This window comes from Pseudomonas sp. Sample_23 (assembly GCF_004307595.1).
Classification (GTDB): Bacteria; Pseudomonadota; Gammaproteobacteria; order Pseudomonadales; family Pseudomonadaceae; genus Aquipseudomonas; species Aquipseudomonas atacamensis.
The window spans coordinates 1-42896 of the sequence record NZ_RCNX01000101.1 but is presented as its reverse complement, the minus strand read 5'-3'; the positions used below and the strand labels follow the sequence as shown (position 1 = coordinate 42896).

Here is a 42896-nt window from a genome sequence, read left to right as displayed (position 1 = left end):
TTTCGCAGTGGAGGGAGAGGGCGCACCAGGTGCCGTCGGCCCAACTCAGTACGCTGACCACGCGGCCTCGCTTTTCCTGTTGGCAGCGGTGGCGTTCAAGGCGCTGCATGAGGCGAGTAGAGAATCCGATACGGCGCAGCACGGAGAACGGCTGCATCAGGGCGTTATCAGCGATCTTGCGATTCATGCTGCCTCCTGCGCATTAGCGAACAGCGGAGGCGGTGTTTCGCCTTTGAGCCAGGCGAGGATCTTGCTGTCTTCAACACAGCGGCGACGGTGTACAACTGACATTTGCTCGCGGCGTTGTGCAACACACTCCTCGACGTAACCGTTCAGGTCGGAGGTCAAGCGCATATCTTGGTGAACGCGCTCACTTGTCGTCTTCTCGACGGCGAGATCCTCATCCATGATGCGCTGCCATACCGCCGGATCGTTCGCGAATCCCGCTGATTGATCGACGAGCCAGTAGGTAACCCAGTCGGTCATGCCGCGCGATTTCAGCGAGGCGAGGCGGCTTTCGCTCATGGCGAAATAGCCGGAGCCGTGAACACTCGAAAACTCTCTGCGCACCGCATTTTTGCGGATCAGTTCGGGCAGTTCCCAAGGATTGGCTTTGAGTGGAAGTACTAGGCCGTCAGGGCTGAAAAAGAACGCTTCTTGCTCTTCGCCGTTCCAGCTCACACCCGCAATAGTGCGATGGCGCCAGTTAATTTCACTAGGTTGGTAGAGGCGAAATCCGATGCTGTACGAGTCAAAGAATGGTCGCTTGAAAGGGCAGTAATCGCGCTTCATGCGGCCACCTGATCACGGGCCTCAATGCGGCTTTTGACCCAGGTCTGGACTTCAGAAAGAACCCACGCGACAGGAGCTCCGCGTGCGTTGCTATTGCTCAGTTTTACTGGTCGTGGAAAACCACTTTCAGGGCACTGCATCAGCTTGTAGAGAGTCGAGCGCTTGAGTCCCGTAGCTATCTCAAGACGCGGCATGCGAATGAGGGTAGTGGCGGGATCAAACGGAGTGGCTAGATCTGGTACGGCGGAAGGAGAGTCGAAAGGATTAGCAAGATTTGAAAAGGTTGGAGCGGTGAATTGGGTGAGGTTCTTTGTCATTGGTATTGCTCTCGATTGGTTTGGACGAGAGCAATGGTCTAGAGATTGGGCGGCGGTGAGCAGTTCACTTCCATTTGAAATTTCAGGTTTACACCACGAAGTTGCGCTTGAGAATTGCCTCGACACTTTTACGAGACAACGCCTTTTCGGTTTCAAGGGCGATCCATCCAGCGCGCTGCGCGGGTGGTTTTGCGACTTCCTGCTCGAGCCAGGAATGTACCTTCGAAGTTATGTCCCTGTGTGACATGCCGCTCGCCAAGTAATGAAGGCCCTGCTTAGTGATAGCCGCATCGCGGGTGGTCATGTCTTGAGCACGCCCTATCCCACTGACGACGCCACCTTTCTTGCGAATGGCGTTTTTTATAGCTCTATCTGCGGTTGGGGTCAGCTCATCATCGATAAGGCAGGGAAGTGAAGTAATCGGTTCCAGATGAAGCGCGTATTGCTCGAGCGCCTCAATGCGTTCGTGCGGGTCAATCTGAGTCTCGACGAAATTACAGTAGAAGCTCCAAGGCCAGTCGGTCGGATGCTTCGACACGTATGACCAGACCTTTTGATCGGCTTCACGCATCCAGTCGCTCAAAATGCCGAGTGCCTTCACAGCGCAGGCCATGATGTAGGCCGCATGTGCCTCTCGATCCGAAGCAGCGTGACACCCGCTGTATTGACGAACCCAGTGCGCGAGGCGCGCTCTGTGGTCGGTAGAGGCGTACTGGAAAATAGTTTCCTCATGCATGGTCGCCTTGATGCACATACTGCTGAGATCGCTGCTGATGCCGCTGCTCTGGATGCGCTGGCAACACTGATCGATCAAGTAACACACATCAGTGAGCTGTTCACGGCACAGGGCATAAAGCGACTGGTCAGATAGGAAACCCCTCAAGCCAGACGTAAGTGCCGAATGCGCGATGCTTTGGTTAGTAGTCATTGGTCAGAGGCTCGCGAATTGTGTGCGCCTCGATCCCGCGCCCTATATTTGGCGAGCATCACCAGCGAAACGCCTCTTTCAGCACGCGGCAAGAATTTGCCCGCAGCAGGGCAAGGGCTCGGTTTGGCGTTACACGTTTGAGCCGAGTTACACCGGGAGTAGGGGGAACCGAGCATTCGTGTAACGGGCGTGAAAGCCAATGAATTCGGGCGTTTCGCATAGGTCGTTACACGCGTAACACCTGTAACACCGCTTTTGGAGGAAGTACGGATGTACGTGCTCATACCACCTCAACAAGAGGTGCGTGAGTGAGATTCCCAGCAGCCAACTGATCTAGGTAATCCGCGTACCACTGCATCATCTTCACTCTGTGATCGAGATATTGAGCCTTGTTGTAGATCCCAGAAATCCCCTCTTCTTTGTGAGCTAGCTGCGCTTCTACGTGTTCTTTTGGCCAACCGTGTTCCCTGAGCAAGGTACTAGCGGTGTGGCGAGTTCCATGGCCGACCAAGCGACCTTTATAACCAACCGTTGCGAAGACTTTGTTAATGGTGTTTTCACTGATTGTCGGGTTCTTGGCTCCGACGCCGGGAAACAACCACCGACCGCGCCCTGTTAGACATTGGAGTTCTTTAAGAGCGGATAACGCCTGCTTGGGAAGTGGGCACACGAAATCCCTGCGCATTTTCATTTTGGCGGCCGGTGTCGTCCAGATGGCTTTATCAAGGTCGAACTCTTTCCATTCGGCCAAGCGGACCATTCCCGGTCTCGATGCCGTCCATATGCAGAGCCATGCTGCAGTTCGGGCCGTTAGTCTGCTGGGTGTGTGTTTTAGCGCGATCAGAAAGTCGCCAAGTTCAGGTTCCAGCAAATGAGGATGCTGTTGCGTTTTCGGTGCTTGAGCGGCGATATCCCGGAGCCGGCTTCCCGGGTCGTTCTCGGTCAAGCCTAAACCGATGGCTCGACCGAATATCTGATTGATCCAGGTGCGACACTTTTCCGCTACATTGTGGGCGTCCCGCGCTTCTATGGATGCTTGCAGTTCCGCGCAATCTGTACGGGTTATTTCGTCGAGAGGTTTGTCCCCTAGTGCTGGAAGAATGTCCTTGTCGAGGTACGTACGAATCTTATTGAGGGTGGACGGAGCCAGACCCTTTTCTTCTTTTGCCTTTAACCAAGCGTCAGCAGCCGCTCGGAATGTTCGAGTTTTAGCAGCATCTATTGCCGCTTTAGCTGATCGCTTTTGTTCGAGGGGATCAGCACCACTGCTCACTACTTTGCGTAGCTCAGCAGCTTTGTCTCTTGCTAGCGCGCCGCTTACCTCTGGGTAACCCCCCAGCCCCATCCACGCCCAATTACCCGCCGGGCGTTTATAGCGGAGCTGCCAGGACTTACCTCCATCAGGTTTGACCCTGAAGTAGAGGCCATTTCCATCCAGCTCTCGGTATTCCTTTGATTCCGGCTCCAGTCCCGCGAGTGTCGTATCTGCGAGAGGCCGACGCTTGATATCTGCGCGCTTCATCCTTGTATCCCAAAGTTCGGTACTTTTCTCAGGATACAAGCAGGGATACAGGGATACAACGGATAAGGATGGACAGGGGTAGACAGACAGGCACAAAAAAACCGGCCAAGAGGCCGGTTTCTTTGGGTCTGAGAGACTGGTAGAGACTCTCAGATACAGCTATATGGTGCCCCGAGGGAGACTCGAACTCCCACTCCTTTCGAAAACGGATTTTGAATCCGCCGCGTCTACCAATTCCGCCATCAGGGCTCAATGGCGGCGAAGTATAGAGAGGTGATTACCGTTGGTCAATCACGTTTCATGGTCAATTTTTGATATTTCCGCTAGACTTTCCGGCCCTGCTAGACGAACCCCATCATGCGCGTTGCTGACTTTACTTTCGAGCTTCCTGATTCGCTGATCGCCCGCCATCCGTTGGCCGAGCGTCGCGGTAGTCGCCTGCTGACCCTTGATGGGCCGAGCGGCGCCCTGGCACACCGTCAATTCACTGATTTGCTTGAGCATTTGCGCCCGGGCGATTTGATGGTGTTCAACAATACCCGGGTGATTCCGGCGCGGCTGTTCGGGCAGAAAGCGTCCGGCGGCAAGCTGGAAATTCTCATCGAGCGCGTGCTCGATGCGCACCGCGTGCTGGCCCATGTGCGCTCCAGCAAGTCGCCGAAGCCGGGTTCGAAGATCCTTATCGACGGCGGTGGCGAAGCCGAGATGCTGGCGCGTCATGATGCGTTGTTCGAGCTGGGGTTTGCCGAGGAAGTGTTGCCGCTGCTCGACCGCGTCGGGCACATGCCGTTGCCTCCTTATATAGACCGCCCGGATGAAGGCTCGGATCGCGAGCGTTATCAGACCGTGTATGCCCAGCGTCTGGGCGCGGTGGCGGCGCCGACGGCGGGTCTGCATTTCGATGAGCCGCTGATGCAGGCGATTGCTGCCAAGGGCGTCGAGACTGCGTTCGTGACGTTGCACGTCGGCGCGGGGACGTTTCAGCCGGTGCGTGTCGAGAAGATCGAAGATCACCACATGCACAGCGAGTGGCTGGAAGTCGGCCAGGATGTGGTCGATGCGGTGGCGGCGTGCCGTGCGCGTGGCGGTCGGGTGATTGCGGTCGGCACCACCAGCGTGCGTTCGCTGGAGAGCGCGGCGCGCGATGGTGTGCTCAAGCCGTTCAGTGGCGACACCGACATCTTTATCTATCCGGGCCGGCCGTTTCATGTGGTCGATGCCCTGGTGACCAATTTCCATTTGCCGGAATCCACGCTGTTGATGCTGGTTTCCGCGTTTGCCGGTTATCCCGAAACCATGGCTGCCTACAAGGCCGCCGTGGAAAACGGATACCGCTTTTTCAGTTACGGGGATGCGATGTTCATCACCCGCAATCCCGCTCCAACTGCCCCTGAACAGACAGGCCCAGAGGAAACAGAATGAGTCGCGAATGTCGAATGTCCTTTGAGCTGCTGGCCACCGATGGCAAGGCTCGTCGTGGTCGCCTGACCTTCCCCCGTGGCACCGTCGAGACCCCGGCGTTCATGCCGGTCGGCACCTACGGCACGGTCAAGGGCATGCTGCCGCGCGACATCGTCGCCACTGGCGCGGAAATCATTCTGGGCAACACCTTTCACCTGTGGTTGCGTCCCGGCACTCAAGTGATCAAGGAACATGGCGACCTGCACGATTTCATGCAGTGGAAAGGCCCGATCCTCACCGACTCCGGCGGCTTCCAGGTGTTCAGCCTCGGCGCGATGCGCAAGATCAAGGAGGAGGGCGTGACCTTCGCTTCTCCGGTCGACGGCGCCAAAGTGTTCATGGGCCCGGAAGAGTCGATGCAGGTGCAGCGCGATCTCGGTTCCGACATTGTGATGATCTTCGACGAATGCACGCCGTATCCGGCTGACGAAGACGTCGCGCGGGTATCGATGGAGTTGTCGCTGCGCTGGGCGCAGCGTTCGAAGAATGCCCACGGCGACAACACCGCAGCGCTGTTCGGTATCGTCCAGGGCGGCATGCATGAAAACCTGCGCATGCGCTCGCTCGAAGGCCTCGACAAGATCGGCTTCGACGGCCTCGCCATCGGCGGTCTGTCGGTGGGCGAACCGAAGCACGAAATGATCAAGGTGCTGGATTATCTGCCGGGCCAAATGCCCGCTGACAAACCTCGTTACCTTATGGGCGTTGGCAAACCGGAAGATCTGGTTGAGGGTGTGCGCCGCGGGGTGGACATGTTCGATTGCGTGATGCCAACCCGTAATGCCCGCAATGGGCATCTGTTCATCGATACCGGTGTGCTGAAGATCCGTAACGCGTTCCATCGCCATGATGAATCGCCGCTGGATCCGACCTGCGATTGCTACACCTGCCAGAACTTCTCGCGCGCTTATCTGCATCACCTGGACAAGTGCGGCGAAATGCTCGGCAGCATGCTCAATACCATCCATAACTTGCGCCATTATCAGGTGCTGATGGCTGGTTTGCGCGAGGCTATTCAACAGGGTACATTGGCCGCCTTTGTCGATGCCTTCTACGCCAAACGCGGACTTCCCGTTCCGCCTTTGGACTGAGTTTTCTGACCCCAAGATTCAACATTTGCAACTGGAGTGCTAAATGAGCTTTTTTATCTCTAACGCCATGGCTGACGCAGCTGCACCGGCTGCTGCAAGCCCAATGGGCGGCGGCTTCGAGTGGATTTTCCTGGTCGGCTTCCTGGTCATCTTCTACCTGATGATCTGGCGTCCACAGGCCAAGCGCGCCAAAGAGCAGAAGAACCTGCTGAGCAGCCTGCAGAAGGGCGACGAAGTCGTGACCACTGGCGGCATCGCCGGCAAGATCACCAAGGTTGCCGATGACTTTGTGGTTCTGGAAGTGTCCGACACCGTGGAAATGAAGTTCCAGAAAGGCGCCATCGCCGCCACGCTGCCAAAAGGCACGCTGAAAGCGATCTAAGAGCAACAACTTCTACTCAATCGACGGGGCGCGCAAGGCGCCCCGCGTTCATAACGGGCGGCGTGATGCTGAACAAATACCCTCTGTGGAAATACATTCTGATCCTGGCGGTGCTGGCGATCGGTCTGATTTATTCCGCTCCCAATCTTTATCCTGATGACCCGGCGATTCAGATCAGCGGCGCCAGCACGGCTCTGCAGGTCAATGACGCCGATCTGGCTCGCGTCAGCACAGCGCTGAAAGAGTCCGGCATCAACGTCAAGGCGGCCACGCTGACGGCTGGCGGCAAGGGCGGTCTGATCCGTCTGAGCAAGGCTGAAGACCAGCTGCCGGCCAAGGACGTAGTACGCAAGGCATTGGGTGATGACTACGTCGTCGCGCTGAACCTGGCACAGACCACCCCGCAATGGCTGCGCAACCTCGGTGCGCACCCGATGAAGCTGGGTCTGGACTTGTCCGGTGGTGTGCACTTCCTGCTCGAAGTGGACATGGACAAAGCCCTCGATGCGCGCCTGAAAGTCTACGAAGGCGACGTCAAGAGCCTGCTGCGCAAAGAGAAGCTGCGCTATCGCAGCCTGCCGCAACTGGGCGGTGCCATTCAGTTGGGCTTCAGCGATGAAGACTCCCGCGAACAGGCCCGTGCGCTGATCCGCAAGAACTTCAACGATTTCGACATTGTTCCGGCCGACCTCAACGGTCAACCGGTGCTGCGTCTGGCGATGACCCCGGCCAAGCTGGCGGAAATCCGTGAATACTCCATCAAGCAGAACCTGACCACGGTACGTAACCGCGTCAACGAGCTGGGTGTTGCCGAACCGATCGTGCAGCGTCAGGGCGCCAACCGCATCGTGGTTGAGCTGCCGGGCGTGCAGGACACTGCCGAAGCCAAGCGTATTCTCGGCAAGACGGCCAACCTTGAGTTCCGTCTGGCCGCCGAGCCGGGCGCTTCGAAAGCCACTTCCGAATCGTTCGAATTCCGCGAAGGCAACCGTCCGCCAGCGCAGATCGAGCGTGGCCTGATCATCACCGGTGACCAGGTCACCGACGCCAAGGCCGGTTTCGGCGAGCACGGCACGCCTGAAGTGAACATCCGTCTGGATGGTCATGGTGGCGAGCTGATGAGCCGCGCGACCCGTTCCAACGTCGGTCGCAGCATGGCGGTGATCTTCATCGAACAGCGTCCGGTCACCACTTACACCAAGCAAGTGGTTGATGGCGTCGAGAAAGACGTTGCGGTGCAGACGTTCAAGGAAGAGAAGAAGATCATCAGCCTGGCGACCATTCAGTCGCCGCTGGGTGCGCAATTCCGCATCACTGGCCTGAACGGTCAGGGCGAGTCGTCCGAACTGGCGCTGCTGCTGCGTGCCGGTGGTCTGGCTGCACCGATGTACTTCGCTGAAGAGCGCACAATCGGTCCGAGCCTGGGTGCTGACAACATCACCAAAGGTATCGATGCTTCCCTGTGGGGCATGCTGTTCGTATCGCTGTTCATCATCGCCATCTACCGCTTCTTCGGCGTCATCGCCACCGTCGCTCTGGCGGTGAACATGGTGCTGCTGCTGGCGTTGATGTCCTTGCTGGGCGCCACGCTGACCCTGCCGGGTATCGCCGGTATCGTCCTGACGATGGGTATGGCGGTCGACGCCAACGTACTGATCTTCTCGCGGATTCGTGAAGAGATCGCCGCTGGCATGACTGTGCAGCGGGCAATCAACGAAGGCTTCGGCCGGGCATTCACCGCGATTCTCGACGCCAACCTGACCACTTTGCTGGTCGGCGGCATTCTCTTCGCCATGGGCACCGGCCCGGTGAAGGGTTTCGCAGTGACGATGTCCCTCGGGATCTTTACCTCGATGTTCACGGCCATCATGGTGACCCGCGCAATGGTCAACCTGATCTTTGGCGGACGTGACTTCAAGAAGTTGTGGATTTAAGGGGCTGCCATGTTACGTACAATCAACTTCATGGGCGTTCGCAACTTCGCGTTCGGCGTCACATTGCTGCTTACCGTCATTGCCTTGTTCAGTGTTGCCACCAAGGGCATGAACTGGGGCCTGGACTTCACCGGCGGTACGCTCATCGAGCTGACCTACGAGCGTCCGGCCGACGTCACCAAGGTGCGCGAGCAACTGGCGACTTCCGGTTATCACGAAGCCGTGGTGCAGAACTTCGGTGCGACCACCGACCTGCTGGTGCGCATGCCGGGTGAAGACCCGCAGTTGGGCCATCAAGTAGCGGAAGCGCTTCAAAAGGTCGGCGGTGACAACCCGGCGACGGTCAAGCGTGTCGAGTTCGTCGGCCCGCAGGTCGGTGAAGAACTGCGCGACCAGGGCGGCCTCGGCATGCTGCTGGCGCTCGGCGGCATCCTGATCTACCTGGCGTTCCGCTTTCAGTGGAAGTTTGCGGTCGGCGCCATTGTGTCGCTGATCCACGACGTGATCGTGACCGTGGGTATCCTCTCGTACTTCCAGATCACCTTCGATCTGACAGTGCTGGCGGCAGTGCTGGCGATCATCGGTTACTCGCTGAACGACACCATCGTGGTCTTCGACCGGGTGCGTGAGAACTTCCGCGTGCTGCGCAAGGCGACGCTGATCGAGAACATCAACATCTCGACCACCCAGACCCTGCTGCGCACCATGGCGACCTCGATCTCCACTCTGCTGGCGATCGCGGCGCTGCTGTTCTTCGGTGGCGACAACCTGTTCGGTTTCTCCATCGCACTGTTCATCGGTGTACTGGCGGGTACCTACTCGTCGATCTACATCGCCAACGTGGTGCTGATCTGGCTGAACCTGACCACCGAGGATCTGATTCCTCCGGCCAACACCGACAAGGAAGTCGACGACCGTCCATAACGGTCAGCGATTTCCCGGCTGTCAGCCAACAAAAGGCGCGAGTTGAACTCGCGCTTTTTTTTGTGCTCCAAGGCTGGGAGAAGCGCGGGCGCGTCCCGCATGTGATGGTCAGGAGGTTCATGTGAACAAGTCGTTGCTGGTTGGTGCGGTATTGGGTGCTGTCGGTGTCACAGCCGGGGGTGCTGTTGCCACCTACAGCCTGGTTAAAAGCGGCCCTGAGTATGCGCAAGTATTAGCCGTTGAGCCGGTCAAGACACAGATCAAGACTCCACGTGAAGTATGCAAGGATGTAACGGTGACCCGTCAGGCACCGGTAAAAGATCAACACCAGATCGCCGGTACCGTGGTCGGCGCGCTGGCCGGTGGTTTACTGGGCAACCAGATTGGCGGCGGTACCGGCAAGAAGATTGCCACGGTGGCCGGTGCGGTCGGTGGCGGTTATGCGGGCAACAAGGTGCAGGAGGGCATGCAGGAGCGTGACACCTACACCACCACGCAAACTCGCTGCAACACGGTCAATGACATCAGCGACAAGGTCGTCGGTTACGACGTGCGTTACTCGCTTGATGGCAAGGAAGGCAAAGTGCGGATGGATCGCGATCCGGGCAACCAGATTCCGGTCGACAAGGAAGGCAAGCTGATCCTGTCGCAGAATGAGCCGGCTCAGTAAGGATTTACGTTTGTGAAAAGAAGCACCCTGCGGGGTGCTTTTTTTATACCCGCGATTCAGGGCAGCGCGCGATTCTCACCTGTGGGAGCGAGCCTGCTCGCGAATACGGTCTACCAGTTGATATTTCCTTTGCTGGCACGCCCTATTCGCGAGCAGGCTCGCTCCCACAGGGAAATTGTGCTGTTTGGAATTGCAGGCATAAAAAAAGCACCCCGAAGGGTGCTTTCTGGTTTCGCGTAAAGCTTAGCGCTTCAGCGAGGCCGGCAGGTGCGGCTGGATCGTCGTCAGAACTGCCTTGAAGCATTTGGTGTTGCCGGCAACGATGTGGCCTTTCTCAAGGAAGTCGTGACCACCGGTGAAGTCGCTCACCAGGCCGCCGGCTTCTTGAATCAGCAGGGCGCCTGCAGCCATGTCCCACTCGGACAGGCCCGATTCCCAGAACGCATCGAAACGACCGGCAGCTACGTAAGCCAGGTCCAGGCTCGCCGAACCGGCGCGGCGGATGCCGGCAGTCTGGCCAACCAGAGCGCGGAACATGCCCAGGTAGTTGTCGAGGTTGTCCATCTGATCGTCACGGAACGGGAAGCCAGTGCCGAGCAGAGCGCCGTCGAGGCTGGTGCGACCACTGACGCGCAGACGACGACCGTTCAGTTGAGCGCCGCGACCACGGCTGGCGGTGAATTCTTCCTGGCGGACCGGGTCCAGAACCACTGCGTGTTCCAGACGACCACGATATTTGCAGGCAATGCTCACTGCAAAGTGCGGAATGCCACGGAGGAAGTTGGTGGTGCCGTCCAGCGGATCGATGATCCACAGGTACTCTTCGCCTTCGATGCCGGTGCCAGCGTGCAGGCCGGTTTCTTCACCCTGAATCGAGTGATTCGGGTAAGCCTTGCGCAGCGCATCGATGATTTTCTGTTCAGCGGCGCGATCGACCTCGGATACGTAATCCTTGGCGTCTTTTTCGTCGACCTTGATGGTATCCAGGCGCTCGATGGAGCGGAAGATCAGTTCACTGGCGCTGCGGGCGGCGCGCAGCGCGATATTCAGCATGGGCTGCATGGATGTGTCACCTAAGGTTGTTAAAGAAAGCCGCGCATTCTATCAGAACTTTTCTTCAGGTGAAGGACGCTGTTCGCTTTCATAGCTTAACGGTAGGCTGTTCTGTAAGATTTGCCCCCCTTTCCTGTGTCCGAGAGCGCCTCCCTTGCTGCAGAACATTCGTGTCGTCCTGGTCAACACCAGCCACCCCGGCAACATCGGCGGGGCCGCGCGCGCCATGAAAAACATGGGTCTGTCGCGACTGGTGCTGGTCGAACCGCGGGTCTTCCCGCACCACGAGGCCGACGCCCGCGCCTCCGGTGCCGGTGACATCCTTGAAAACGCGCAAGTCGTCGCCACCTTGGAAGATGCTCTGGTCGGCTGCAATCTGGTGCTCGGCACCAGCGCCCGCGACCGGCGTATTCCCTGGCCGCTGCTGGACCCGCGCGAATGCGGCAACAAGGTGGTCGAGGAAGCCGGGCAGGGCGCCGAGATTGCTTTGGTGTTCGGCCGTGAAGATTCCGGCCTGACCAATGAAGAGCTGCAGCGATGTCATTTTCACGTGCACATCCCTTCCGACCCGACGTTCAGTTCGCTGAATCTCGGGGCGGCGGTGCAGGTATTGAGCTATGAAGTGCGCATGGCCTGGCTGGCTGCACAGGGTCAGCCGAGCAAGGTCGAAAAAGAAGAAGTGGCCTCGGTGAAAAGTGCCGAGCTGGCGACCATGGATGAGCTGGAGCGATTCTATGAGCACCTGGAGCAGACGCTGGTTGCCATCGAATTCCTCGACCCGGAAAAGCCACGCCACTTGATGGCGCGCCTGCGCCGGTTGTACGGACGCAGCTCGGTCAGCCGGGCGGAAATGAATATTTTGCGTGGCATCCTCACGGAAACCCAGAAAGCGGCCCGTGGCGAGCTTCTAAAGCGGAAGGATTAAATGATGTTTGAGCGTTTGCGTGAAGATATCCAAAGCGTATTCCATCGAGACCCGGCGGCGCGTAACGCTTTTGAAGTCCTGACCTGCTACCCCGGCATGCATGCGATCTGGATTCATCGTCTGGCCGGCATGCTCTGGCGCAATGAGTTGAAGTGGCTGGCGCGACTAGTGTCGAACTTCGGTCGCTGGCTGACCGGGATCGAGATTCATCCGGGCGCCAAGGTCGGTCGGCGGTTCTTCATCGACCACGGCATGGGCATCGTTATTGGTGAAACCGCCGAGATCGGCGACGACGTCACCATATATCAAGGCGTGACCCTCGGCGGCACCAGCTGGAACAAAGGCAAGCGCCACCCGACACTGGGTGACGGCGTGGTGGTTGGTGCTGGCGCCAAGGTGCTTGGCCCGTTCACGGTGGGTGCCGGCGCCAAAGTCGGCTCCAACGCTGTGGTCACCAAGGAAGTGCCGCCGGGCGCCACGGTGGTGGGGATTCCGGGGCGGATCATCGTCAAGACCGACGAAGAGCAGGACGCCAAGCGCAAAGCCATGGCGGAGAAGATCGGTTTCGACGCCTACGGTGTCAGCGAAGACATGCCCGACCCGGTGGCCCGGGCCATTGGCCAGTTGCTCGATCATCTGCAGGCAGTGGACGGTCGCCTGGAAGGCATGTGCGGCGCGCTGAAGGATCTGGGCAGCAATTACTGTGCGAAAGATCTGCCTGAGCTGCGTGAAGAAGACTTCGCTTGCGTCAAGGGCAAGGACGAATCGAAAGCAGGCTGAATCGCGGCGCTGCTTTTCGCGAGCAGGCTCGCTCCCACAAGAGCAATGCATTCCAATGTGGGAGCGAGCCTGCTCGCGAAGAACGATCACGCGGTTGCGCTGGCTGTCCGCGCCCCGTCTTTGCTATAGTGCGCGCGCTCTTTTGCGGGTAAACCCGACTAAAGCACTAGGTCTTATAGTTGACTTAAATGCTCGGGAATTGCATACTCCCGCCCATTCCGAACTCCGTGGTAACTGTCCATGCGACTGACTACAAAAGGCCGATACGCCGTGACCGCCATGCTTGACCTGGCGTTGCACGCGCAGCACGGGCCGGTGTCTCTGGCCGATATCTCCGAGCGCCAAGGCATCTCCCTGTCCTACCTCGAACAGCTGTTCGCCAAGCTGCGCCGCAGCAACCTGGTTTCCAGCGTTCGCGGTCCGGGTGGTGGCTACCAGTTGTCCCGCGACATGCAGGGCATCCAGGTCGCCCAGGTGATCGATGCGGTGAACGAATCGGTCGATGCCACCAAGTGCCAGGGCCAGGGCGATTGCCATTCCGGCGATACCTGCCTGACCCATCATCTGTGGTGCGACTTGAGCCTGCAGATTCACGAATTTCTGAGCGGTATCAGCTTGGCCGACCTTATGACTCGCCGTGAGGTACAAGAAGTGGCCCAGCGTCAGGACCAGCGCCGTTGCAGCAGCAAGGCGCCACGCCTGGACAAGATTGAAGCGTCCGCCGTCGAATGACAGCCGAAGAGCTACCCGCGGCACGCCAGCCCTGATTTAGGAGATAGTCCATGAAATTGCCGATTTACCTTGATTACTCTGCAACCACCCCGGTTGATCCGCGCGTTGCGCAGAAAATGAGTGAATGCCTGCTGGTCGACGGAAACTTCGGTAACCCGGCGTCCCGCTCCCACGTGTTCGGCTGGAAGGCTGAAGAGTCCGTCGAAAACGCTCGTCGTCAGGTGGCCGATCTGGTCAATGCCGACCCGCGCGAAATCGTCTGGACCTCCGGTGCCACCGAATCCGACAACCTGGCGATCAAGGGCGCGGCACATTTCTACGCCTCCAAGGGCAAGCACCTGATCACCAGCAAGATCGAGCACAAGGCTGTCCTCGACACCATGCGCCAGCTGGAGCGTGAAGGCTTCGAAGTGACCTACCTCGAGCCGACCGAAGACGGTCTGATCACCCCGGCAATGATCGATGCTGCACTGCGCGAAGACACCATTCTGGTGTCGGTGATGCACGTCAACAACGAAATCGGCACCATCAACGACATCGCCGCCATCGGCGAGATGCTGCGCGCCAAAGGCGTGCTGTTCCATGTCGACGCGGCTCAGTCCACCGGCAAGGTCGAAATCGATCTGCAGAAGCTGAAAGTAGACATGATGTCGTTCTCCGCCCACAAGACTTATGGCCCTAAAGGCATCGGCGCGCTGTACGTCAGCCGCAAGCCGCGTGTGCGCATCGAAGCAACCATGCACGGCGGCGGTCACGAGCGCGGCATGCGTTCCGGCACCCTGGCGACCCACCAGATCGTCGGCATGGGCGAAGCGTTCCGCGTAGCCAAGGAAGACATGGCCGCTGAAAACGTGCGCATCAAAGCCTTGAGTGATCGTTTCTACAAGCAGGTCGAGCATCTGGAAGAGCTGTACGTCAACGGCAGCCTGACCGCCCGCGTTCCGCACAACCTGAACCTGAGCTTCAACTACGTTGAAGGCGAGTCGCTGATCATGGCGCTCAAGGATCTGGCGGTATCGTCCGGTTCGGCCTGCACCTCGGCGTCGCTGGAGCCTTCGTACGTACTGCGCGCCCTGGGCCGCAACGACGAACTGGCACACAGCTCGATCCGCTTTACCTTCGGCCGTTTCACCACCGAAGAAGAAATCGACTACGCCGCGCAGAAAGTCTGCGAGGCCGTTACCAAGCTGCGCGCTCTGTCGCCGCTGTGGGACATGTACAAAGACGGCGTCGATATCTCGAAAATCGAGTGGGCGGCACACTAACTATAGAAGCCGCCGGATACAGATCCTGTAGCGACGCGGCGTTAACGCAGCGCAGTTGCAGGGTCTCAAGAGCGGCCCTGATGAGTGAGGATTGAGAATCATGGCTTACAGCGAAAAGGTCATCGACCACTACGAAAACCCGCGCAACGTCGGCAAGATGAACGCGGAAGATCCTGATGTCGGCACCGGCATGGTCGGCGCTCCGGCGTGCGGCGACGTGATGCGTCTGCAGATCAAGGTCAACGATCAGGGCGTTATCGAAGACGCCAAGTTCAAGACCTACGGTTGCGGTTCGGCAATCGCCTCCAGCTCCCTCGCCACCGAGTGGATGAAGGGCAAGACCCTGGACGAAGCCGAAACCATCAAGAACACTCAGCTGGCCGAAGAACTGGCCCTGCCGCCAGTGAAAATCCACTGCTCCGTGCTCGCAGAAGACGCTATCAAAGCGGCAGTTCGCGACTACAAGCAGAAGAAAGGCTTGATCTGAATTTCAAGATTCGGCGACGAGTAAGGAGTCAACGATGGCTATCAGCATGACAGAAGCGGCTGCTCGACACGTGCGGCGCTCCCTCGACGGGCGCGGCAAAGGTGAAGGGATTCGTCTGGGTGTTCGCACCACAGGCTGTTCCGGCCTTGCCTACGTGCTGGAGTTTGTCGACGAGGTGGTGGCGGAAGATCAGGTGTTCGAGAGTCACGGCGAAAAAGTGATCATCGACCCGAAAAGCCTGGCCTACCTGGACGGCACCGAGCTCGACTTCGTCAAGGAAGGGTTGAACGAAGGCTTCAAGTTCAACAACCCCAACGTGCGCGGTGAATGTGGCTGCGGCGAAAGCTTCAACATCTGAGGCTGGTCGTGGGTATTCCTTGTCATTTCGCTTTATTCGAGCTGCAACCGAGCTTCCGGCTGGATCTCGAGCAGTTGGCCACGCGCTACCGTGAGTTGGCGCGCGGCGTCCATCCTGACCGCTTTGCCGATGCATCCGAACGCGAGCAGCGCTCGGCGCTCGAGCAATCGGCGCGGCTCAACGACGCCTACCAGACGCTCAAGAGCCCGGCCCAGCGCGCACGCTACCTGCTGAAAATCAGCGGGCATGAAGTGCCGATGGAAGTCACCGTCCACGATCCCGAGTTTCTTTTGCAGCAGATGCAATGGCGCGAAGAGCTTGAAGATCTGCAGGACAGTGCCGACCTCGACGGTGTCGCGGTATTCAAGCGTCGCTTGAAGGCGGCTCAGGAACAGCTCAACGAAAGCTTCGCAGCCTGTTGGGATGATGCAGCGCAACGCGAGCAGGCCGAACGCCTGATGCGGCGCATGCAGTTCCTCGACAAGCTCACCTACGAAGTGCGCCAGCTGGAAGAGCGCCTCGACGATTAACCCAGTGCTGCCCTGATTGCACGCTGACAGACAGACAAGACCTGATCACCATGGCTTTACTGCAGATCGCCGAACCCGGCCAAAGTCCTCAACCGCACCAGCGTCGTCTGGCTGTGGGCATCGACTTGGGTACTACCAATTCGCTGGTCGCTGCGCTGCGCAGTGGTCTTTCCGAACCGCTGGCCGACGCCAACGGGCAGGTCATCCTGCCGTCCGCCGTGCGTTATCACGCCGACCGCGTCGAAGTCGGTGAGTCCGCCAAGCTGGCGGCATCCTCCGATCCCCTGAACACCGTGCTCTCGGTCAAGCGCTTGATGGGTCGTGGTCTGTCCGACGTCAAGCAATTGGGCGAGCAGTTGCCGTATCGCTTTGTCGGCGGCGAATCGCACATGCCGTTCATCGATACCGTGCAAGGCCCGAAAAGCCCGGTTGAAGTCTCTGCCGATATCCTCAAGGTCCTGCGTCAACGCGCTGAAGCGACCTTGGGTGGCGAACTGGTTGGCGCGGTAATCACCGTTCCTGCCTACTTCGATGATGCGCAGCGCCAAGCCACCAAGGATGCGGCCAAACTCGCCGGTCTGAACGTGTTGCGTCTGCTCAACGAGCCGACTGCTGCCGCTGTGGCGTACGGTCTGGATCAGCACGCCGAAGGTCTGGTGGCGATCTACGATCTGGGCGGCGGTACTTTCGATATTTCCATTCTGCGTCTGACTGGCGGCGTTTTCGAGGTTCTGGCCACTGGCGGCGACAGCGCGCTGGGCGGCGATGATTTCGATCACGCGATTGCCGGCTGGATCATCGAGAGCGCTGGCCTGTCCGCCGATCTCGATCCGGGCGCACAGCGCAATCTGCTGCAAACTGCCTGTGCGGCTAAAGAAGCTCTGACCGACGCCCCCAGCGTTGAGGTGGCTTACGACGACTGGAAAGCCCAGTTGACCCGCGACGCCTTCGATGCGCTGATCGAGCCAATGGTCGCACGCAGCCTGAAAGCCTGCCGCCGCGCCGTTCGCGATTCCGGTATTGAACTGGAAGACGTCCACGCCGTGGTCATGGTCGGCGGTTCGACCCGCGTGCCACGTGTGCGTGAAGCTGTTGCCGAAGCCTTCGGTCGTCAGCCATTGACGGAAATCGACCCGGATCAAGTGGTGGCCATCGGGGCCGCGATCCAGGCTGACACCCTGGCTGGCAACAAGCGCGATGGCGGCGAACTGCTGCTGCTCGACGTGATTCCGCTTTCCCTTGGTTTGGAAACCATGGGCGGTCTGATGGAGAAGGTGATTCCGCGCAACACCACCATCCCCGTCGCCCGCGCTCAGGATTTCACCACCTATAAAGACGGCCAGTCGGCCATGGCGATCCACGTGTTGCAGGGTGAGCGCGAGCTGATCAGCGATTGCCGCTCTCTGGCACGGTTCGAATTGCGCGGCATTCCGGCGATGGTGGCCGGTGCGGCGAAAATTCGCGTGACCTTCCAGGTCGACGCCGACGGTCTGCTCAGCGTGTCTGCCCGTGAATTGGGATCGGGCGTTGAAGCGAGCATTCAGGTCAAACCTTCTTATGGTCTGACCGATGGCGAAATCGCCAAGATGCTCAAAGATTCGTTCCAGCATGCCAATGACGACAAGGTCGCCCGCGTTCTGCGTGAGCAGCAAGTCGATGCCCAGCGCCTGCTCGAAGCAGTGCAGGGCGCGCTTGAGGCCGATGGCGAGCGTCTGCTCGACGCCGAAGAGCGCATGGTCATCGAACTGCAAATGCAGGAACTGGCCGAACTGATGAAAGGTACCGATGGTTACGCCATCGAGCAGCAGACCAAACGTCTGTCGCAAGTGACCGATGCTTTTGCTGCCCGCCGCATGGATCTGACGGTGAAAGCCGCTCTGTCGGGGCGCAACCTGAATGAAATCGAGGATATCTGATGCCGCAGGTCATTTTTCTGCCCCACGAGAAGTTCTGCCCTGAAGGCATGGTGGTCGAGGCTGCGCCCGGCACATCGATTCTCGAACTGGCCCACGAACACCATATCGAGATGGAAAGCGCGTGCGGCGGCGTCTGCGCCTGCACCACGTGCCACTGCATCATCCGCGAAGGTTTCGACTCGCTGGAAGAGGCCGACGAGCTGGAAGAAGACTTCCTCGACCGTGCCTGGGGCCTTGAGGCGCAATCGCGTCTGGCTTGCCAGGCCATCGTCGGTGAGGAAGACCTCACCGTCGAGATTCCGAAATATTCGCTTAACCATGCGGCCGAAGCGCCGCACTGACTGGTAAGACTGTCATGAGCTACGGTTGGAATGATGTTCAACGCATTGCAGAAGAGCTGGCCGAGGCCCACGAGGGACTCGACCCGTACTCTGTAGGTTTTGTCCGTTTGCAGCAGATGATTCTTGAACTGCCTGACTTCGATGCTACTTCCGGCCGGGTCGGCGAGAAGGTGCTCGAAGCGGTTCAGGAGCTCTGGGCCGCAGAATTGGACTGATCGTTTCGCAGGTTAGGCAATACCCAAGAACCCGCGTATAATTCGCGGGTTTAATTTTTCGCAAATTACCGTTTCTGGAGTTACACCATGGCTGTTCAACGTACTTTCTCCATCATCAAGCCTGACGCCGTTGCTAAAAACGTGATCGGCAAGATCACCACTCGCTTCGAAGACGCTGGCCTGCGCGTTGTAGCTTCGAAACTGAAGCAACTGTCCAAAGCCGAAGCCGAAGGCTTCTACGCTGAGCACAGCGAGCGCGGTTTCTTCGGTGACCTGGTTGCTTTCATGACTTCCGGTCCGGTTGTCGTTCAGGTTCTGGAAGGCGAAAACGCTATCGCTCGCAACCGTGAGCTGATGGGCGCTACCAACCCTAAAGAAGCTGCTCCAGGCACCATCCGTGCTGACTTCGCTGAATCGATCGACGCCAACGCCGTTCACGGTTCGGACTCCGAAGCTGCTGCCGCTCGCGAAATCGCTTACTTCTTCGCAGCTACTGAAGTAACCACTCGCTAAGCATTGCTTGCAGAGTGAAGGTGAATCCATGACTACATCGACTGTTAAAACAAACCTGCTGGGTCTGACCCAGCCGGAAATGGAAAAATTCTTCGACTCAATCGGGGAGAAGCGTTTCCGTGCCGGTCAGGTAATGAAATGGATTCACCACTTTGGCGTCGATGATTTCGACGCCATGACGAACGTCAGCAAAGCCTTGCGCGACAAGCTCAAGGCCATTGCTGAAGTGCGTGGTCCGGAAGTGGTCAGCGAGGACATCTCCAGCGACGGCACCCGTAAATGGGTGGTGCGCGTGGCGTCCGGCAGCTGCGTCGAGACCGTGTACATTCCCCAGGGCAAGCGCGGCACTTTGTGCGTTTCGTCCCAGGCAGGCTGCGCCCTGGATTGCAGTTTCTGCTCCACCGGCAAGCAAGGCTTCAACAGCAACCTCACCGCCGCCGAAGTCATCGGTCAGGTGTGGATTGCCAACAAATCTTTCGGCAGCGTCCCGGCCACCGTCGACCGCGCCATCACCAACGTGGTGATGATGGGCATGGGCGAGCCGTTGCTGAACTTCGACAACGTCGTCGCCGCCATGCATCTGATGATGGATGACCTCGGCTACGGGATCTCCAAGCGCCGCGTGACCCTGTCCACCTCGGGTGTGGTGCCGATGATCGATGAGCTGGCCAAGCACATCGACGTATCCCTGGCGTTGTCCCTGCACGCACCGAACGACGCATTGCGTAACCAATTGGTGCCGATCAACAAGAAATATCCGCTTAAGATGCTGCTCGAGTCGTGCCAGCGCTACATGTCCGCCCTTGGCGAGAAACGTGTGCTGACCATCGAGTACACCTTGCTCAAGGACGTCAACGACAAGCTTGAGCACGCGGTGGAAATGATCGAGTTGCTTAAAGATATTCCGTGCAAGATCAACCTGATCCCGTTCAACCCGTTCCCGCACTCCGGGTACGAGCGGCCGAGCAACAATGCCATCCGCCGCTTCCAGGATCAGTTGCATCAGGCCGGTTTCAACGTCACCGTGCGCACCACCCGCGGTGAAGACATCGATGCCGCATGTGGTCAATTGGTAGGGCAGGTGCTGGATCGCACCCGTCGCAGCGAACGTTACATCGCCGTGCGCGAGTTGAGCGCCGACAGCGATCTGGCACAGAACGCCGCGAACACTAACTAAGAGAGGATCTCTATGTCCCTGCGCTTTGCGCTGCTGTTGCTGTTGGCCAGCCTGTGTGCTGGTTGTGTCCTGTCGGGTGACTACAACCCGATGAAGACCAGCAAGGGCCGCGATGAAGCGCGGGCTGCCTACGTGCAGCTGGGGCTGGGCTACCTGCAGCAGGGCATGACCGAACGCGCCAAGGTGCCATTGAAGAAAGCGCTGGAACTGGACGGTTCCGACCCTGACGCCAATGCGGCCCTCGGTCTGGTGTTCCAGGCTGAAATGGAGCCGGCACTTGCCGACGAGCACTTTCGCAAGGCCTTGTCCTCACGTCCCACCGATGCACGCATCCTCAACAACTACGGCAGTTTTCTTTACGAAGAACAGCGCTACAAGGAAGCCTACGAGCGTTTTGAACAAGCGGCCGCCGATACCCTGTATCCTGAGCGCTCGCGGGTCTTCGAAAACCTCGGCATGACCGCCGCCAAGCTTGGCCAGCGTGATCTGGCCCAGCAACAGCTGGAAAAAGCCCTGCGCCTGAATCGCCAACAACCACGCGCATTGCTGGAAATGGCTGAGTTGTCCTTCGAAGACAGGCATTATGTGCCCGCGCGTGACTATTACGACCGTTTCAGCCAGCTCACCGAACAAAATGCACGTAGTCTATTGCTCGGCGTTCGGCTGGCAAAAGTGTTTGAAGATCGCGACAAGGCAGCCAGTTACGGTCTGCTATTAAAACGACTCTATCCCGGTACGCCGGAATATCAGCAATACCTGTCGGAGCAATGATGAAAGCGGCGCATCCCGAAGTTGTAGCAGCGAATCGCGAAAATCCCGGTGAGACCCTGCGCCAGGCCCGCGAAAGCAATGGCTGGTCGCTGGCCGAAGTGGCCCTCAAGCTCAACCTCACCGTGACATCCCTGAGCAATCTTGAAGCCGGCGCTTTCGACAAGCTGCCGGGGCATACCTTCGCTCGCGGTTACATTCGCGCCTATGCCAAATTGCTCGGCATGGACCAGACCGTTCTGGTTCAGCAGTTCGACCAGTCCACCGGCACCGACTCCCAGGGCAGCAGCGTACACGCCCTCGGTCGTATCGAAGAGCCGGTGCGGGTTTCCCACACCATTTTGCGTATCGTCAGCCTGTTGTTGCTGATTGCGGTCATCGGCGGCGGATTCGTCTGGTGGCAGGATCAGACCTTGCAGCGCACCGGCGATCTGACCAGCCTCGCACCGGAGCACGTCGAAGTCGAAGGCGCTGACGGCACCACGCAGATCCACCCGATCGACGAGCCGGAAGACCAGGCTGTCGCCGAAAATCAGGCAGACAATTCGACATCGCTGGCCTTGCCGCAGTCGGAAACCAGTGCTGAATCCACCGGCGCCGAGTCCGCAGCGCCAGCAACCGAGCCGGCTGCCCCGGCAGTTGCGCCAAGCGCTCCGGCACAGACGCCTGCACCAGTGGTGGCAGCTCCGGCCACTCCAGCGCCGAATGTCCCAGCGACACCTGCCCCGGCCGCGCCGGTCGCTCAAGCGCCAAGCGCTGAAGCAGCTGCTCCGGTTGCCGGCGAAGGCCAGGTGCAATTGCAGTTCACCGGCGATTGCTGGGCACAGGTGACCGATGGCCGTGGCAAAGTGATTTTCAGTGGTCTGAAGCATAAAGGCGACAGCGTGAGTGTTTCCGGCAAGCCGCCGCTCGCCGTACGTCTGGGCGTCGCCCGTGCAGCACAGGTCAGCTACAACGGCCAACCGGTCGATATCGCTCCGTTCACCAGTGGCGAGACTGCTCGCCTGAAGTTGGGTCAATAAGTCATGCACGGCGAATCTCCAATCAAACGTCGCGAATCGCGCAAGATCTGGGTCGGCAACGTACCGGTGGGCGGCGACGCGCCGATCGCTGTGCAGAGCATGACCAACAGCGATACCAATGATGTCGCCGCGACCGTGGCGCAGATCAATCGTCTGGAAGCCGCCGGCGTCGACATCGTTCGCGTCTCGGTGCCGGACATGGACGCCGCCGAGGCGTTCGGCAAGATCAAGCAACTGGTCAAAGTGCCGTTGGTGGCTGACATCCACTTCGACTACAAAATCGCTTTGCGCGTGGCCGAACTGGGTGTGGACTGCCTGCGCATCAACCCGGGCAACATCGGTCGCGAAGACCGCGTGCGTGCCGTGGTTGATGCTGCCCGTGATCGCGGCATTCCGATCCGCATCGGCGTCAACGCCGGCTCTCTGGAAAAAGACCTGCAAAAGAAATACGGCGAGCCGACCCCGGCGGCGCTGGTTGAATCCGCGCTGCGCCACGTTGAACATCTCGAACGCTTGAATTTCCAGGACTTCAAGGTCAGCGTGAAAGCCTCTGACGTGTTCATGGCCGTCGAAGCCTACCGCTTGCTGGCGAAAGAAATCGTTCAGCCGCTGCACTTGGGCATCACCGAAGCTGGCGGTTTGCGTTCGGGCACGGTGAAATCCGCCGTGGGCCTAGGTATGCTGCTCGCCGAAGGGATTGGCGATACTATCCGCATCTCGCTGGCGGCCGACCCGGTCGAGGAAGTGAAGGTCGGTTACGACATTCTCAAGTCTTTGCATCTGCGTTCCCGTGGCATCAACTTCATCGCCTGCCCGAGCTGCTCGCGGCAGAACTTCGATGTGGTGAAAACCATGAACGAGCTGGAAGGGCGCCTCGAAGACCTGCTGGTGCCGCTGGATGTCGCGGTCATCGGTTGCGTGGTCAACGGCCCCGGCGAAGCCAAGGAAGCCCATATCGGCTTGACCGGCGGCACGCCCAACCTGATTTACATCGACGGCAAGCCGTCGCAGAAGCTGACGAATGACAATCTGGTGGACGAGCTGGAAAAGCTGATCCGCCAGAAAGCGGCCGAAAAGGTCGAAGCTGACGCTGCCGTTATCGCGCGCGGCTGATCGAACGAATTAAGGAAATTTTGTGAGCAAGTCTCTGCAAGCCATTCGTGGCATGAACGACATCCTGCCCGAACAGACCCCGCTGTGGCGTTATTTCGAAGGCACTGTGGCGCGTCTGCTGGATAACTACGGTTACAAGCAGATCCGCATGCCGATCGTCGAGTTCACCGAGCTGTTCAAGCGCTCGATCGGCGAAGTGACCGACATCGTCGAAAAAGAGATGTACACCTTCGAAGACCGCAACGGTGATTCCCTGACCCTGCGTCCGGAAGGCACTGCGGCCTGTGTGCGCGCAGTGCTCGAACACGGCATCACCGGCGGTGGTCAGGTGCAGAAACTCTGGTACATCGGCCCGATGTTCCGCCACGAGCGTCCGCAGAAAGGCCGTTATCGCCAGTTCCACCAGATCGGTCTGGAAGTGTTCAACCTCGACGGTCCGGACATCGACGCCGAACTGATCATCATGACCTGGCGCCTGTGGGGCGAGCTGGGCATTCGTGATGCGGTGAAGCTCGAACTCAACAGCCTTGGCACCAGCGAATCCCGTGGTCGCTATCGTGAAGCCCTGGTCGAGTACCTCTCGGCGCATCACGACAAGCTCGATGAAGACAGCCAGCGTCGCCTGAAAACCAACCCGCTGCGGGTGCTCGACACGAAAAATGCCGACACCCAGGCCGTGCTGGTCGATGCGCCGAAAATGGCCGACTACCTCGACGACGAGTCCCGCGCTCACTTCGAAGGCCTGAAGGCGCGTCTGGATGCCGTTGGCATTCCTTACGTGCTCAATCCGAAACTGGTGCGTGGCCTCGATTACTACAGCAAAACCGTTTTCGAATGGGTCACCGACAAGCTCGGCGCCCAGGGCACCGTGTGCGCGGGCGGCCGTTACGACGGTCTGGTCGAGCAGATGGGCGGCAAGCCAACCCCGGGCGTCGGTTTCGCCATGGGCATCGAGCGTCTGGTGTTGATGCTCGAAACCCTCGAGCAGATCCCGCAGGAAATTTCCCGTCAGGTCGACGTCTACCTCTGCGCCTTCGGTGAAGAGGCCGAGCTGGCCGGTCTGGCCCTGGCTGAACGGGTTCGCGATGAACTTCCAAACCTGCGCCTGCAAGTCAATGCCGGCGCCGGCAGTTTCAAAAGCCAGTTCAAGAAGGCCGACAAGAGCGGTGCGCTGTACGCATTGATCCTCGGTGACGACGAAATGGCCCAGCAAGTGGTAGGTTTCAAACCCCTGCGTGGCCAGGGCGAACAACAAAGCATTGCCTGGGATGCGCTCGCCGCTCACCTGGCCACCTGCGTCGTGCAGGGTTGAAGCTGTCTTAACAGCCGATTTAGCGATTAAGGAGTATTGGGGTGTCGAGTACCGAAGACGAACAGTTGGCGGATTTGAAGGACTGGTGGACACGCAACGGCAAACCTCTGGTCACCGGCGGCCTGTTGGCGCTGGTCATCGTGTTCGGCTGGCAGGCATATCACAAATACCAGAGCAACCAGTCGCAAGGCGCCTCGGTGCTCTATCAGCAATTGCTGGAAACCACGCTGACGCCTGACGGCAAGCCTGATGCCGCCCGCGTTGCGGATCTGGCCGGCAAGCTCAACAGCGAATACGGCGGTTCGGCCTACGCGCAGTACGGCAGCCTGTTCGTCGCCAAAGTAGCGGTCGACAGCGGCAAGCTGGACGACGCGGCAACCGAACTCAAAGCCATCGTCGACAAGCCGGCCAACCCGGCGCTGGGCGAAATCGCCCGTCAGCGTCTGGCGCAGGTGCTGGGCGCGCAGGACAAGGCCGAAGACGCCCTGAAACTGCTCGACGGCGATGCCGACAAAGCGTTCCTGGCCACTCGCGAAGAACTCAAGGGCGACCTGCTGGTGCGCTTGGGCCGTACCGATGACGCGAACAAGGCGTATCAAAAAGCCAAGGCGGCACTGTCGGATGAAGCGGCGGTCGGTGGCCTTCAAATCAAGCTCGACGACCTGGCCAAAGGGGATGCGTGACGTGATCCGTTGGAAGCATGCAGCATTGCTGGCTCTGGCCCTTCTGGCCGCGGGTTGCAGCAGCAACAGCAAGAAAGAATTGCCACCGGCCGAATTGACCGACTTCAAAGAAGAAGTCGTTCTGCAGAAGCAGTGGAGCCGCTCGATCGGTGACGGTCAGGGCGAGACCTACAACATGCTGGTGCCGGCGATCGACGGTGACACCATCTACGCCGCTGATGTGACCGGTGTGGTAATGGCGCTGGATCGCAGCAACGGCGACGTGAAGTGGGACCAGGATCTGGAACTGCCTGTCTCCGGCGCCGTTGGCGTGGGTTACGGTCTGGTACTGATCGGTACCCTGCGTGGCGAAGTCGTCGCTCTGGACACCAGCAACGGTGAAGAGAAGTGGCGTGCCCGCGTCAACAGTGAAGTCCTCGCGCCGCCGGCCAACAATGGCGACGTGGTCGTTGTGCAGACCCAGGACGATCGTCTGATCGGTCTGGACGCTGCCACCGGCAACCAGCGCTGGGTGTATGACAGCACCCCGGCGGTCCTGACCCTGCGTGGCACCAGTGCTCCGCTGGTCACCAACCGTCTGGCGGTAGCTGGCCTGTCGACCGGTAAAGTGGTCGCGCTGGACATCTCCAACGGCGTGCCGGTGTGGGAACAACGCATCGCCATTCCACAGGGTCGTTCGGAACTGGAGCGCGTGGTCGACATCGACGGCGGTCTGCTGCTGTCCGGCGGCACGCTGTATGTGGCCAGTTATCAGGGTCGCGTTGCGGCACTGGACCTGGAAAGCGGTCGTCAACTGTGGCAGCGCGATGCGTCGAGCTACGCCGGTATCGCTCAAGGTTTCGGCAGCGTCTACGTGAGCCTGTCTTCGGGCACCGTTGAAGGCGTCGACGAGCGTTCCACCACCGCACTGTGGAGCAACGACTCGCTGGCTCGCCGTCAACTGTCGGCACCGGAAGTGTTCTCCAGCTACGTAGCTGTGGGTGACCTGGAAGGTTATCTGCATCTGCTGAGTCAGGTCGACGGTCGTTTCGTCGGCCGTGAGCGCATCGACAGCGACGGCCTGCGTGCCCGTCCGCTGGTGGTGGGCGACACGATTTATGTGTATGGCAACAGCGGCAAACTGGAAGCCCTGACCATCAAGTAACAACTATGCTTGGGGTTCATCCCCAAGCGGCCCTGCATCAGCAGGGTTTGCAGCGCCTCCGGGTGTTGCCCCGAGCACCAGCCGCTGCCTCGCAGCGGCTTTTGTATTTTCTGAAATAACGAAGTGGAGAGCCGCATGGTTCCCGTAATCGCCCTGGTGGGCCGACCGAACGTCGGCAAGTCCACCTTGTTCAACCGCCTGACCAGGACGCGTGACGCCATCGTCGGCGACCTGTCCGGTCTGACCCGTGATCGCCAGTACGGTGAGGCCAAGTGGCAAGGGCGTTCCTACATTCTGATCGACACCGGCGGTATCTCCGGTGACGAACATGGTATGGACGAAAAAATGGCCGAGCAGTCGCTGCTGGCCATCGAAGAAGCCGATGTGGTGCTGTTTCTGGTAGATGCCAAGGCCGGTTTTACCGCTGCCGACCAGATGATCGCCGAGCATTTGCGCAAACGTAACAAGCGTTCCCACGTGGTGGCCAACAAGGTCGACAACATCGACCCGGAAATGGCCCGCGCCGAATTCGCCCCGCTGGGCATGGGCCACGCGATCCCGATCGCCGGCGCCCACGGCCGTGGCATCACGCAATTGCTGGAAGCCGCTCTGAGCGAATTCCCGCGTGATGATGACGAGCCGGCTGAGGGCGAAGAGGAAGAAGTCGTTGCCGAAGGCGAGGAAGCCAAGCGCATTCCTGGCCCGAGCGAAAAAGACGGGATCAAGATCGCCATCATCGGCCGTCCGAACGTCGGCAAGTCGACCCTGGTCAACCGCATGCTCGGTGAAGACCGGGTCATCGTGTATGACCAGCCGGGCACCACCCGCGACAGCATCTACATTCCGTTCGAGCGCAATGAAGAGAAGTACACGCTGATCGACACTGCCGGTGTGCGCAAGCGCGGCAAGATCCACGAAGAAGTCGAAAAATTCTCCGTGGTCAAAACCCTGCAGGCGATCAAAGACGCCAACGTGGTGATCTTCGTGATGGACGCCCGCGAGGGTGTGGTCGATCACGACTTGAACCTGCTGGGCTTCGCGATCGAATCCGGTCGTGCGCTGGTCATCGCGATCAACAAGTGGGACGGCATGACGCCGAGCGAGCGCGACTTCGTCAAAGTCGAGCTGCAACGCCGGCTGTTCTTTGTCGACTACGCCGACATTCACTTCATCTCGGCGTTGCACGGCACGGGCGTGGGCAACCTCTACGCCTCGGTGCAGAACTCGTTCAAGTCCGCGGTTACCCGCTGGCCGACCAACCGACTCACCCAGATTCTGGAAGATGCGGTGGGCGAGCACGCGCCGCCGATGGTCAACAACCGCCGGATCAAGCTGCGTTACGCTCACTTGGGTGGTGCGAACCCGCCGATCATCGTGATCCACGGTAACCAGATCGAGAAAGTGCCGAAGTCGTATGTGCGCTATCTGGAAAACACTTACCGTCGTGTACTCAAGCTGGTCGGTACGCCGATCCGCATCGAGTTCAAGGGCGGCGAGAACCCGTACGAAGGCAACAAGAACACGCTGACCGACCGCCAGGTCAACAAGAAGCGTCGCTTGATGTCGCACAACAAGAAAGCCAGCAAGAAGCGCCGCGACAAGAAGTGATCCGAGGCCCTTTACAATTTTGTGTGGGGCTTTTGTGGCGAGGGGATTTATCCCCGATGGGCTGCGCAGCAGCCCCAAAACCTGTGTCCGCGGTGTATCAGTCAAACCGCATTCAACGGGTTTGCGACTGCTTCGCAGCCGGAACGGGGATAAATCCCCTCGCCACAGGATTGGGTTTGTTCAATGAGAGAAGGGCGCCGTTTGGCGCCCTTTTTTTATGGGCGCCGGATGGGCTATCCTCGGGCTCTCCCGCGCCGTCGTCAGAGCCGGGTGTTGAGCAGAGAACCCCGATGATCACCAGCAAGCTGCCGAATGTCGGCATCACTATTTTCACGCAGATGTCTCAGCTCGCGGCGCAGACCGGCGCGATCAACCTGTCCCAGGGTTTCCCGGATTTCGACGGCCCGCAGTCGTTGCGTGATGCGGTCGGGCGGCATATCGCCAGTGGCCATAACCAGTATTCGCCGATGACCGGTTTGCCGGCATTGCGTCAGCAGATCGCGGCCAAGATCGCCCGCAGCTACGGCGTGACTGTCGATGCCGATCATGAAGTGACGGTAACACCCGGCGCGACCCAGGCGATCTTCTGCGCGATTCAGGCCGTTATCCACAGCGGCGATGAAGTCATCGTCTTCGATCCGTGCTACGACAGTTACGCACCGGCAACGGAGCTGGCGGGTGGTCGTTGCGTGCATGTGCAGCTGAATCCGGTCGATTTCTCCATCGACTTCGACCAGCTCGCTGCGGCCCTGAGCCCGCGGACGAAAATGATCGTCATCAACACCCCGCACAACCCCAGCGGCGCATTGATCAGCCGCGCCGAGCTCGATCAACTGGCGGCGTTGATCCGTGATCGCGACATCTATCTGATCAGCGACGAAGTCTACGAGCACTTGGTTTTCGACGGCGTGCCGCATGTCAGCGTGCTGGCCCATGAAGAGCTGTATCAACGCGCGTTCGTGGTCAGTTCGTTCGGCAAGACGTACCACGTCACCGGCTGGAAAACCGGCTACGTCGTCGCCCCGCCAGCGCTGACAGCCGAATTGCGCAAGGTGCATCAGTACGTCAGTTTCTGTGGCGTCACGCCGCTGCAATACGCGCTGGCCGATTACATGGCCGAGCACCCGGAGCACGTTGAAGAGCTGCCGGGTTTCTATCAGGCCAAGCGCGATCTGTTCTGCGATCTGCTCGCGCCGTCGCGCTTCAGTTTTACCCGGGTCACTGGCACCTATTTCCAATTGGTCGATTATTCGCAGATCCGTCCTGATCTGAACGATGTCGAGATGGCCATGTGGATGACTCGCGAGCACGGTGTCGCGAGCATTCCGGTGTCGGTGTTCTACCAGCATCCACCGCAAGGCCAGCGCCTGATACGCCTGTGCTTTGCCAAACGCGAGGAGACGCTGCGTGAAGCGGCGGCGAAACTATGCGTGATCTGAGTGCATTGCCAGACCTGACTCTGGCGTTGATCCAGACCAGCCTGGCGTGGCACGACCGCCAGGCCAACCTCGAGCATTTCGAGCTGCTGCTGGAACAGGCCCGTGGCGCCGATCTGATCATCCTGCCGGAGATGTTCACCACCGGATTCTCGATGGAATCGGAAACCCTCGCCGAAGCCGAAAACGGCCCGACCAGCAAATGGCTGCGGACGCAGGCGGCGAAGTTCGATGCGGTCATCACTGGCAGCGTGATCATTCAGGCGGCTGACGGCAGCCATCGCAACCGCTTGCTCTGGGCGCGGCCGGACGGCGAAGTGCTGCATTACGACAAGCGTCACCTGTTCCGCATGGCCGGCGAGCACAACCATTACACGCCCGGCGAGCGGCAGGTGCAGTTCGAGCTCAAGGGTTGGCGGATTCGTCCGCTGATCTGCTACGACCTGCGTTTCCCGGTGTGGAGCCGCGATGCGCAGGACACCGATTTGCTGCTGTACACCGCGAACTGGCCGGGCGCACGGCGTCTGCACTGGAACCGCCTGCTGCCGGCACGAGCGATTGAAAATCTCTGCTACGTGGCAGCGGTAAATCGGGTGGGCAGCGATGGCAAAGGCTTCGCCTATACCGGCGACAGTCAGGTGCTGGATTTCCAGGGCGAGACGTTGCTGGCGGCGGGGGAGGCGGATGGTGTGTTCAAGGTGGTTCTGGAAGCGGCGCCGTTGGCGGCGTATCGCGAGCGCTTTCCGGCGAATCTGGATGCCGACACTTTCGAGTTCACCTAACGAGGCCGATCGTTCCCACGCTCTGCGTGGAAATGCAGCCCGTGACGCTCCGCGTCACTGGACGCGGAGCGTCCCTTGAGGCATTCCCACGCGGAGCATGGGAACGATCGCATCCTTTGATCTACAAAAAAAGGCCCCGAAGTTTGCACTCCGGGGCCTTTCGCATTTCAACGGTCGATTACGCTGCTTTTGCCTCTGGCTGGCTCAGCGAGCGGTTCAGCGCGCTGAACAATGCCTTGAAGCTGGCGGTGGTGATGTTTTCATCGATACCCACGCCGTGCACCGCACGTTCACCGTTCACTCGCAGTTCGATATAGGCCGCTGCTTTGGCATTGGTGCCCGCGCCGATCGCGTGTTCGTTGTAGTCCATGATTTCCACCGGAATCGGCAGGCCGGCGACCAGTGCTTCCAGCGCGCCGTTGCCCTTGCCGCGCCAGTGCAGGTTGGTTTCGCCCTGACCTTTGCTGGCTACTTCGACTTCGACGGCGCTGTTGCCGTTCTCTTCCTGCAAACGATGGCTGACCAGCGCGTAAGGAGTGTTGGCCTGCAGGTATTCGCTGATCAACAGCGAGTGAATCTGCTTGGCCGTCATCTCCAGGCCCAGGCGATCGGTCTCACGCTGCACCACCTGGCTGAACTCGATCTGCATGCGGCGTGGCAGGCTGATGCCGTATTCCTGCTCCAGCAAGTAAGCGATGCCGCCCTTGCCCGACTGGCTGTTGACGCGGATCACCGCCTCGTAGCTGCGACCGATGTCGGCCGGGTCGATCGGCAGGTACGGCACTTCCCACAGGGTGTCCGGTTTCTGCTGGGCGAAGCCCTTGCGGATCGCGTCCTGGTGCGAGCCGGAGAATGCGGTGTGCACCAGGTCGCCAACGTACGGATGACGCGGATGCACCTGGATCTGGTTGCACTCTTCGACGACCTTGCGCACGCCGTCGATGTCGGAGAAGTCCAGCTCAGGGTCGACGCCCTGGGTGTACATGTTCAGCGCGACGGTGACGAGGTCGACGTTACCGGTGCGTTCGCCGTTGCCGAACAGGCAGCCTTCGACGCGATCGGCGCCGGCCATCAGGCCCAGCTCGGTGGCCGCGACGCCAGTGCCACGGTCGTTATGGGTGTGCAGACTGATGATCACGCTGTCGCGACGGTTGATGTTGCGACCGAACCACTCGATCTGGTCGGCGTAAACGTTCGGCGTTGCGCATTCAACCGTGGCCGGCAGGTTGAGGATCATCTTGTGCTCAGGCGTCGGGTTCCACACCTCGATCACGGCGTCGCAGACTTCCTTGGCGAATTCCAGCTCGGTAGCGCTGAAGGTTTCCGGCGAGTATTCGAAGGTCCACTCGGTTTCCGGCTGCATGGCTGCGTATTTGACGAACAGCTTGGCAGCGTTGACCGCGATGGCCTTGATGCCGTCCTTGTCCTGGTTGAAGACGATGCGACGGAAAGAAGGCGAGGTGGCGTTGTACAGGTGAACGATGGCTTTCTTCGCCCCGCGCAGCGATTCGAAAGTGCGCTCGATCAGGTCTTCACGGCCCTGGGTCAGTACCTGAATGGTGGTGTCGTCCGGGATGTGGCCTTCTTCGATCAGGGTACGCACGAAGTCGAAGTCGGTTTGCGACGCGGCGGGGAACGACGCTTCGATTTCCTTCACACCGACCTGCACCAGGGTTTTCCAGAAGCGCAGCTTCTTCGCCGCGTCCATTGGCTCGATCAGCGACTGGTTGCCGTCACGCAGGTCGGAGCTGCACCAGATCGGCGCGGCGTCGATGGTCTTCGACGGCCAGGTGCGATCCGGCAGGTTGATGACGGGAAACGCGCGGTATTTCGAAGACGGGTCTTTGAGCATGCTCATCGGGAAATTCCTTGTTGTCTGGGCCGAAAAGAGGCGGCCTGCCGGTTGAACGAATGTTCTTGGAAAAGCGTGGGACGAGGCGCAGCGATTCAGCCTGGCAGTCGTGCGCTGACGAGGCACAGGCTGCGGTGCTGGCGAAGCTGAATGAGGGTGTGAGAGGTTTTCATGGCCTCAACCCTAACCGCGAGGGGAAAGGATGGCAAGCAGTCGGAAAAAATTGAGAGGAATACCCGGAAAGCGGGATTTTGCAGGAATTTATTGCGCTCAAGGCGGTGGAAGTTGTTGATGTTTGCGTAAGGCTAGATTGGGGCGCAATTGAGTTTTTGGAGATTCATTGAGTATGGCGGTGTTTTATAGGCGGCCTTCGCGAGCAGGCTCGCTCCCACACTGGATCTTATTCACAACAAAGATCCCCTGTGGGAGCGAGCCTGCTCGCGAAGAGGCCGGTCGCCTCAACACATATTCAAGGTTGGAAGGCACCAATGAAAATCGCCGGATCCACCCGCGCGTCATTCAGGCTGACGTTCCAGTGCATATGCGGCCCGGTTGCCCGGCCAGTCGCGCCGACTTTGCCGACCACTGCGCCACGGGCCAGTTGCTGGCCGTTCTTCACGTCGATCTTCGACATATGGCAGAACATGCTGATAAAGCCTTGGCCGTGGTCAACAAACACCGTGTTGCCGTTGAAGAAGTAATTGCCGATCAGAATCACCTTGCCCGCCGCCGGGGTCTTGATGGGCGTGCCAGCTGGCACTGCGAAATCGAGGCCGGCGTGAGGATTGCGCTCTTCGCCGTTGAAGAAACGACGCACACCGAACTTGCTCGACAGCGGCCCGTTGACCGGTTTGTCCAGCAGCAGATTGCTCGGCGTGTTCGGGCTGAAACTGCGGTAAGCCGCGATCTGTTCCGCCAGTTCGCCTTCAATGCGCTTGAGATTGTCGGCGTTCGGATTGACCTGCTGTTTGTTCTTCAGGGTGATGTGCTGTTCCGGATATTTCTTGCTGCCCACGGTGAAGGGCAGATTGCGCCCGCCACTGCTGATCTGCTGCGCGCCGGGCTTGACCGTCAGCGGCACGCCGACGATCGCCAGCCAGTTGTTCTGCTCCTTGACCACCAGCACCGGTTTGCCCAGATAAGTGGCTTTCGGCGCCTGCGCGGCAGTGCCCAGATCCACCACGGCGACGCCGCCCGGCACCGGTTTGTTCAGCATCCGGGTGATGTAACTGTCGGCGTGGGCGTTGAAGGTCAGGCAGAGCAACAGCAGCGGAGCGAGAAAGCGCGGCATGGATCAGTCCAGTAAAGAGAGGGTGACGGGCGTCAGGTGATTGTCCTCGACGCGCACTTGCAGTTCGCCTTCGCCGAGTTTGGCTTTCAGGCGCTGGCCGGTGTGGGTCTGCGCAGAATTGCGGATCGCGTGGCCACGCTCGTCGAGCAGAATGCTGTAGCCACGGCCGAGAGTCGCCAACGGGCTGACCACGTGCAGGGTCTGCATCTGACTGTGCAATTGCTGCCGACGCTGTTTCAGAGCATCGCGCATGGCCCGGGGCAAACGTTCGGCGAGGCTGTCGAGGCGCTGGCGGAGCATGGCCAGTTGGCGCCCCGGATGTTGCCCGGCGAGACGGGTTTCCAGACGGATCAGGCGTTCTCGACGCGTATTGAGGCTGCGCTCGAATGCGCGGCGCATGCGCATGTCCAGATCATCCAGACGCTGCGCCTGCTGGCGCAGACGTTCGCCGGGATGCCGCAGCCGTCGCGCCATGCCTTCGAGACGCAGGCGATCACGCATCAAGCGGTCACGCATGCGCATCACCAGACGCCGGTGCAGGCTCTCGACCTGACGGATCAGATGGCTGGAATCCGGGGCGAGCAGCTCGGCGGCGGCCGAGGGCGTCGGGGCGCGGACGTCGGCGACAAAATCGCTAATCGAAACATCGGTTTCATGGCCGACGGCGCTGACGATCGGCGTGACACAGGCATCGACCGCGCGCGCCACCGCTTCCTCGTTGAAGCACCAGAGGTCTTCCAGCGAGCCGCCGCCACGGGCGAGGATCAGCGCGTCGAAGCCGCGGGCATCGGCCATTTTCAGCGCGCGGACGATTTGCGCGGTAGCCTCGCGGCCCTGCACGGCGGTCGGAATCAGGGTCAGTTGCACCTGCGGCGCACGGCGGCGGAACACGCTGATGATGTCGCGAATCACCGCGCCGGTCGGCGAGCTGATGATGCCGATGCGCTGCGGATGCGCGGGCAGCGGCACTTTGCGTTCGGCACTGAACAGGCCTTCGGCGCTGAGCTTTTCCTTCAGCGCATCGAAGGCCAGACGCAGCGCGCCGTCACCGGCCGGCTCCACGGTGTCGAGGATCAGCTGATAGTCGCCACGGCCTTCGAACAGCGAAACCTTGCCACGCACCTTGACCGCCAGACCGTCCTTCAACGCCTGGCGCACCCGCGCGGCGTTCTGCCGGAACAGCGCGCAACGCACCTGCGCGCCGCTGTCCTTGAGGGTGAAGTAGACGTGGCCGGACGCCGGACGTGCGAGGTTGGAAATTTCGCCTTCGACCCAGATGTTGCTGAACACGTCTTCAAGCAACACCCGCGCGCGGCCGTTGAGCTGGCTGACGGTCAGGACTTCACGGTCCAGGCCAAGTCTTGCAAAGGGATCTTTAATCATGGGGCGCAGTTTAAAGGCATTTGCCCGCCAATCACCATGACACCGCACAAAACCCTGTGGGAGCGAGCCTGCTCGCGAAAGCATTGTGTCAGCGGACAACAACGGGGAATGACACTCCGCCTTCGCGAGCAGGCTCGCTCCCACATGGGATCAATTTGATATCTGGTCGTGCTGCCCGCTACTGGCTACAGTCAGCGCGTCTTATAAAGGATGCGGACGATGAGCATGATGGAGCTGTTGGGGACGTGGTCGTGGGGCGCGGGCGGTTGGGCGGTCATCGGGGTGGCCATTGCCTTGGCCTACATCGTATTCGGCATCGCCGGTTTCGGCACGGCGCTGGTCGCAGGGCCGATGCTGATCCTGTTCATGCCACTGTCGAAAATCGTGCCGCTGCTGGTGCTGCTCGATTTCGTCGCGGCATTCGGCAATCTGCTGCCCTCGCGGCGCGACGTCGCCAAGCCGGAATTGCTCAGGCTGCTGCCGTGCATGGCGATCGGCTGCACGTTGGGGGTGATCTTCCTGCTGAATCTGAAATCCGATCTGTTACTGCTTTTGATGGGGCTGTTTATCAGCGCCTATGCGGTTTACAGCCTGTGGGTGAAAGCGCGGCCGGCACAGTTGTCGGCCGCGTGGGCGGTGCCGATGGGCACAGTGGGCGGGTTGTTCGGCGCGTTGTTTGGCAGCGGCGGCTTTCTTTACGCGATCTATCTGAACAGCCGCCTGCCCAAGGACGCGGCGCGGGCCACGCAAAGTGCCTTGATCAGTTGCAGCACCGTGGTGCGCTTGAGTCTGTTTGTCATCGCCGGTGTGTATGCCGAGCTACCCTTGTTGATGCTGGCGCTGTGTCTGTTGCCGGCCATGGCGCTGGGCTTGTGGATCGGCCGGCGGCTGACCATGAGATTGTCGCGCGAGGCGTTTGTGCGGCTGGTGACGTGGCTGGTGCTGGCCAGCGGCATCGCGTTGATCGTGCGCTATTTCAGCACTTGACCGGATTTCTTCAGGGATTAAGCTGCCGGCCTTCAGGGCCTCTTCGCGAGCAAGCTCGCTCCCACATTGGCATGCAATCTCTGTGGGAGCGAGCTTGCTCGCGAAGGCGTCAGAAGTCACACCGCAGGATTTCCCATGAACTCGCAAAGCATCATCGTCCCGAAAATCTCCACCCTGCCGGTGCACGAGCCCCGGGCGCGGGCGATCGTGCGCTGGCTGGTGCGCAAGAACATCATCGAAGAACAGCTGACCACCTGCGGCCGCACCGGCAACCGCATGGCCCACGCCATCGCCGACGGTGCTCGCGCGGTGGTGCTGCACCCGCAAGCGCTGCCGTTCGGCGAGCCGACCAATGGCCTGGAGATCGTCACCAAACGCTGCATCTACACACCGGCCAAGGGCTTTCTCGAGGAGGCTGGTTGCGCCGAGTGCCGCCGCGAAGTGGGCGAGGCGCTGTTCGAAAGTCTTGAAGACTGGTTTCCAGGGCGCACCGACAATTTCACCTGCCCCGAATGCGGGCATGAGGACGACATCAACGGCTTCCTGTTTTTGCAGGAGTGCGCGTTTTCCAACCTCGGCTTCATTTTCAATAATTGGCTGGAGGCGGGGTTCAAGCAGAGCTTTATCGACGAGTTCGCCGATTGGCTCGATCAACCTGTCTCTTGGGTCAAGGTGGAGCTGTAGGGCCGGGCTTTTCCATCTATCAATTAGGCTGAGTTTTACATTGAACAGCAGGGGGTGTCTGACTATAATGGCGCGCTTCCATTTTCCCGCTCGGGAGCCCCCGCGATGCTGCGTATCAGCCAAGAAGCTCTGACATTCGACGACATTCTCCTAGTGCCCGGTTATTCCGAGGTGCTTCCCAACGAAGTCAGTCTCAAGACCCGTCTTACCCGTGGCATCGAACTGAATATTCCTCTGGTTTCTGCCGCCATGGACACCGTTACTGAAGCCCGTCTGGCAATCGCCATGGCTCAGGAAGGTGGCATCGGCATTATCCACAAGAACATGACCATCGAGCAGCAAGCTGCCGAAGTGCGCAAGGTCAAGAAGTTCGAAGCCGGTGTGGTCAAGGATCCCATCACCATCGAGGCCGATGCCACGGTGCGTGATCTGTTCGAACTGACCCGTCTGCACAACATTTCCGGCGTTCCGGTCCTGCACGATGGTGACCTGGTCGGCATCGTCACCTCCCGCGACGTACGTTTCGAAAACCGTCTGGAAGCCACTGTCCGCGAAGTGATGACGCCTAAAGAGCGTCTGGTCACGGTCAAGGAAGGCGCCGACAAGAACGACGTCCGTGAACTGCTGCACAAGCACCGCATCGAGCGCGTGTTGATCGTCGACGACAAATTCGCCCTCAAAGGCATGATGACCGTCAACGACATCGAAAAAGCCAAGGCCTACCCGCTGGCCAGCAAGGACGATCAAGGTCGTCTGCGCGTTGGCGCTGCGGTCGGCACCGGTAAAGACACCGGCGATCGCGTGACCGCACTGGTCAATGCCGGCGTGGACGTGGTGGTGGTCGACACCGCACACGGTCACTCCAAAGGCGTGATCGACCGCGTACGCTGGGTCAAAGAGAACTTCCCTGAAGTGCAGGTGATCGGCGGCAACATCGCCACCGGCGCTGCCGCCAAGGCCTTGGCCGAAGCGGGCGCCGACGCAGTCAAGGTCGGTATCGGCCCTGGCTCGATCTGCACCACCCGTATCGTCGCCGGTGTCGGCGTGCCGCAGATCAGCGCCATCGCCAACGTCGCCGCCGCCCTTGAAGGCACTGGCGTGCCGTTGATCGCCGACGGTGGTATCCGTTTCTCCGGTGACCTGTCCAAGGCCATCGTGGCCGGTGCGTCCTGCGTGATGATGGGCTCGATGTTCGCCGGTACCGAAGAGGCCCCGGGCGAGATCGAACTGTTCCAGGGTCGTTCGTACAAGGCTTATCGCGGCATGGGTTCGCTGGGCGCCATGTCCCAGGCTCAAGGCTCGTCCGACCGTTACTTCCAGGACTCCTCGGCAGGCGCCGAGAAACTGGTTCCGGAAGGCATCGAAGGCCGTGTGCCGTACAAAGGCACCCTGAGCGCGATCATTCACCAGTTGATGGGCGGCCTGCGTTCCTCGATGGGTTACACCGGCAGCGCCAACATCGAAGAAATGCGCACCAAGCCCGAGTTCGTGCGGATCACCGGTGCCGGCATGGCCGAGTCCCACGTTCACGACGTGCAGATCACCAAGGAAGCGCCGAACTACCGCGTAGGTTGAGGCTTCCAGCAAAACGTTAAATCACCGGGGCTGTTCATTCAGCCCCGAGTTGTTTCTGATTCACTACATGAGAATGAGTCATGGCCCTCGACATTCACGCTCACCGCATCCTGATCCTCGACTTCGGTTCGCAATACACCCAGCTGATTGCCCGCCGCGTGCGCGAGATCGGCGTGTACTGCGAACTGCACCCGTTCGACATGGACGAAGATGCGATCCGCGAATTCGCCCCTAAAGGCGTCATCCTCGCCGGCGGCCCCGAGTCCGTGCACGAAGCCAACAGCCCGCGCTGCCCGCAGGCAGTGTTCGACCTGGGCGTTCCGGTATTCGGCATCTGCTACGGCATGCAGACCATGGCCGAGCAACTGGGCGGCAAGGTGGAAGGTTCCGAACTGCGTGAGTTCGGTTACGCCCGCGTTGACGTGGTCGGCAAGAGCCGCCTGCTCGACGGCATCGAAGACCACATTGACGCCGACGGCCTGTTCGGCCTCGACGTGTGGATGAGCCACGGTGACAAAGTCACGAAGATGCCGGAAGACTTCCACATCCTCGCCAGCACCCCAAGCTGCCCGATCGCCGGTATGTTCAACGACGACCGCGCTTACTACGGCGTGCAGTTCCACCCGGAAGTGACCCACACCAAACAGGGCGGTCGCATCCTGTCGCGCTTCGTGCTCGACATCTGCGGCTGTGAAGCCCTGTGGACGCCGTCGAAGATCGCTGAAGACGCCATCGCCAACATCCGCGCCCAGGTCGGCACCGACAACGTGCTGCTGGGTCTGTCCGGTGGCGTTGACTCCTCGGTGGTTGCCGCGCTGCTGCACAAGGCCATCGGCGATCAACTGACCTGCGTCTTCGTCGACAACGGCCTGCTGCGTCTGCACGAAGGCGAGCAAGTGATGGCCATGTTCGCCGAGAACATGGGCGTCAAGGTAATCCGCGCCAACGCTGAGGAGCAGTTCCTCAACAACCTGGCCGGCGAAGCCGACCCGGAGAAGAAGCGCAAGATCATCGGCCGCACTTTCATCGACGTGTTCGATGCCGAGTCCTGCAAGCTGGACAACATCAAGTACCTCGCTCAGGGCACCATCTACCCGGACGTGATCGAGTCGGCTGGCGCGAAAAGCGGCAAGGCCCACGTGATCAAGTCGCACCACAACGTGGGCGGCCTGCCGGAAGAGATGAACCTGAAACTGGTCGAGCCCCTGCGCGAACTGTTCAAGGACGAAGTCCGTCGTCTGGGCCTGGAACTCGGCCTGCCGTACGACATGGTCTACCGTCACCCGTTCCCGGGCCCGGGCCTGGGCGTGCGCATCCTCGGTGAAGTGAAGAAGGAATACGCCGACCTGCTGCGTCGCGCCGACCACATCTTCATCGAAGAACTGCGCAAGGCCGACTGGTACCACAAGGTCAGCCAGGCGTTCGTGGTGTTCCAGCCAGTCAAATCGGTCGGCGTGGTCGGCGACGGCCGTCGTTACGCCTGGGTCGTGGCCCTGCGTGCCGTAGAAACCATCGACTTCATGACCGCACGTTGGGCGCACCTGCCTTACGAACTGCTGGAAACCGTTTCCGGCCGCATCATCAACGAAATCGAAGGCATCTCCCGCGTCACTTACGACGTGTCGAGCAAGCCGCCGGCGACGATTGAGTGGGAGTGATCCCGCTGCGGTTCGAATAACGAAAAACCCTTGGTGTGAAGCCAAGGGTTTTTTCGTTTCAGGCCCCTGCAAACAGGTCAGGCGGGTAAACGACTTTGCAGGGTCATGCCGAGCTCGATCAGGCGCTCGGCTACTGCGGCGATGTCGCGGAATATCATGCCGGTGATGCGGCGCATCGACTGGTCCCAGATATAAAACCGGCCATCTGCGGTGCAATGCACCCTTGTGTGCACGATGTTGCTGGCGCTGTTGCGCCGCACGAGTGTGTATGTGCCGGGTTCTGTTTTCCGTATCACGAACATGCCATTGCGATGCAGAAGCTTTTCCAGCGTAGCGTCATTCCATGGCGGCACGGGGGCCTTGACCTGCAATCGCAGGTCAGCGAACAGAGGGTCGAAGGCGTTGCTTGTCGTCGCCCCGTTGTGAAATGGACCGCGAGCGACTTCCACGCCCGGGTCAATCCTGACGTCGGCTGCCTCGTCGGGCCAGATTTCTTCGATGCGCAAACCGATACCGCCCCTGAGTTCGCTTATGCCTGGCAGGTCCCTGAAGGTATTGGTGTTCGTGGCATCGACCAGAGCCACCCACTTGCCGGGTCTGTTGAGGAGCTTGTCACGCTCCATGATCTGCGTTGCCAGGCGAGTCTTGATCATCTGCTCTTCGATCGAAGTGAGTGGAATTTTCAGCGTGCAGGTTTGTGCTGCGTCCAGTCCATGGACGCGGACGCCATTGGCTTGGGCAGACCTGATCAATTCGAGCATGTTGAACCGGTTCTCAGGGTCGGTACCCAGGCTGGACAAATAGGTAGTGAGGTCCTCTGACATGTCTCCCGAAAGGTAGAAATGGTTGAGGTCCTCCTGGGCGAAATCACTCAGCAATCCACGCACGTAGAGCGTTCTGATATGCCGCGCGAATGTTGGCATGTTCTCGATCATGAAGCGCATGCTGGCGATGCGATCGAGGGTTTCACCGACCGCCAGTCCATCGGTATTGGCAAACATCAGCTCTATCAGCTCTTCGGTTTGCATCAAGGGATCGATTTGCGGAATGAGCGGCCGTCCCGGCAGATTTGTCCATTTCAGCTCTCGAAAGAATTCTCCTGCGTTGTTCAGCAGTGCTGTTCGTTGTTCGCTGAAATGCGCTTGGTAACGGTCGGTAGCCAGTAAATAACGGCGTCCAGCGCTTGTTGACTCGGCAGAAGCGTTGGGCAAGTTCATTGCCCATCTCCTCATTCCGGGTTTTTCCGTCTCTGAAATATCTTTGAGCGCCGTAACCAGGCGCAGCGGGCACGGAACGCCAGGAAGCGGTTCGACGCGTGGCAGATCCACCGATGGTGTTGCCTCAGAAGGGCTCAAATCTGTCTCCGGCGCACACGCCTTGCCCACGCATTGGCCGCCTCCGCGCAGCCGCAGCGCAGGCATGCGCTCCCACTTGCCAGCGCTTCCCAGGCGGACCGGCAACGAATAAGCGAACTGATTGGGGCGCTCGGGATTGATGATTGCCCAGTTGCCGCTGTCCTGCGAGTCGGCGAAGTAGCGCACGTAATAGGCGGCGCCATCCATTTCGATGGCATGACCGGGCTCGTTGTCGAGGCGGTAAATGCCTTCGTATTTCCCCGGCGTCGCCTCTACGGAATGTTGCGCAAGTAACTCGTTGCATCGATAGCTGGCAGGTACCTTTGGGAAGGTCGAACCTTGCCGTGTAGCAGGCGTATTCAACAGCTCAGTGGCGTCGACCAATGTCGCCCCGCCGGGGATCTCGTTTGCCAACTCGCTGCTTGCTTCTTCAGCCGCTGTGACGGGTGGCGGATCCACAGGTGGCAATAATCGCGTGTCAGCCGAGGCAAGTTCGACCAGACCGCGCATCTCTTCAGCCTCGGCATACTCGACCTGTGGCCCGACTTCCAGTTGCGCGCCGGTGCCGATCAGGAACGGCACATTGAATACGGTTTCGATAGCGCTGAGCACCGCACCGATCACCCCGGCTCTACGTTCGGTCGCCGTAATGCCGTTGATCGCCTGATCGATGTTCAGCCCCATGTTCGCGACGCCGGCGCCAATCAAGGGCAAAGCCACAGGCCAGCCCACGGCCGCCATCGGGCCGAACACTTTCAGCCCGGCGCTCAGATACCCGGTCCAGAGTTTCTTGCGCAGATCACTGTTGGACGTGAGCACCAGATGCGCCTCGGCAGCCATGCCCGCGCGAGTCGAATCGCTTAACCACGTGAAGGCGTCACCGCTGATCGCAACGTTGCTGCGGTTGATCATCCGGTGATCGCTGTGACCCCAGGTGCTCACCAAACGGTTCATCAAATCGGTGAGGTTCTCGGTGATGTGATTGCTGTCAGCCAGCGAGAAGTGCTTGAGAAACAAAGGGCGTTTCTGCTCTGAATTCATCTGTTCGAGCAACCACCAGTGCAGATCCGCCGCAGTGTCCATCAGCCGAAAGGCCTGGGCTTGTCCCGGCAGGTAAAGGGTCTGCCGGCCACTGTCTTCGACCAGACGCAGCACGTTGGTGGCGACGTGACCGTCCAGATCCAGCGTGCGCACCTGCGCGCCGACCGGGTACGTCGATCGGAGCATTTGCAGGGTTACCGGCCAGGTAACGGGGCCGATCAGCGAGCTGACGATGCGTTGAAAATCATTGCCGTCAACGTCCCCCTGTTGCAGCGCCTGCACCGCCTGACTGAGGAAACTGCACTTGGCCATGGCGCGGAAATCTTCCGACGAGGTTTGCCAGAATTTGGCCAATTGATCGCTGTAACGCGTGCTGAAATCAACGGCCCAGAATGCCTTCAGCACATCGCTGCCAAGCAGTCGCACTTCGTTGTCCTGATTGAAATTCTCCGCGTCCGGGCCATCCGAGTAGAAGCCACAGTAAAGGCCCAGCAAATCTGCGTTGTCTTGATCGGTCGCACGAAAGCGATGGATCACCAACTGCGTGAGGGTGAGCGTTTCATAAGGCTTTTCCAGCAAGTGTTCCCAACCGGTAAAGGTCAGCGCGCTGCTTTGCGCCGTTTTGAATCGATGGAAATAAACCTGGTCGGGATCGAGGCCGGATAGCCCTTTGTCGGTCAGCAGTTCGATCGCAACTTGCCGGGCCGCATCGAGCAGACTTGGGCAGTTCTGCACAATGGTCGTGGCGATGGCTTTGAGGGCGGTTTTGTCCGCTGCGTTTGGCAGCAGACGACGTTCGGGAGCGGTCATGCGGGTGTTCATCCTTGAGACACAAAGGCGGAAGATGACCGATGTGCTCAAGGGGAGGGTGTTACTCGGCTATTGCGTG

The 42896-nt window shown here is 59.8% G+C and carries 40 protein-coding genes, 1 tRNA gene and 1 pseudogene; 31 read left to right on the top strand and 11 right to left on the bottom strand.

Annotated elements, in window-relative coordinates; genetic code table 11:
* The 6 genes and pseudogenes from D8U82_RS26440 to D8U82_RS26415 form a co-directional block, all read right to left on the bottom strand.
* Positions 1-187: pseudogene (locus D8U82_RS26440) on the bottom strand (hypothetical protein); the annotation flags it as partial.
* Positions 184-792 (bottom strand): hypothetical protein, encoded by a 609-nt coding sequence (locus tag D8U82_RS26435; RefSeq protein ID WP_130903265.1) that lies wholly within the window; start codon positions 790-792, stop codon positions 184-186. The pseudogene D8U82_RS26440 and the gene D8U82_RS26435, both read right to left, overlap by 4 nt.
* Positions 789-1109, bottom strand: a complete 321-nt coding sequence (locus tag D8U82_RS26430) for an AlpA family phage regulatory protein (protein ID WP_130903264.1) — start codon at positions 1107-1109, stop codon at positions 789-791. The genes D8U82_RS26435 and D8U82_RS26430 overlap by 4 nt, the downstream gene beginning before the upstream one ends.
* An 88-nt stretch (positions 1110-1197) precedes the next feature.
* A complete protein-coding gene (locus tag D8U82_RS28190) occupies positions 1198-2037 on the bottom strand; it encodes a hypothetical protein (protein ID WP_177434105.1) in 840 nt (279 codons plus the stop codon).
* Positions 2038-2317: 280 nt separating this feature from the next.
* Complete coding sequence (locus tag D8U82_RS26420; RefSeq protein WP_130903263.1) at positions 2318-3559, bottom strand: integrase arm-type DNA-binding domain-containing protein; 1242 nt, start codon at positions 3557-3559, stop codon at positions 2318-2320.
* Between the two features lie 164 nt (positions 3560-3723).
* Positions 3724-3808, bottom strand: a tRNA-Leu gene (locus D8U82_RS26415).
* Positions 3809-3916: 108 nt separating this feature from the next.
* Between D8U82_RS26415 and queA the strand changes: the two genes are divergently transcribed.
* The 6 genes from queA (at position 3917) to D8U82_RS26385 (ending at position 10021) form a co-directional block, all read left to right on the top strand.
* On the top strand, positions 3917-4981 hold the full coding sequence (gene queA, locus D8U82_RS26410) for a tRNA preQ1(34) S-adenosylmethionine ribosyltransferase-isomerase QueA (protein WP_016773315.1): 1065 nt from the start codon (positions 3917-3919) through the stop codon (positions 4979-4981).
* A gap of 14 nt (positions 4982-4995) precedes the next feature.
* Positions 4996-6111 (top strand): tRNA guanosine(34) transglycosylase Tgt, encoded by a 1116-nt coding sequence (gene tgt / locus D8U82_RS26405; RefSeq protein ID WP_160768392.1) that lies wholly within the window; start codon positions 4996-4998, stop codon positions 6109-6111.
* A gap of 43 nt (positions 6112-6154) precedes the next feature.
* Complete coding sequence (gene yajC, locus D8U82_RS26400; RefSeq protein WP_016773317.1) at positions 6155-6493, top strand: preprotein translocase subunit YajC; 339 nt, start codon at positions 6155-6157, stop codon at positions 6491-6493.
* A 65-nt stretch (positions 6494-6558) separates the two neighbouring features.
* Positions 6559-8427, top strand: a complete 1869-nt coding sequence (gene secD, locus D8U82_RS26395) for a protein translocase subunit SecD (protein WP_016773318.1) — start codon at positions 6559-6561, stop codon at positions 8425-8427.
* A gap of 9 nt (positions 8428-8436) precedes the next feature.
* A complete protein-coding gene (gene secF, locus D8U82_RS26390; RefSeq protein WP_016773319.1) occupies positions 8437-9351 on the top strand; it encodes a protein translocase subunit SecF in 915 nt (304 codons plus the stop codon).
* Between the two features lie 121 nt (positions 9352-9472).
* A complete protein-coding gene (locus tag D8U82_RS26385; protein WP_007916907.1) occupies positions 9473-10021 on the top strand; it encodes a glycine zipper 2TM domain-containing protein in 549 nt (182 codons plus the stop codon).
* 243 nt (positions 10022-10264) lie between these two features.
* On the opposite strand, the gene suhB is transcribed toward D8U82_RS26385, so the two are convergent.
* Positions 10265-11083, bottom strand: coding sequence for an inositol-phosphate phosphatase (gene suhB / locus D8U82_RS26380; protein WP_130903262.1), 819 nt, complete (start codon positions 11081-11083; stop codon positions 10265-10267).
* A 145-nt stretch (positions 11084-11228) separates the two neighbouring features.
* Between suhB and trmJ the strand changes: the two genes are divergently transcribed.
* From trmJ to D8U82_RS26275, 21 genes are all read left to right on the top strand, one after another.
* The gene (trmJ, locus tag D8U82_RS26375; RefSeq protein WP_073473313.1) at positions 11229-11999 is read left to right on the top strand and encodes a tRNA (cytosine(32)/uridine(32)-2'-O)-methyltransferase TrmJ; all 771 of its coding nucleotides are present in this window, start codon (positions 11229-11231) and stop codon (positions 11997-11999) included.
* Positions 12000-12002: 3 nt separating this feature from the next.
* A complete protein-coding gene (cysE, locus tag D8U82_RS26370; RefSeq protein ID WP_024014221.1) occupies positions 12003-12779 on the top strand; it encodes a serine O-acetyltransferase in 777 nt (258 codons plus the stop codon).
* 240 nt (positions 12780-13019) lie between these two features.
* Positions 13020-13511, top strand: coding sequence for a Fe-S cluster assembly transcriptional regulator IscR (gene iscR, locus D8U82_RS26365; protein ID WP_130903261.1), 492 nt, complete (start codon positions 13020-13022; stop codon positions 13509-13511).
* A gap of 50 nt (positions 13512-13561) precedes the next feature.
* Positions 13562-14776, top strand: coding sequence for an IscS subfamily cysteine desulfurase (locus tag D8U82_RS26360; protein ID WP_016773324.1), 1215 nt, complete (start codon positions 13562-13564; stop codon positions 14774-14776).
* Between the two features lie 100 nt (positions 14777-14876).
* Positions 14877-15263 (top strand): Fe-S cluster assembly scaffold IscU, encoded by a 387-nt coding sequence (iscU, locus tag D8U82_RS26355; protein WP_003227907.1) that lies wholly within the window; start codon positions 14877-14879, stop codon positions 15261-15263.
* Between the two features lie 34 nt (positions 15264-15297).
* Complete coding sequence (gene iscA / locus D8U82_RS26350; protein ID WP_003227904.1) at positions 15298-15621, top strand: iron-sulfur cluster assembly protein IscA; 324 nt, start codon at positions 15298-15300, stop codon at positions 15619-15621.
* 8 nt (positions 15622-15629) lie between these two features.
* A complete protein-coding gene (hscB, locus tag D8U82_RS26345; RefSeq protein WP_016773325.1) occupies positions 15630-16151 on the top strand; it encodes a co-chaperone HscB in 522 nt (173 codons plus the stop codon).
* Between the two features lie 50 nt (positions 16152-16201).
* Positions 16202-18067, top strand: coding sequence for a Fe-S protein assembly chaperone HscA (hscA, locus tag D8U82_RS26340; RefSeq protein ID WP_130903260.1), 1866 nt, complete (start codon positions 16202-16204; stop codon positions 18065-18067).
* Entirely contained in the window at positions 18067-18408 is a 342-nt protein-coding gene (fdx, locus tag D8U82_RS26335; RefSeq protein WP_016773327.1) for an ISC system 2Fe-2S type ferredoxin, read from the top strand. The genes hscA and fdx overlap by 1 nt, the downstream gene beginning before the upstream one ends.
* Positions 18409-18422: 14 nt before the next feature.
* On the top strand, positions 18423-18623 hold the full coding sequence (gene iscX / locus D8U82_RS26330; RefSeq protein WP_016773328.1) for a Fe-S cluster assembly protein IscX: 201 nt from the start codon (positions 18423-18425) through the stop codon (positions 18621-18623).
* Between the two features lie 87 nt (positions 18624-18710).
* Positions 18711-19136 (top strand): nucleoside-diphosphate kinase, encoded by a 426-nt coding sequence (ndk, locus tag D8U82_RS26325; RefSeq protein ID WP_016773329.1) that lies wholly within the window; start codon positions 18711-18713, stop codon positions 19134-19136.
* A gap of 28 nt (positions 19137-19164) precedes the next feature.
* Complete coding sequence (gene rlmN, locus D8U82_RS26320) at positions 19165-20313, top strand: 23S rRNA (adenine(2503)-C(2))-methyltransferase RlmN (RefSeq protein ID WP_024014215.1); 1149 nt, start codon at positions 19165-19167, stop codon at positions 20311-20313.
* Between the two features lie 12 nt (positions 20314-20325).
* Complete coding sequence (gene pilW / locus D8U82_RS26315; protein WP_130903259.1) at positions 20326-21084, top strand: type IV pilus biogenesis/stability protein PilW; 759 nt, start codon at positions 20326-20328, stop codon at positions 21082-21084.
* Entirely contained in the window at positions 21084-22103 is a 1020-nt protein-coding gene (locus D8U82_RS26310; protein WP_130903258.1) for a RodZ family helix-turn-helix domain-containing protein, read from the top strand. Before pilW ends, D8U82_RS26310 begins: the two co-directional genes overlap by 1 nt.
* A gap of 3 nt (positions 22104-22106) precedes the next feature.
* On the top strand, positions 22107-23216 hold the full coding sequence (gene ispG / locus D8U82_RS26305) for a flavodoxin-dependent (E)-4-hydroxy-3-methylbut-2-enyl-diphosphate synthase (protein ID WP_016773332.1): 1110 nt from the start codon (positions 22107-22109) through the stop codon (positions 23214-23216).
* A gap of 22 nt (positions 23217-23238) precedes the next feature.
* On the top strand, positions 23239-24528 hold the full coding sequence (gene hisS / locus D8U82_RS26300) for a histidine--tRNA ligase (RefSeq protein ID WP_024014212.1): 1290 nt from the start codon (positions 23239-23241) through the stop codon (positions 24526-24528).
* Between the two features lie 41 nt (positions 24529-24569).
* Positions 24570-25211, top strand: a complete 642-nt coding sequence (locus tag D8U82_RS26295) for a tetratricopeptide repeat protein (RefSeq protein WP_016773334.1) — start codon at positions 24570-24572, stop codon at positions 25209-25211.
* Positions 25204-26355 carry an outer membrane protein assembly factor BamB gene (gene bamB / locus D8U82_RS26290; protein WP_016773335.1) on the top strand — a complete coding sequence of 384 codons (1152 nt, stop codon included), beginning with the start codon at positions 25204-25206 and terminating at the stop codon, positions 26353-26355. Before D8U82_RS26295 ends, bamB begins: the two co-directional genes overlap by 8 nt.
* Positions 26356-26490: 135 nt before the next feature.
* A complete protein-coding gene (gene der / locus D8U82_RS26285; RefSeq protein ID WP_024014210.1) occupies positions 26491-27963 on the top strand; it encodes a ribosome biogenesis GTPase Der in 1473 nt (490 codons plus the stop codon).
* Between the two features lie 290 nt (positions 27964-28253).
* Positions 28254-29402, top strand: a complete 1149-nt coding sequence (locus tag D8U82_RS26280; protein ID WP_024014209.1) for a pyridoxal phosphate-dependent aminotransferase — start codon at positions 28254-28256, stop codon at positions 29400-29402.
* Positions 29390-30181 (top strand): amidohydrolase, encoded by a 792-nt coding sequence (locus tag D8U82_RS26275; RefSeq protein ID WP_125925683.1) that lies wholly within the window; start codon positions 29390-29392, stop codon positions 30179-30181. The genes D8U82_RS26280 and D8U82_RS26275 overlap by 13 nt, the downstream gene beginning before the upstream one ends.
* Before the next feature lie 178 nt (positions 30182-30359).
* Here the strand turns inward: D8U82_RS26275 and leuA are convergent, their stop codons facing one another.
* From leuA to xseA, 3 genes are all read right to left on the bottom strand, one after another.
* Entirely contained in the window at positions 30360-32039 is a 1680-nt protein-coding gene (gene leuA / locus D8U82_RS26270) for a 2-isopropylmalate synthase (protein ID WP_016773339.1), read from the bottom strand.
* 463 nt (positions 32040-32502) lie between these two features.
* Positions 32503-33324, bottom strand: coding sequence for a peptidoglycan DD-metalloendopeptidase family protein (locus tag D8U82_RS26260; protein ID WP_130903257.1), 822 nt, complete (start codon positions 33322-33324; stop codon positions 32503-32505).
* A gap of 3 nt (positions 33325-33327) precedes the next feature.
* Positions 33328-34707: an exodeoxyribonuclease VII large subunit gene (xseA, locus tag D8U82_RS26255; protein ID WP_130903256.1), complete on the bottom strand. Its 1380-nt coding sequence runs from the start codon at positions 34705-34707 to the stop codon at positions 33328-33330.
* Positions 34708-34926: 219 nt separating this feature from the next.
* On the opposite strand from xseA, the gene D8U82_RS26245 reads away from it, so the two are divergent.
* From D8U82_RS26245 to guaA, 4 genes are all read left to right on the top strand, one after another.
* The gene (locus tag D8U82_RS26245) at positions 34927-35694 is read left to right on the top strand and encodes a sulfite exporter TauE/SafE family protein (protein WP_125925681.1); all 768 of its coding nucleotides are present in this window, start codon (positions 34927-34929) and stop codon (positions 35692-35694) included.
* A 135-nt stretch (positions 35695-35829) separates the two neighbouring features.
* Positions 35830-36378, top strand: a complete 549-nt coding sequence (locus D8U82_RS26240; protein ID WP_130903255.1) for a sugar ABC transporter ATPase — start codon at positions 35830-35832, stop codon at positions 36376-36378.
* Positions 36379-36483: 105 nt separating this feature from the next.
* A complete protein-coding gene (gene guaB / locus D8U82_RS26235) occupies positions 36484-37953 on the top strand; it encodes an IMP dehydrogenase (protein ID WP_016773343.1) in 1470 nt (489 codons plus the stop codon).
* Between the two features lie 80 nt (positions 37954-38033).
* The gene (guaA, locus tag D8U82_RS26230; protein ID WP_016773344.1) at positions 38034-39611 is read left to right on the top strand and encodes a glutamine-hydrolyzing GMP synthase; all 1578 of its coding nucleotides are present in this window, start codon (positions 38034-38036) and stop codon (positions 39609-39611) included.
* Between the two features lie 77 nt (positions 39612-39688).
* On the opposite strand, the gene D8U82_RS26225 is transcribed toward guaA, so the two are convergent.
* Positions 39689-42817 carry a DUF6543 domain-containing protein gene (locus D8U82_RS26225; RefSeq protein WP_130903254.1) on the bottom strand — a complete coding sequence of 1043 codons (3129 nt, stop codon included), beginning with the start codon at positions 42815-42817 and terminating at the stop codon, positions 39689-39691.
* Positions 42818-42896: the final 79 nt, after the last annotated feature.

Bases quoted from the DNA above. Each gene is read 5' to 3' on its own strand.
- D8U82_RS26435 (WP_130903265.1), bottom strand. From the start codon at position 792: ATGAAGCGCGATTACTGCCCTTTCAAGCGACCATTCTTTGACTCGTAC.
- D8U82_RS26430 (WP_130903264.1), bottom strand. From the start codon at position 1,109: ATGACAAAGAACCTCACCCAATTCACCGCTCCAACCTTTTCAAATCTT.
- D8U82_RS28190 (WP_177434105.1), bottom strand. From the start codon at position 2,037: ATGACTACTAACCAAAGCATCGCGCATTCGGCACTTACGTCTGGCTTG.
- D8U82_RS26420 (WP_130903263.1), bottom strand. From the start codon at position 3,559: ATGAAGCGCGCAGATATCAAGCGTCGGCCTCTCGCAGATACGACACTC.
- queA (WP_016773315.1), top strand. From the start codon at position 3,917: ATGCGCGTTGCTGACTTTACTTTCGAGCTTCCTGATTCGCTGATCGCC.
- tgt (WP_160768392.1), top strand. From the start codon at position 4,996: ATGTCCTTTGAGCTGCTGGCCACCGATGGCAAGGCTCGTCGTGGTCGC.
- yajC (WP_016773317.1), top strand. From the start codon at position 6,155: ATGAGCTTTTTTATCTCTAACGCCATGGCTGACGCAGCTGCACCGGCT.
- secD (WP_016773318.1), top strand. From the start codon at position 6,559: ATGCTGAACAAATACCCTCTGTGGAAATACATTCTGATCCTGGCGGTG.
- secF (WP_016773319.1), top strand. From the start codon at position 8,437: ATGTTACGTACAATCAACTTCATGGGCGTTCGCAACTTCGCGTTCGGC.
- suhB (WP_130903262.1), bottom strand. From the start codon at position 11,083: ATGCAGCCCATGCTGAATATCGCGCTGCGCGCCGCCCGCAGCGCCAGT.
- cysE (WP_024014221.1), top strand. From the start codon at position 12,003: ATGTTTGAGCGTTTGCGTGAAGATATCCAAAGCGTATTCCATCGAGAC.
- iscR (WP_130903261.1), top strand. From the start codon at position 13,020: ATGCGACTGACTACAAAAGGCCGATACGCCGTGACCGCCATGCTTGAC.
- D8U82_RS26360 (WP_016773324.1), top strand. From the start codon at position 13,562: ATGAAATTGCCGATTTACCTTGATTACTCTGCAACCACCCCGGTTGAT.
- iscU (WP_003227907.1), top strand. From the start codon at position 14,877: ATGGCTTACAGCGAAAAGGTCATCGACCACTACGAAAACCCGCGCAAC.
- iscA (WP_003227904.1), top strand. From the start codon at position 15,298: ATGGCTATCAGCATGACAGAAGCGGCTGCTCGACACGTGCGGCGCTCC.
- hscA (WP_130903260.1), top strand. From the start codon at position 16,202: ATGGCTTTACTGCAGATCGCCGAACCCGGCCAAAGTCCTCAACCGCAC.
- fdx (WP_016773327.1), top strand. From the start codon at position 18,067: ATGCCGCAGGTCATTTTTCTGCCCCACGAGAAGTTCTGCCCTGAAGGC.
- iscX (WP_016773328.1), top strand. From the start codon at position 18,423: ATGAGCTACGGTTGGAATGATGTTCAACGCATTGCAGAAGAGCTGGCC.
- ndk (WP_016773329.1), top strand. From the start codon at position 18,711: ATGGCTGTTCAACGTACTTTCTCCATCATCAAGCCTGACGCCGTTGCT.
- rlmN (WP_024014215.1), top strand. From the start codon at position 19,165: ATGACTACATCGACTGTTAAAACAAACCTGCTGGGTCTGACCCAGCCG.
- pilW (WP_130903259.1), top strand. From the start codon at position 20,326: ATGTCCCTGCGCTTTGCGCTGCTGTTGCTGTTGGCCAGCCTGTGTGCT.
- D8U82_RS26310 (WP_130903258.1), top strand. From the start codon at position 21,084: ATGAAAGCGGCGCATCCCGAAGTTGTAGCAGCGAATCGCGAAAATCCC.
- ispG (WP_016773332.1), top strand. From the start codon at position 22,107: ATGCACGGCGAATCTCCAATCAAACGTCGCGAATCGCGCAAGATCTGG.
- bamB (WP_016773335.1), top strand. From the start codon at position 25,204: ATGCGTGACGTGATCCGTTGGAAGCATGCAGCATTGCTGGCTCTGGCC.
- der (WP_024014210.1), top strand. From the start codon at position 26,491: ATGGTTCCCGTAATCGCCCTGGTGGGCCGACCGAACGTCGGCAAGTCC.
- D8U82_RS26280 (WP_024014209.1), top strand. From the start codon at position 28,254: ATGATCACCAGCAAGCTGCCGAATGTCGGCATCACTATTTTCACGCAG.
- D8U82_RS26275 (WP_125925683.1), top strand. From the start codon at position 29,390: ATGCGTGATCTGAGTGCATTGCCAGACCTGACTCTGGCGTTGATCCAG.
- leuA (WP_016773339.1), bottom strand. From the start codon at position 32,039: ATGAGCATGCTCAAAGACCCGTCTTCGAAATACCGCGCGTTTCCCGTC.
- D8U82_RS26260 (WP_130903257.1), bottom strand. From the start codon at position 33,324: ATGCCGCGCTTTCTCGCTCCGCTGCTGTTGCTCTGCCTGACCTTCAAC.
- xseA (WP_130903256.1), bottom strand. From the start codon at position 34,707: ATGATTAAAGATCCCTTTGCAAGACTTGGCCTGGACCGTGAAGTCCTG.
- D8U82_RS26245 (WP_125925681.1), top strand. From the start codon at position 34,927: ATGAGCATGATGGAGCTGTTGGGGACGTGGTCGTGGGGCGCGGGCGGT.
- D8U82_RS26240 (WP_130903255.1), top strand. From the start codon at position 35,830: ATGAACTCGCAAAGCATCATCGTCCCGAAAATCTCCACCCTGCCGGTG.
- guaB (WP_016773343.1), top strand. From the start codon at position 36,484: ATGCTGCGTATCAGCCAAGAAGCTCTGACATTCGACGACATTCTCCTA.
- guaA (WP_016773344.1), top strand. From the start codon at position 38,034: ATGGCCCTCGACATTCACGCTCACCGCATCCTGATCCTCGACTTCGGT.
- D8U82_RS26225 (WP_130903254.1), bottom strand. From the start codon at position 42,817: ATGACCGCTCCCGAACGTCGTCTGCTGCCAAACGCAGCGGACAAAACC.